Origin of the sequence: Ramlibacter rhizophilus, assembly GCF_004681965.1 — a bacterium.
Taxonomy (GTDB): domain Bacteria; phylum Pseudomonadota; class Gammaproteobacteria; order Burkholderiales; family Burkholderiaceae_C; genus Ramlibacter; species Ramlibacter rhizophilus.
Genome location: NZ_SMLL01000005.1, coordinates 276496 through 332092, shown reverse-complemented (window position 1 = coordinate 332092; position 55597 = coordinate 276496). Strand labels below are relative to the sequence as shown.

The window sequence follows — 55597 nt, the reverse complement described above, 5'->3', positions numbered from 1 at the left end:
AGATCCAGGCGCCCACGGGCACCAGCATCTGCGAGGCGCTGCTGGACAACCACATCGAGATCGAGCACGCCTGCGACATGAGCTGTGCCTGCACCACCTGCCACGTCATCGTGCGCGAGGGCTTCAACTCCCTGGAGGCGATGGACGAATGCGAGGAAGACCTGCTCGATCGCGCCTGGGGCCTGGAGCCCAACTCGCGCCTTTCGTGCCAGGCCATCGTGGCGCAGAAGGACCTGGTGGTGGAAATTCCCAAGTACTCCATCAACCACGCGAAAGAGAAGCACTGAGGGTCGGGGGAGGAGCGGGCTAGCTCTAGAATTGGCGCCCATGCGCCAGATCGTCCTCGACACCGAAACCACGGGCCTGTCCGCCGAGACTGGCGACCGCATCATCGAAATCGGCTGCGTCGAACTGGTCTCGCGCAAGCTCACGGGCAACAACAAGCACTTCTACCTGAACCCGGGGCGCGACAGCCACGAGGACGCGCTCAAGGTCCACGGCATCAGCAACGAATTCCTGCGCGACAAGCCCAAATTCGCGCAGGTGGCCGACGAACTGCTGGACTACCTGCAGGACGCCGAAATCATCATCCACAACGCCGCCTTCGACGTTGGCTTCCTGAACAAGGAACTGGAGTTGATCGGCCGGCCCGCCTTCCGCAGCTTCGTGGGCAGCATCACCGACACCCTGGCCATGGCCAAGGAGATGTACCCCGGCAAGCGCAACAGCCTGGACGCCCTGTGCGACCGCCTGGGCGTGGACAACTCCGGCCGCACCCTGCACGGCGCGCTGCTGGACGCCGAACTCCTTGCCGACGTCTACATCAACCTCACCCGCGGCCAGGACGCGCTCCTCATCGACCTGTCCCCGAGCGACACCGTGGCGGGCATCACCACCCAGGTGGACCTGCGCCAGTTCACGCTCCCGGTCCTTCTGGCCAGCGACCAGGAACACGAGGCGCACGAGGCCGTGCTGCAGCAACTGGACAAGGCCAGCGGCGGCAAGACGCTCTGGCGGCTCTTCAGCGCGGCGGAGGCCGCCAAGCCTGTGGCATAATCGTGGGCTTCTCCGGTGCACAGCCGGAAAGGGTGATTAGCTCAGCGGTAGAGCACTGCCTTCACACGGCAGGGGTCGCAGGTTCAAACCCTGCATCACCCACCAGTTTTCAGAGTTTCTCGTTTGAAATCAGTGAGTTAGGCGCACGCTTGCGGCGATTTTCGCAACAGATCACGGCAGTGATCATTGGAGAATCGAAGTGCGCAACTTCACTGCAAAACGCATCGATCTGGCCAGCGCTGTCCGCTCGGTAGCGGACCAGCCTGCGGCCGATCTGACCCTTTCTGAGCTGGCGCGAGCCTATGCGGTTGCCACGCTGGACGCGAGCGGCGAGCGGATAAGAAAGTGGCTAGAGGCCTTTGGCTCGGAGCCCGCCTGGGCCGTTAGCTCAGAACGCCTGGAGGTCGCCGCCCAAGCCATGCTTGAGCATGGCTACGCGCCGGCATCCGTCAACCGAGACCTTTCCACCCTTGGCAGTTGCTACCGCTGGGCCGTAAAGCAGCGGCTCGCTCCACGGGCTTTCAAGAGCCCGACCGTAGGGGTGCGCCGGTTTGATGAGGGCATCCGTCGGGTCCATGTCGAACGCGAGCAGCTGCGGGCACTGCGATCGCGCGCTCTTGCTTTCAAAGATCGCCGGTTCGGAGTTTTCGTCGCATTGCTTATCGATACTGGGGCGCGCAAGGGCGAGATCCTGGAGCGGCGTTGGACCGACGTGAACCTCGATAAGCGGGAGATCCTCGCGCCTATGACAAAGAACGGAACGCCCCGCGTACTGTTCTTCAGCGAGGAGACCGCGGCACTGATCACCAGGGTGTACCCCGAGGCGCAGCGGCGCCCGGAACGACTTCTTTTCGAAGGCCGAGTGCCCGGGCAACCGATCTCCTACCGCCGCATCTGGAACCAGGTCGCGGCCGAGGTTGGGCTGGCCGATTTCCACATCCACGATGTGCGGCATGCAGCAGCGGCAAGTCTGTTGCGTGCTGGCGTGACTCTGGCCGTGGCTGCGCAGGTGCTCGGTTATGACCCGGCCGTGCTGTCCCGCCGATACGGACATCTTGAGACCGAGGCGCTGCGACGCGCGCAAGAGTCCGCCTGGCGCTAGTGCCGGCCTAGAAGTCTTCTGTGAGTGGGAAAAACGCGGTTCGGTGCATGTATGCATGCCGCGGCCGAGGCGTGCCTGATGCGGGCAGTGCCCTTCCTGGGTTGCTTCGATCGGCACGGGAGGCGAGGCAATACCGTTCGTAGCGTGAGATTTAGCGTTGATCGGTGCCTCCGCTATATGAGTAAGGTGTCGCGAAGGAACTCCACCTGGACGCCGCAAGCCTCGTCGAAGCGCTCGCTCGGGTAGTAGATCAGCCCGAAGTGACCGCCCCGGATCTCATACCAGACCTTCTCGGCGACTACGAGGTCGAACGCCTGGCGGCTTACCTTTGGGTTCGCCCCCACCATCTCGTCGTCCGGGGCCACCATGAACATTGTGCGTGCTTTCATGAATGGAGCACAGATAAAGGGGAGGAAGGGTATTGGAGTAGGGGGCGCGATACGCGTCACCCGGTTGACCCACCCTGAGCCCGGCCGGCCGCCCCAGTCGATAAACCACCGAAACGCTTGGATCGGCAGTAGCAGGGAGGGGACGCTCGCTGGGTCAAATGAGACGACCGGCAGCGGTCCGGTGGTATGCGCCAGCCCTCCACTCACGTCCCCGCCCAGCAGGGTCTCTCTCGTGAGCCGCAGCGCCTCTTCGCTCGGCTCCACTTCGGGTACTGTGGCACCGAGCGACGGCGTCTGCGCAATCACCGCTTTTGGGCGAGGGTCACACGCCGCGACCAGGAGAACTTCTCCTCCTGCAAAGCTATCGCCCCATAGCGCCAGTCGAGAGGCGTCGACCTCAGGCTGTACTTCAGCGAACGTCAGTGCGTCAACAAACCCGCGACACTGCACCCAAGGGTTGATCTCGCCTCGCGGCTCTCCGTCGCTGAAGCCGAGATTCCGATGGTCGTAGATCAGGGCGGCCAAGCCTGCGCGGGCGAACGCGCGCGCGTACTCGATGGCTACCATCTGCACAGTCGCGGAGGTGCCGTGGCCTAAGACTACACATGGCCTTGACCCCGACGCGCTCGCTGCTGTGATCAAGAAGCCGCGAAGCGTCGCCCCTTCTGATGTGAATTCGACGGCGCGTTCGCGAAGTTCTTCCATTTGGCCCTCACGGTCAGCTGCGACTAGTGACCATCACAACAGGGTCCCCGGTGCCGGTCAATCACGTCCGTTCGGTTCTCTGGCGAGAACCGTTTGTCACTGTCGCGGGGACGTCGCGCTCCTGGACTACCCTGCAGCCGCGGCACGGAGGAACAGTGCCGCATGAGGTCAGCGATTGACGACACTCCTCGGCTGGGAACGGCTGCTGGCGTCCGAAAAAGCCGACCAGCCGCGCTCACGCAGGACGGCTGAGGACGCTGTCGCGAGCAGCGCGCTGTTCCGGCGCATGTACCTACAAGCTCATCGAAACCAGACTCCTTACGATCCTCCGATGCCACACAAAAAGGGCCTCATCCGCAGCGGGCGCGCAGGCATTGCTGCAGGCTCCGAAAGAAAGTGCCCAGCGCGACGGTTGAGTCCGGCGCTGAGTCACGCCCCCGACGCGGCCATCGGGCATGTCCCTGCATTTTGAACGCGTCGGTTCGGGGCGGCCGCTGCTGATGGTCCACGGGCTCGGGGCGAACCTGCGCACCTGGGATCCCATCCTGGGCGCCTTGCGCGACTCACGCGAACTGATCTTGGTCGACTTGCCGGGACATGGCCGGTCGGACGCGCTCGCCGGCCCGCAGACGGTCGAGGCGTATGCCGACGCCCTTGCGTACTTCGTGCAGTCGCAAGGCCTCTCGAAAGCAGACCTGGTCGGCAGTTCAGTGGGGGGCCGACTAGTGTTGGAACTGGCCCGGCGGGGGATCGGTGGGCAGTGCGTCGCGTTCGACCCCGGCGGCTTCTGGCGCGGCTGGGAGACGCGCTGGTTCCATTGGACGCTCGCAGCCTCGATCCGCCTGGTGCGCATGTTGAGGCCCTTCCACCGGAGCCTGTCACGCCACGCCTGGACGCGCACGCTGCTGCTGGCCCAACTGTCCGCCCGCCCGTGGCTGTTGCCACCGCACCTGGTGATCGGTGAGTTGCAGAGCCTGGCGGCTACCCCGGTGTTCGACGCCATGTTGCGTGAACTCGCCCATGGACCGCTGCAACAGGGCTGCGCGCGGACCCCTGGCAGGGTCACCATCGGCTGGGGCCGCCAGGACCGCCTGCTGCTGCCACGGCAAGCCGCGCGTGCCCAGGCCGCATTCCCGTCGGCCCGCCTGCACTGGTTCGAGCGGTGCGGCCACTTCCCGCATTGGGACCACCCTGCCGAGACGGCGCACGTGATCCTTCAGACAGTTGACGCGGACGCGTCATGAAGGCCTCGATGCGCGCGGGGCGCACGGGCGCGGGGGGCAGGGGCGCAAGGCTCACTGAAGTTGACCCCTTTTCGCGGACACCTTACCGTTCTGAACGGAGGAGTTCAACGTGTCCAAATCAAGGCCGCCATACCCGGCGGAGTTTCGCCCGCAGATCGTCGAACTTGCCCGTGCCGGCAAGACGCCGGCGGAGTTGTCGCGTGAGTTCGGTCCAACCGCGCAGAGCATTTCCAATTGGATCGCGCAGGACGCGCGCGATCGGGGCATAGCGCTGCCCGGCAAAGAGGGGCTGACCAGCGCCGAGCGGGAGGAGCTGGCGCGGCTGCGCCGACAGGTGCGGCAGCTGCAGACCGAGCGCGACATCTTGGCAAAGGCTACGGCCTGGTTCGCCGGCAGAAGCGAGAATACGTTCACGCCGTCTACGAACTCGTGAGCGCGAGCCAGGCCGACGCCAAGAGGGCTGGCGTGCAAACTTGTTGCCGGGTCCTGGGTGTATCAGCGAGCGGCTACTACGACTGGCTTCGGCGGCGCCCCAGTGCTCGGGCCGTGGCCAACGTTGTGCTCATGGAGGCCATACGGCAGGTCCACAAGGACTCGGACGAGACCTACGGCATGCCACGGGTGCGAGCCGAGTTGCGCGACGCCGGACATTCGGTGAGCCGCAAGCGCGTGGCCCGCCTGACGCGCGAGGGGCGCATTCGCGGCGTCAGCCGCAGGCGAGGTTACGTGGTGACCACCGAGCGCAACCTGCGCCAGCGTCCTGCACCGGATCTCGTGAACCGATTGTTCCGTGCGGACGCACGCGATCAGCTCTGGGTCGCCGACATGACCTACGTGCCGACCTGGAGCGGCTTCCTGTACTTGGCTGTCGTGCTCGACGCCTACAGCCGCAAGGTGGTGGGATGGTCGATGGGCGAGCAGATGACGGCCGATCTGGTGATCGCGGCGCTGAACATGGCGCTGCACACTCGTAGGCCCGAATCGGTGATCCATCACTCGGACCAAGGCAGCCAGTACACCAGCGTGGCGTTCGGCAGCCGCTGCCGCGAGATGGGCGTGCGCCCCTCCATGGGCACGGTGGGAGATGCCTACGACAACGCCATGGCCGAGAGCTTCTTCGCCACGCTGGAGTGCGAGCTGCTCGATCGGCGCAGCTGGAAAACGAAAGCCGAGGCGAGGACGGCGCTGTTCACCTGGATCGAGGGTTGGTACAACCCGCGCCGACGCCACTCGGCGCTGGAATACCTTTCGCCCATGGCGTTCGAGGAGAAACACGGCACGGACAACAACCGCGCCCGAGAACACGGGTTAAACCACTGCGTCGGTCGGTTCGTCGCAAGCGCCGACCGCCGCCGTGGATAACCCTGCACCTGTGAACGCTTGAGAATCAAGCTCAAACCCGTCCGTCGGATGGGGTCAAGACCAAGACCAAGTCCAAGACCATCTCTGGTGCTGATCAAGGGTTCACCATACGTCCGCGGTGGCGTGTAGTCGACCCCAATTGGGTACCACTCCGGATGGGACCAACCAGCCATTGACCGGATTAGATCAGCGCCTTCATTCGGCAGCGCTCGCGCCGGCGAAATATCAGCTTTCTGCGCGGCTCACAAAAGCGGTGTAACGACTACCAGGTCGACTTAGGAAGCGGCTGCAACGAAGACCTGACGATCGGAATGGCGCGCGCAGGTGGTGGGCAGCACCGTTACGGCCAGACGGCCGAAGACCTGCATGAAAGTTTCAATGAAGAGTTGTCCTTGCTTGCGGCCGCTGTTCCTGCGCAAGCAGCGGCTGAAGCTGGTTCCAGTCGCCGGCGTGGTCACCGAACCCGTTCGGGCTGGTGCGGCGTGATCCGAACAGCGTTTGCCTGCTGCCTGAATCTTGCCTGGGGCGCGGAGGCGTGGCTGCTGGTCCGCGTGCCGATGGCATGAGCCATCCGCGGCGGCCGAAAGGATTGGCAGTGGTCCTCGACGGGGAGGGCGAGGCAGGGCGCTGCGGTCGCGGTCAGATGCTGTCGATCCCACTGGTGTTCCTGAATGGACCGACGATGACCGGCTGACCCCGGGAAGCCGCACGCACGTGCGCTGGCGCGGCGGAGGAGCCACGTGCGTGCTCATCGCACAGGCAGGAGCGGCTCATGCTGCGCTGCCGCCGCCGAACTCGCTGCGCCGCTGGCGAAACCGGTGGGCGGCGAGCTTTAGGTGCAGTTGCATCAGGTCGCGCGCCAGCTCCGGGCTACCGATGCGCACGGCTGCGGCCAAGTCGCGGTGGTGCTGCAGGCTCTGCAACAAGTCGGGTGGTCGGCTGATGAAGTAGGAGCGGATTACCACCGGCATGTCGATCAGGCCGGCCAGCATGCTCCGTAGCCGCGGTGAGCCGCTGGCCTCCAGGATGGCGCGGTGGAACTGGGAATTGATCTCCTGCATCTGCTCCGCCGTGTCCTCGCCGGCCCGCGCGATGATTTCCTCCATCCGCGCGTTCAGTGCGTCCAGGCGGTCGGCGAGCTCGACGCCGCCGCGGCGCGCGGCCAGTTCGGCCGCATGGCCTTCGAGGAGGCGGCGCAGTTCGTAGGTCTCGTCCACGTCGGCCTCGGTCCATTCGGCCACCCGCACGCCGCGGCCGGCGTCGGCCGTGGCCAGCCCGTCCTGCACCAACCGCTTCAGAGCGGCCCGGATCGGCGTGCGGCTGATCGCCAGCTCGCGCGCGATGTGCTCCTCCTTCAGCTGGGCGCCCGGCGCGAAGGCGCCGGCCACCACGCGCTGCTTCAGGAGCATGTAGGCCTTCTCAGAGGCAACGGCCATTTGTTCACCTTTTGTACTTCGCGATACCCCACTGGGTGAGTTCCCCCTTGCAAGAGAACCTCGGTCCGCTTACGCTCGCCTTAGATTGTTTTTTTATTGTATGTTCTGGGTCGGCTTGGCCGGCGTCCACCTGCTTACCGTCCCACTTCCCACGTTCTTCCCAAACTTGGCCCCGGAGGGCCCAGCACACAGATGATCGGACTTCAGATTCTCGAACGGAAGCGCCAGGTTTCCGAGCGCCAGGTCCAGGCCATGCGCGGCCTTCCCGTGGCCAATATCAGCGACTGCATGTCCCGCATGACGGCGGCAGGCCCGCGTCTTCGCCCAATGCACAAGGGAGGACCGCTCGCCGGCCCCGCGCTGACGGTGAAATGCCGCCCCGGCGACAACCTCATGATCCACAAGGCGCTGACCATGGCGCAGCCCGGCGATGTCATCGTGGTCGACGCGGGCGGTGACCTGACTAACGCGCTGTTCGGCGAACTCATGGTCGCGACGGCCATCGCCCGGGGCGTGGCCGGCGTCGTCCTCAACGGCGCCGTGCGCGATTGCGCCGAGATCGCCGCCGGCGACTTCCCGCTGTACGCCGCCGGCGTGACGCACCGCGGCCCCTACAAGGACGGGCCGGGCGAGATCAACACGCCGATCGCCATCGATGGAATGGTCATTCACGCTGGCGACTTGATCGTGGGCGACGCCGACGGCCTGCTGTGTGTGCCCTTCGACGAGGTGGAGCAGGTGTTGGCCGCTACGCGCCAGAAGATGGAGGCCGAAAAGAAAACGCTAAGGGACATCGCCGCCGGCACCCTAGACACCTCCTGGATCGACGCCACGCTCACGCGTCTGGGCTGCGACCCGCGGCCGCGCTGATCGCCATGCCCGCCGCCGAATTCCGCGTGGTGCGATCGGACCTCTGGATATCCGACAGCTTCGACCAGCGCCTGGCACGTGAGCCCGGCGTGTCGGTGAGCGTGTTTCCGGTGCGCCACCAGCCCGCCATGGCCTGGGACCTGCTCGCCGCTGCGCATGCCTACCACGTGTCCGCCGCCAAAGATGAACTGCCCGGCGAGTGGTTCGTCACCGCCGAACTGATCGCGCGCTGCCCGCACCTGCTGTGCGTGTCTTCCAGTGGCGCCGGCTACGACACGGTGGACGTGCCCGCCTGTACCGTGGCCGGCATCGCCGTGGTCAACCAGGCTGGCGGCAACGCCGCGTCGGTTGCCGAACACACGCTGGGCCTGCTGCTGGGCGTGTCGCGCCGCATGGTCGAGTGCGATCGCCGCATGCGACGCGAAGTGGGTTTTACCCGGGAAGACGTGATGGGCCACGAGATCCGTGGCCGCACGCTAGGCCTGGTGGGCCTGGGCCACGTGGGCACCCGCGTGGCGGCACTGGCCGCCGCCTTCGGCATGCAGGTGATCGCATTCGACCCGTACCTGGACGCCGCCGAGATCGCCCGGCGCGGCGCGCAGGCCGTGTCGCTCATGCAGTTGCTGGCCCAGGCCGACGTGGTCTCGCTGCACTGTCCGCGCGACAGCAGCACGCTGGGCATGGTCGACGCAGCGGCCTTCGCCCGCATGAAGCAGGGCGCGATTTTCATCACCACCGCGCGCGGCGGCATCCACGACGAGGCGGCCCTGGTGCAAGCGCTGCGGTCGGGCCACCTGGCCGGCGCCGGCATCGACGTCTGGGACCGCGAGCCGCCGCCGCTGGACCACCCCCTGCTAGCCATGGACAACGTGTACGCCACGTTCCACAACGCCGGCGTCACGCACGAGGCGCGGCGCAATGTCGCGCAGATTGCGGCCGACCAGATCGCGGCGGTGGCGGTGGGCGAGCGCCCGCCACGGCTGGTGAACCCGCAGGTGTGGAACGCCTACCAGGCGCGACGCGCCCGCGTCCTCGGCTGAAAGGCGCCTTCTTTCTTTTCCACCCACGAACTTCCACCAAAGACAACAGGAGACAACGACCATGCAACGCATCCCCGCCTTCCTTCGCCGCCTCGTGCCGGCCCTGCTGCTGTCGGCCGCCGCGGTGGCGCCCACCGCCGCGCTGGCCGTTTATCCCGAGCGCCCGATCAAGATCGTGGTGGCGTACGGGCCGGGGGGCGGCACCGACATGACGGCGCGCCTGATCGCGCCCTACATCGCCAAGTACCTGGGCAACAACGCCAGCACCATGGTGGTCAACCGCCCCGGCGCGGGCGGCGGCATCGGCTTCGCCGAGCTGGCCAATGCCCAGCCCGACGGCTACACCATCGGCTTCATCAACACGCCCAACGTGCTCACCATCCCGATCGAGCGCAAGGCCAACTTCCACTGGCAGCAGTACGACCTGCTGGGCAACATCATCGATGACCCGGGCAACTTCTCGGTGCATGCGGACACCCCCATCAAGAATCTGGCGGAACTGGTCTCCTTCGCCAAGGCCAACCCGGGCAAGGTGACCTACGGCACCACCGGGGTCGGCTCCGACGACCACCTGGCAGCACTGATGTTCAGCCGCGCGGCCGGCGTGCAGCTCACGCATGTGCCGTTCAAGGGCGCCGCCGAGGTGCACCAGGCGATCGCCAGCAAGCAGATCACCATGGCCGCCATGAACATCGGTGAGGCGTTGCAGTACGCCAAGGGCGGAACGCCGCTGCGCAACCTCGGCCAGATGAGTACCGGCCGCACCAACCTCGCCCCCGACCTGCCGACCTTCGCAGAGCAGGGCCACGACATCGTGATGGCCTCGCTGCGCGGCATCGCCGCGCCCAAGGGTCTGCCGCCGGCCGTGCGCGAGCAGTTGGTAGGCGCCATCCAGAAGGCCGCCGCGGACCCCGAGTTCCAGGAGAAGGCCGCCAAGTCCTTCGCTCCGCTGCGCTACATGGCGCCGGCGGCCTACGAAGCCGAACTCAAGGGCGCAGAAGCCAACTTCAAGCAGTTGTGGCAGGCGATGCCTTGGGGAGAGAAGTAAGCCTCGATGATGGCCACAGATCCTTCGGCCGGCCGCGTGGCCCCGGCGGGCCACGCCCCAGCCGTTTCTTCCCCCGAGAGGCCTGCGGCCCTGCCGGCCCGACTGGGCCAGGTACTCTGCCTGGACGACTTCGAAGCCGCCGCGCGCCGGCACCTGCCGCGGCCGGTGTTCGCCTACGTCTCGGGCGGCGTCGAGCGCAACCGCTCGCTGCGCGCCAACGCGCAGGCCTTCGATGCCTGGGAGTTCGTCACCCGGGTGCTGATCGACACCTCCAGACGCAGCACCGAAACCGCGCTGCTGGGTAGCACCTGGTCCGCGCCGGTCGGCATCGCCCCCATGGGCCTGTGCGCGCTCTCGGCCTACCGTGGCGACCTGGCGATCACACAGGCTGCCGCGCGCGAGAACGTGCCCATGATCATGAGCGGCTCCTCGCTGATCCGGCTGGAGGAGATCGTGCAGGCGAACCCCAAGGCCTGGTTCCAGGCTTACCTTCCCGGCACCGAGGCGCAGATCGTCGCGCTCATTGAGCGGGTGAAGGCGGCGGGCTACGGGACGCTGGTGCTTACGCTGGACGCGTCCATCGCCTCCAACCGCGAGAACAACATCCGCGCGGGCTTCTCCACGCCGCTGCGGCCGAGCTTGCGCCTCGCATGGGAAGGCCTGACGCACCCGCGCTGGCTCTTCGGCACTTTCCTGAAGACGCTGGCGCGGCACGGCATGCCGCACTTCGAGAACAACCACGCGCACCGGGGCGTACCCATCCTGTCGAAGAACGTGCTTCGCGATTTCTCCGACCGGGGCCACCTGGGTTGGCAGCACATCCGCATGATCCGGGCGATGTGGCCCGGCCAGCTGGTGATCAAAGGCATCCTGGACGTGCGCGATGCACGGGCCGCCGTGGAGACCGGCGCCGATGGCCTCATCATCTCCAACCACGGCGGGCGGCAGCTGGACAGCACCGTGTCGCCACTGCGCGTGTTGCCGGACATCGTGCAGGCCTGCCCCGAGGTGCCGGTGATGATCGACAGCGGTTTCCGACGCGGCACCGACGTGCTCAAGGCGCTCGCGCTCGGCGCGAAGTTCGTCTTCGTCGGCCGTCCCTTCAACTACGCCGCGGCTGTGGCAGGCCAGGACGGCGTGCGCAAGGCCATCTCGCTGCTTCGCGAAGAGGTTTCGCGGGACATGGCCATGCTCGGCGTGACGAGCGTGACCGACCTGTCCACCGACTGCCTCATGCCGGCCGACCCCCGGACCGCGTCGTCCTCTTGCTGAGCCTGGAGCTGCCTGCGATGAACGCATTCGACACCACCGCCCGGGGCGTCTACCTCATCACCGTCACCCCCTTCACCGACAGCGGTGCGCTCGATCTTGCGAGCACCGACCGCATGGTGGACTTCTGCCTGGAACGCGGCGTCACCGGCCTGACCATCCTGGGCATCATGGGCGAAGCCACCAAGCTCACCGCCGACGAGGCGCAGGCTTTCACCCGCCAAGTAGTGCAGCGGGTTCGTGGCCGGGTGCCGGTGGTGGTGGGCGTGTCCTCGCCCGGCTTCGCGGCCATGGGCGAGCTCACCCGCGCCGTCATGGACCTGGGTGCATCCGGCGTCATGGTGGCCCCGCCCTCGACCGTGCGCACGGATGACCAGATCGCCGCGTATTTCGACATGGTCAACGAGACGCTGGGGCCGGTGCCCTGGTGCCTGCAGGACCACCCCGTGGCCACCGGCGTGCAGATGTCGCCGGCCGTGATGCTGCGCATCCTGAAGCAGTCGCCGCGCTGCGTGATGGTCAAGCACGAGGACTGGCCGGGCCTGGCCAAGCTTGCCGCCTTGCGCGCCGCCAGCGACAAGGGCGAGGTCGGGCGCGTGTCCATCCTCACCGGCAACGGCGGCGGCCTGTTCCTGCCCGAGGAACTGTCCCGCGGCGCCGACGGCGCCATGACCGGCTTCGCCTGGCCGGAAATGATGGTGGATGTTGTCGCCGCACACTGCCGGGGCGATGTGGAACGCGCCCATGACCTGTTCGACGCCTACCTGCCCCTGGCCCGGTACGAACAGCAGGCCGGCATCGGCCTGGCCGTACGCAAGCACCTGCTGCACAGCCGGGGGGCCATCGCTTCGCCTTTCGTGCGCAAGCCGGGGCCCAGGCTCTCGGAGCGGGACGTGGCCGACATCGCGCGGCTGGTGCGGCGGCAGGACAAGCGCCTGGCTGAGCTCGTATAGGGACGGCGATTTCGATCGGGGTGTGTTGGGGTGGCTGTCTCGTCGACCACGAGCCGGCGCGCCTGGTAGAGCTCATGGGAGAACAAGAGGCCAATTCCACGCAGGTGCAGGTGCAGGCGCGATTTCGTGCCGTCCCCACCGCGAGTTGTGCCGTCGCTTACGAAGAATCGCTGCGGGGTAGCGCCGCCGGCTCCCGAAAGAGGACATGGGCGCTGCGGCTGATCCTGCTGTTCCTGCTGCAGGCTGTCGCTTTCGCACTCCTGCCGCTGCGCCGGCCGGGCGTGCTCCATGGGTTGTTCACCCTCGCTTTCAGCAGCATCGTGGTCGAACTTTCCACCGCTGCCAAGCAGGCGCCGACCCGGGTGACCATCGTGCGCGGCCCCGCCGCGATCGCGGCGCTGTTCGCCTTCGTCTAGCATGTGGTTGCGAGGACGAGGACCTTTTTTTGACGGCCGGACTTGCAGCGCCGTGGTTCCGAAGTCGAAGGATCGGTCGATGACCGGCTGCTCTTTGTTCGCGTTTGTGCTATGTTTGTAGTCCGTTCGTCGCAGCGGACGCCTTCACACGGCAGGGGTCGCAGGTTCAAACCCTGCATCACCCACCAGACACCGAACCCCGCAAGTCGATGGCTTGCGGGGTTTTTTCTTTTCACACGCGCTCATCGACTCGGACACCAGGGCCGTGTGATGTCGACGGACATCGACCACTGGGGTGATGTGTTGAAACGCGCGGGCATCAAGCGAGTAGCCGTGTGCTGGATCAGCGCATCCCACTCCTGCGGCGCGGCCATTTCGGCGTCATGCTGTGGAACGCAGCCACCAACTCCAGTTGCCCCAAGGCCCAGTTCAACGCGGGCACCATCCCGGTCAACCGGCACTTTCCTCCAGCTTGTCGGGGTGCAGTGGCTTGCCGGTGATTGCAGCGGCATGCCGCAATAGCCCGTGCCGGAATGTCTCCTCGTTGAATCGCCTGAAAACATCCGTGCGGGCGCGCTCGCCCATCTGGGCGTAATAGCTGGCATTCGCGGGGTCAACCACGTGCAGCAAGGCAGCCCTCAGGGACTGGGGCTCCGGCGCCACAATGACGCCGGTTACCCCGTTGACGATGTAATCGGAAACGCCAGGCGCGTCAGTCACGATCACAGCCTTGCCAAGCCCCATCGCGTTCAGATAGGTCTGCTGACCGGCACTTCGAACCGTTCTGCGTAAAGGGATGACAACTGCACGCGAGTTGGCCATCAAGGACATGAACTCCTCGTGCGAAGTGGGGTGGGCGCGCAGGTGGGGCAAGCCGAGGGTCGGCTCCCAGCTCGTGGCTGCACGCACCTCGATGGACGTGCCCTTGAGCGCCGCCTCGAGCAGGAGGTAGTCACGGACGGAGTTCCCGCCGGTGAACAGGTAGTCCTCGTGCCGAGTGGCCATTCCGCGGGACGCATGCAGGGTGTTGGGGAATGGCTGGAAGACCACGCGATGTGCGTCGACGCCCCATGAGCGCGGAAACGTCTCCAACTCCTTGCTGCTCAGCACCGCGTAGTGCACATGCGGCGCGTCCATCGCGCGGATAGCCAGTCGGGCGAGGGCGGGAAGGAGTGGCTTCAGAAACGGAAGGCTTCGGCCGAGTGACTGGCTGTCGGGTTCCCATGTGGCGTCCTGGATCAGGACCGGCGTGCGGTTGCCGGTCAGCTTCAGAAGAATCGCGAAGATGAGGTCCCGGTAACGCTGCCGCCGCCCCACCGATCCGTTCAGCAGCAGCAGCTCACGCCCTTTTGAGAGTTTCAGCAGTGCGCGGTAGTCGCTGGGCGTGCCGCCATTGCGCGGGAGGTAGTCTTCGACGTACCTGTTCCACGTGGCATCGCCTCCGGGCATGGTGGCGAGAATGGGTTTGGTGGCGCCCGCTCCTCGCAGCGGTAGCGGCGACACGGTGGGCTCGGCTGAGGGGGACGCCCCTTCGTTGGCAATCATGGATCAGTCACCGGGAAGCTTGTCAGGAGCGGCAAACGGAATCGTGGGGTCGCGCACAGGCACGCAGAGCATCGCAACGGTGCGCAGCCACCTCAATCCGAACCCGTGGTGTGCTGATCGCCCCAACAGGTGAAGGGCCGCACGCCTGTCGCCCGCCGCGAGGTACTCGCGCGCAATACCGATTTCCTGTTGCGCAACGAACCACAACGCAGACGTGGTGTAGCGTGCAGGTACACGTCCTGCCAGTGCACTCTCCCGCATGCGAGCGATGAAGCCTGGAACCATCACCCCGCTTCGCCGCGCCGACAGCGACGCGCTCGCATTTCGCCGGTACGCTGCCAAGGGCGCATGCACGTGCGCAATCGGCGTGCGGTCCGACAACCTGAACCAGAGGTCCAGGTCCTCGCCATGCGATTCACCTGGGAAGAAGCAAGGCTGCATCTGCCGCAGAAGCCGCGTCTGAACGGCGACAGTGCCGATGCAGAAAAGGCGCGATCGCATCCAACGGCGTCGCAAGTTATCGATTCGTTCGATTGGCGGCCGTTGGTCCAGCGGCCAGTCCACGCGATCCGCGACGAATGCTTCAGGCACCTGCAGGAATCCGGCCGTGAGTACCTGCGCGTCGGGGTGGGCCTCATGTGCGCGCTGCAGCTCTGAAAAGAGGCGTGGGTGCTGCAGGTCATCTGCGTCGAGGAAGGCGACCCACTCCGAGCTCGCAAGGTCAATGCCACGATTGCGCGCCTTCGCCACGCCGGCGTTGAGCTGCCGCACCAGTCGGACGCGAGGGTCGCGCAGCGACTCGACTTGCGACGGCCCATCATCCGCTGAGCCATCGTCGACGACGATGACCTCGCTCACCGGCGTGGCCTGCCTGAGAACGGAGCGAACAGCCTCCTGAACATAGCGGCCCTTGTTGTAGAGCGGCATGACGACCGTGAAGCCAGGAACGAGCGGTGCGGTGGTGTCGTGTGTCATCGTGCTTGCAATGGGGATTCGGCGGCTTTGCCTGGGCTCTGGAAGTGAGGTGCGGGCGAACCGGGCAGACGGACACGGCAGCTGCACTGGCAGCGCGGACGTCGGTATCAAACTTCACCATCATTCCGTTCCGACCGTAGCTGCTTCTGAGACTTCGGCTCGATGGCCCTGAGGTCTTCCATCAAGCGGCCGTACTGCTCAATCCCCATTAGTAGCACGGCCGCGATCACGACCATCGCAAGAACAGGCGTCCAGCCGGTTTTCGACATCACATACAGCGCAAGCAGGAACGGCAGGACGATCAGTAGGCCGACCGCGACGGGTAGTGCCGAACGCATCAGCCTCACGAGACAAGGATTGAGTTTCATACGCTGGTTCAGTCTTGCTTGCACCAGCCGAGGGAGCGCGCTTAAAAGCGGCAAGTACATCGAATTGTGCGGGAGTGCGCGCCGCCTTCTTTACGGTAATAGTTTGAGACGGAGACCCGGGAATGCGCCGCCAAGGACACAGGTTATGCGGGAATTCACTCGGAAATCGGGTAATCGGCAGGAACCACAAATAACAGGCGAATTGGCGGAAATCTTCCGTGGCAGAGTGTTCGGGCTGCCGGTCGCGCTCGACTCCTCGCGACTACATGAGTAGGGGATTGCGGATGGTGGTTTGCGCACTCGCACCGACGTGCATGGGGCCCGATAGCGCCAAGATCCCTGTGAATGGTCCTACTTACCAAGAAACTTGTTTTTGGGTCTCTCGCAGCGACTGCCGCAATAATTATTGCGGTAGTCAATGCGATATCCGTCCGTAGTGGCGCCATCGCCCTGCTGACATTGGCGGCGAGCATGGCGCTTGCCACTCTGCTATTCCTCGTCTTTCAGCATCTCAAGCTCATGCACGAGCGCCTCTTGACGCAGGAAAACGAACTGGATCGCCGGGAAGAAGCTTTCAAGCGCCACTAGCGCGGACCGGTTGATGGTCAATGGTGATGGCTGCTGAAAACCGGGCGGTTACGCGGCGATCGATGGGTTTCGCGCGATTGCATGCATGCGCATTTCGCGGTTCGCGCCGATCGCGTGCGCGGGAGGCTTTGACAGGGATGCTGGGGGTGGCGGCGGAGAGCTGCGCCGCAAGAGCATCCTGGTCCGATTGGACTTGAGACCGTCACCAGGCTGATCTCAAGGGGGGCGCCACACTGAGAAGTGCCAGCCCGGCTCTGGTCCCATGCGCTGAATGGGAGCCGCTGCCCGTTCCATGGCCGCCCCCCGCATAGAAAGGCATCCCCCCATGTCACTCCATGCTCAGCTCGTCCAGCGCGCCACCCGGAAGCGGCCGATCCGCGTCGGGCTCATCGGTGCCGGCAAGTTCGGCTCCATGTATCTCGCGCAGGTGCCGCGCACGCCGGGGGTGCACCTGGTGGCCATCGCCGACCTGTCGCCGGACGCGGCGCGCCGCAACCTGGCACGGGTCGGATGGGAGGCCCAGCGCACCGACGCCGCGTCGATCGACGAGGCGCTGCGCACCGGCGCCACCCACGTCGGCGAGGACTGGGAGGCGCTGGTGAGCCACCCGGACATCGACGTGGTGGTGGAGTGCACCGGCCATCCGATCGCGGCGGTCGATCATTGCCTGCGCGCCTTCGAGCACCACAAGCACGTGGTCAACGTGACCGTCGAGGCGGACGCCTTCTGCGGCCCGCTGCTCGCGCGCAAGGCAACCCTGGCCGGGGTGGTGTATTCGCTGGCCTTCGGCGACCAGCCCGCGCTGATCTGCGACCTCGTGGACTGGGCCCGCACCTGCGGCTTTCCGGTGGTGGCCGCCGGGCGCGGACACAAGTGGCTGCCGCACTTCTGCGAATCGACGCCCGAGACGGTCTGGGGCTACTACGGCCTCACGCCCGAGCAGGCGCAGCGCGGCGGCCTGAACCCGAAGATGTTCAACAGCTTCCTGGACGGCTCCAAGCCCTCCATCGAGAGCACGGCGGTCGCGAATGCGACCGGCCTGGCGGTGCCCAGCGGCGGCCTGGCCTATCCCTCGGGCTCGATCGCGGACATCCCGTCGCTCACGCGTCCGCGCAGCGAAGGGGGCGTGCTCGAGAGGAAGGGCATGGTGGAGGTGATCTCCTCCCTGGATGCGCAGGGCCGACCGATCGACTACGACATCCGCATGGGCGTCTGGGTCACCGTGGAAGGGGAGACCGAGTACATCCGGAACTGCTTCGAGGAGTACAACGCGCACACCGATCCATCCGGCCGCTATTTCACGCTCTACAAGCGCTGGCACCTGATCGGATTGGAGGTGGGCCAGTCGGTCGCCTCGGTCGCACTGCGCGGCGAGCCCACCGGCGTGGCCACCTGCTGGAACGCGGACGTGGTGGCCACGGCCAAGCGCGACCTCCAGCCCGGCGAACTGCTGGACGGGGAGGGCGGCTACACCGTGTGGGGCAAGCTCACGCCAGCCACGGCGTCCCTGCGCGACGGCGGGCTGCCGCTGGGCCTGGCCCACGACGTGAAGCTCGTGCGCCCCGTCAAGAAAGGGTGCTCGCTCACCTGGGACGACGTGGCCGTGGACAGCACCACCCGGGCGTACGCGATCCGCCGCGAGCTCGAGGCGCTCGGCCCGGACTGGACGACGCAGGCCGCTTGAGCCCGGCTCGGGCAAGCAACTCGCCGAGCGCTGGACTGCCGGCGGCGGACGCTCGGCGCGTCGATGGCGGGCGGGGGCCATAGTGGCGCGCAGGCCGCAGGCACCGGGTTGAGCGAAGCGGGCGCCGATATGAGTAGCAAACCACCCGGTCGTGGTCGAACGCCAGCCGTTCGGTGTTCCGAACTCGGATTTGTTGCCCGCGTGCCCCTGTCTAGAGGCGCTCGTCACCGAAATCGTTCGCTGACCCGCTGACCCGCTGACCCATTAAAGAGTCCGTGGGCTGAGTCCCGGACCGCCTCAGTACCGCGGCCGCCTCCAACGAAAAAACCCGACGCGACTTTGAAGTCGCGCCGGGCCTAAGCGCCTGCTCGGATCGCATTGCCCGCGCGAAAGGGTGCAGCCTGAGGCGCGGGCCGCCGGAGCTTACTTGCCGCCGCGAACCTTGCTGATTTCGACGTGAAAGGCCTTGACCACGTCCTCGCCGATTTCGCGGGTGAACTTGTCGGTGACGGGCTTGACCTTCTCGCGCATGCGGGCGCGCTCGGCGTCCGATACTTCGGTGATGGTCACGCCCTTCTGGCGAACCTTGGCGATGGCGCTTTGCTCCATTTCCCGCGACACGCGGCGCTGCTCGATGCTGGCCTCGCGAGCGGCGGCCAGCAGGATCTCGCGTTCGGCGGCCGAGTAGGAGTCCCAGGCCTTGCGGCTGATCATGACCATCAGCGGGTTATAGACGTGGCGGGTGGTGGAGAGGTGCTTCTGCACCTCGTCGAACTTGTTGGTCTCGAATGCCACGATCGGGTTGTCCTGGCCGTCCACTGCCCGGGTCTCCATGGCGGTGAAGAGTTCCGTGAACGCGAGCGGTACCGCGTTGGATCCGAGCGCGTTGAAGGTCTCGATCATCAGCGGCGCCTGCAGCGCGCGCAGCTTGAGTCCGCCGAGGTCTTCCGCCTTGGCGATCGGCCGCTTGCTGTTGGAGATGTTGCGAAAGCCATGGTCCCAGTAGGCCAAGCCCACCAGTCCCTTAGGGGCCTGGTCGAGGAAGCGCTTGCCCACCGGGCCGTCCAGCACCGCGTCGGCTTCCTGGAAGCTGTTGAATAGGAAGGGCAGGTCGAAGGCGCCGTATTCCTTGGACAGTCCAACCAGCAGCCCTGGGGGCATGGTGGTCATTTCGATGGTGCCTCCCTGCAGGGCCGAAACGGTCTGCAGGTCACCGCCCAGGGTGCCGTTGGGATACCCGCGGACCTTGATCTTGTTGCCGCTTTTCTTGGCCACCAGCTCGGCGAACTTCTCCACGCCGTACCCCATGTGGCTTTCCTTGGGCTGGACGTACGAGAACTTGATGGTGCGCGGCTGGATGTCCGCCGCGTGGCTCGCGGTTGCGGCCAGCAGCAGCGGGGCGGCCAGCGCGAGGAACAGGTTTCTGATGGGGCGAATCACGGAAGGTCTCCAATAGTTTGGTTGAAGGTCAGGGGAAAATTCGAATCCGTCAGCGGGCAAACCACTGGGCGGGGACGGTGACGAGCTGCGGGAACAGCACCAGCAGGAACAGGACGACGAACTCGGCGACGAGGAAGGGCCAGACGCCCCTGACCACCTCGCCCATGCGCAGTTTCGCGACGCCGGCCACGACGTTGAGCACCGTGCCCACCGGGGGCGTGATGAGGCCGATGGCGCAGTTCATGATGAAGAGCACGCCGAAGTAGATCGGGTCGATGCCGGCAGCCTTGACTACCGGCAGCAGGACCGGTGTGAGGATCAGGATGGTGGGCGTCATGTCCATTGCGGTGCCCACCAGGATCACCAGTGCCATGATCATCATCAGCAGCAGGACCTTGTTGTCCATCCACGGCTCCAGAAGGTCGACCACGAGGCTGGGCAGGTCGGCCACAGTGATCATCCACGCCGACACCATGGCGGCCGCGATCAGCAGCATCACGACGGCCGAGGTCTTGGCCGTGGCGACCAGGATGCCGTACAGGTCGCGCAGCTGCAGCTCGCGGTAGATGACCATCGCCACGAACAGCGAATACACCACCGCGACCACGGCCGCTTCAGTCGGCGTAAAGACACCGAACTTCAGGCCGGCGATGATCAGCACAGGCAGCAGCAGGGCCCAGAATCCCTGGGCCAGGGCCTGCATGCGTTCCCTGCCGGTCTGGCGCGGTGCCGTGGCGATATCTTCCTTGCGCACCACCAGCCACCAGGCGACGGCCAGCGAAGCTGCCATCAGCAGGCCCGGGACGATGCCCGCCAGGAACAGCTTGGTGATCGACAAGCCGCCGGCCACGCCGAAGATGATGAAGCCGATCGAGGGCGGGATCACCGGGGCGATGCAGCCGGCGGCGGCCACCAGGCCGGCCGAGCGGCTGCGGTCGTGCCCCATGCGCGTCATCATCGGCACCAGGAGGGCGGACAGTGCGGCAGCATCGGCCACCGCCGACCCGGACAGCGCCGCCAGCACGCAGCCGGCCAGGATGGCCACGAAGCCCAAGCCACCCTTGACATGGCCTACCAGGCCGATCGCCACGTTCACAATCCGGCGGGACAGGCCGCCCGCGTTCATGAGCTCGCCTGCCAGCAGGAAGAAGGGAACGGCCATCAGCGGGAAGCTGTCGGCGCCGTTGATCAGGGTCTGTGCGACGATCTGCGCATCGAACATGTCCATGTGGAGCATGAGCGCGATGCCGCACAGAATGAGGGCGAAGGCGATCGGAACGCCCAGCGCCATGGTGCCGAGCAGGGATCCGAGGAAGATGGTCAGGGTCATGGCGCGCTCCTACGCCGCTTCGGCGGTGGTACGCCCTTGCGCGTGCTTCGCGGCATTAGCCACGCCGGGCACCGCACCTGTGGCACCGGCCAGCGGCCCGGCCTCGCCCACAGGTTCGTGCACTTCAACTTTCCCGGTGAGCGCGCGATACAGGTCATGCAGGATCAGCAGGCCCACCGACACGCTGAAGATCACGCCCACCCCGTAGACCGTTGCCATGGAAATGCCGGTCACTGGCATTTTCACGTCCAGATTGATCACCGACTGCGCCCAGCTCCCCTGCAGGAACAGCCCGGTAGCGAACAGCATGAGGACATTGCCGGTCACTGCGCAGGCCCGGCGGCCCAGGGGAGGCAAGCGGCGCACCACGGTGTCCACGCCTAGGTGCAGGTGCTCGCGCATCGCGACGATCGCCCCGAGGAAGGTGAGATAGACGAAGAACAGCCGGGCCACTTCTTCGGAGACCGTAATCCCGGAATTGAACGCATAGCGCAGGACAACATTGCCGAACACGAGCACGACCATGCCTGCCAGGCACACCGCCATCAATAGCTTTAACAGGCGGAAATACGCCTCGACTGCTTTCGTCACGAAGGTCTCCTGACTCGTGGAGCGGCGTCCAAGCCCTCGCCGCCGGTGTGCGGCGCGATTCCACGGGAATTGATTGCTGGAAAGAATGGCGCCGCGTGCTTGCGCGGCCCCCGTGCGTGTCACTCAAACATGTCGGGCTGGGACTTGGTCAGGTGGTCGTAGATCGCTTGAAAATGCAGCCAGCCGATGTATTCGCTGCCCACGTGCTCGCGGCTATAGCGCGAACGCTCGGGCGAGACCAGGATCGGCTTGGCGCCGGTCGCCTCCACCATCAACTGCTGGCGGCAGCAGCGCTCCAGGGCAATGAACCAGAAGGCGGCGGCCTCGATGCTGTGGCGGCTGGCGGTGAGCAAACCGTGGTTCTGGTGGATCGCGGCCTTGACGCCCTTGAAGTAATCCGCGACCGACAGGCCCGCCTTCTCCTCGACGGCGACCTGGCCGGCTTCCTTCAGGATCACCACGTGGTCTTCGAAGAAAGCCGCGGCGTCCTGCGAGATCGGCTCCAGCGGCCGGCCCAGCGCAGCGAAGGCGGTGCCGTACACCGTGTGGGCATGGCACATGGCGACGATGTCCGGGTGGGCCTCATGCACCGCGGCGTGCAGCACGAAGCCGGCCCGGTTGATGGCGTAGGCGCCTTCCACGACGCGGCCGGTGTGGTCGGCCAGGATCAGGTTCGACAGCTTGACCTGGGCGAAGTGCACGGCCATGGGGTTGGTCCAGTACAGCTCGGGGTATTCCGGGTCGCGCACGGTCAGGTGCCCGGCGAAGCCGTAGTCGAAGCCTTCCAGCGCGAAGGCGCGGCAGGCCGCCACCAGGCGCTGCTTGCGGTGCAGGCGCTCCTCGGCGAAGCAGGAGAACTCCGGCTCGAGCGGGAAAATCAGGCCTTCCTGCTTGGGCTGGTAGATCGACACCGAGCGGCGCACGGGCGCCGGAGCGGCGGGGGACGAGGGTTGGCGGTCGAGGATGGCGGCCATCACAGTGCTCCAGTTTTTGTAGGTCGAAATCGAGGTGAATCGCGTAGACCTGCACGATAGGCAAGCGCCGCCCGCGCATCCAGCGGCCTGCCGCGATAAGACTTATGGCGGCAGGCAATAAATGGATGGATGCAGGCGGGGGCGGGCGTCAGCGCCTCAAGCCGCCGTCCAGGGCGGCGTCTCGAAGGTCTCGGCGAAGTGGTCCACGAAGGCGCGTATGCGCGGCACCAGCTTGCGCTCGGGCAGGAACAGGGCGTGGATGGCCGTGTCGTCCTGCGCCTGGTAGTCGGTCAGCAGCGGCACCAGCCGGCCCTCGCGGATGGCCGGCGTGGCCAGGTGCTCGGCCAGCCGCATGATGCCCACGCCGGCCAGGCACAGCTGGTAGAGGGTGGGCCCGTCGCTGCTGCGGAAGTTGCCGCGTACCGAGATCTCCTCGCGCTCGCCCTGCATCACGAAGGGCCAGCGGTTGAGCCGCTCCATGGGCGACTGCCACATCAGGCAGTTGTGCCGGTCCAGCCCGCGCGGCGTCACGGGCGCGCCGTGGCGCGCGACGTAGGCCGGCGCGGCCACCACCACCCGCTGCAGCTTGCACAGGCGCCGGCTCGTCAGGGACGAGTCGTGCAGCCTGCCCATGCGGATGGCGACGTCGAAGTTCTCCTCCAGCAGGTTCACCAGCGCGTCCGACAGCGACAGGTGCAGGTTGATGCGCGGGTATTTTTCGAGGAAGGCGGGCAGCTGCGGCACCACCTGGTCCATGCCGAAAGCCAGCGGCGCGCTCACCCGCAGGTCGCCGGCCGGCTCGTCCGAGCGCACCTGGTCCTCGGCCTGCTCCACCTCCTCCAGGAGGCGGCGGCAGGAGGCCAGGTACACCGTGCCTTCACCGGTCAGGCGCTGCTTGCGGGTGGAGCGGTGCAGCAGCTGCACGCCCAGGCGCCGCTCCAGGTTGTGGATGGACTGGCTCACGAAGGGCTGGCTCACCCCCAAGAGGCTCGCCGCGGAGGTGAAGCCCCCGGTCTCGCACACCGCCTTGAACACGCGCATCTCCAGCAGGCGGTCATCACGCACGAGGGCCTACCTCCGCCGGCCTGCGCGTGGCAGCCGGCCATGAACAAGGGCATTCCAGCATGGGCGGAACTGTAGCGGCAGCTACTGCGTGGCAGGCCTGAGCGCTCAGTGAGGGGCGTAAGGCGGCGCAGGAGGCTTGGCTTCCAGATGTTTTGGACAAATTCAAAGGTTTGTCTATCATTGACGGCATGGACAAAGTCACTGCGTCTGAAGCCAAGCAGAAGCTGGGCGAGTATCTTGAGCGCGCCGCGTCGGCTCCGCTGGCCATCGAGCGTCACGGCAAAGTCGTGGCGGGACTGGTTCCGCCGGAGTGGTTGTCGCGTGCAGAACTTCTCGACGAACGCAGGCAGGCGCGCCAGGCACAACAGCGTATCGAGCAAGAACGCCTGCTGGCGCATCACCGGATCGCGATGGAGCTGCTCGTCGACAAGCGGCGGCGGCAGGAGCTGCTCGATACGGCCAGACGGGAAGTGCGCCGCTGGTCGCAGCAAGGCCTGTGCAGCCAGGACTACATCGATCGGTGGAGCGAATGGCTGTCGCTTCCTGCGGCCGAACTGGCCAAGCAGATGTGCTCGGACGCGAACGGGTGGGGAAACGCAATGAGGCAGAACTCGCCGTTCGGCGTCGCCGTCGATGAACGTTGATTCGCTTTTCAACCTTTTGACAGAGGCGCACCGGCTTTGCGGCCACACGCGCTACGTCATCATCGGCAGTCTTTCCGTGCTCGGCATGTCGGAGGTCACGGCGATTCCCCGCGACATGACCATGTCGATCGACGCTGACTGCTACACGCAGCTCGACCCTGGTCGCGTGCACGACCTGCAGCCCGCCCTCGGCGAGGGCAGCCCATTCCACAAGGCCCACGGCATCTATCTGGATCCCGTCAGTCCCAAGCTCCCGACGCTGCCTGACCGGTGGGAAACCAGGCTGATCGAAATGGAGAGAAGGAAGGTTGTCGCACTCTTCCTGGAACCCCACGACGCGGCCGTTTCCAAGCTGGCGCGAGGCGAAGAGCGGGATGTCCGATGGGTGTTCGCAGGGGCCAAGGCGAACATCCTTTCCCTGCCCACGGTTGCAATCAGGATGAGGGCCACACGCTTTCTCGACGATGTCGAGAAAGGCGTGGCTGATGCTCTCTTGAAGAAGGTCCGCAATGAGCTGGCTCGGGCTTCGGCCTGAGACGCCGACCACGGGACACGCGCCGTAGCGCGCAGAGGGTGAGTTCCTACACGCCAGGCATGGGCGGCCCCGTAGCGTGCACGGCTGCATCGAAGCTCACCCCCCATGCCCAAATCGCCCCCTCCCTCCAAACCCAGCAACAACAAGGCCGCGGCCAAGTCCGCGGCTCGCAACACCGACAGCGGACCCAGCCGCATCGGCACCGCTGGAGACGATCCCAACAGCCGCAAGATGGCCGAGGTGCAGGACCTGTCCGCCTCGATGCCCTTCAACGCCACCAAGGCTGCCGAGCACGGGTTCACGAGCGGTGTGGCGCCCGTGCAGGGTGCCAGCAGCCAGCCGGCATCGCGCCTTGCCACCGGCAGCACGCTCTCCGAATCCAATGAGTTGGCCAAGACTGGAACCGTCGCGCCGGAAGGCGTCAATGCCACGGTGGCTCCGCTGGACCGCGTGCGCGTGGATTCGGCCGGGCAGGTCCTCACGACCAACCAGGGCGTGCGCATCGCGGACAACCAGAACTCGCTCAAGTACGGGGTGCGCGGGCCGGCGCTGCTGGAAGACTTCATCCTGCGCGAGAAGCTCACGCACTTCGACCACGAACGCATTCCCGAGCGCATCGTCCACGCGCGCGGCTCGGCGGCGCACGGTTATTTCGAGTGCTACGAGCCCTTGAGCGACCTCACCATGGCCGCCCCCTTCCAGTCCAAGGGCAAGGTGACGCCGGTGTTCGTGCGCTTTTCCACCGTGGCGGGCGAGCGCGGCTCCAAGGACACGGCGCGTGACGTGCGCGGCTTCGCGGTGAAGTTCTATACCGACGCCGGCAACTGGGACCTCGTGGGCAACAACATGCCCGTGTTCTTCATCCAGGACGCGATGAAGTTCCCCGACCTGGTCCACGCCGTCAAGCCGGAGCCGCACCACCAGATGCCGCAGGCGGCCAGCGCGCACGACACCTTCTGGGACTTCGTCTCGCTCATGCCCGAGTCGACGCACATGCTGATGTGGTTGATGAGTGATCGCGCCCTGCCGCGCAGCTTCGCGACCATGCAGGGCTTCGGCGTGCACACCTACCGCCTGGTGAACGCGCAGGGCGAATCGGTGTTCGTGAAGTTCCACTGGAACCCGGTGGCCGGCACGCATTCGCTGGTCTGGGACGAGGCCGTGAAGATCTCCGGCGCAGACCCCGACTTCCATCGCCGCGACCTGTGGGAGCGGATCGAGGCCGGCGCCTACCCGGAGTACGAGCTGGCCCTGCAGGTGTTCACCGAGGAACAGGCCGAGCAGTTCAGCTTCGACATCCTGGACGCCACCAAGATCGTTCCCGAGGAACTGGTGCCCCTGCGTCCGGTCGGGCGCATGGTGTTGAACCGCAACCCCGACAACTTCTTCGCCGAAACCGAGCAGGTCGCCTTCTGCACCGCGCATGTGGTGCCGGGCATCGACTTCTCCAACGACCCGCTGCTGGCCGGTCGCATCCACTCCTACGTGGACACGCAGATCAGCCGCCTGGGCGGACCCAACTTCCACGAGATCCCGATCAACTCGCCGATCGCGCCGGTGCACAACAACCAGCGCGACGGCATGCACCGCCAGGCCATCCACCGTGGCCGCGTCGCCTACGAGCCGAACTCCCTGGGCGGAGGCTGTCCCTTCCAGGCCGGCGCGGCGCAGCAGGGCTTCGTGTCGGTGCCCGCCCGCATCCGCGCCGACGAGGAGCAGGGCAAGGTCCGGGCCAAGCCGGAGAAATTCGCGGACCACTACACCCAGGCGCGCCTGTTCTTCGACAGCCAGACGCCGGTGGAGAAGGACCACATCGCCAACGGCTTTCGCTTCGAGCTGTCCAAGGTGACGGTGCCTGCCATCCGCGAGCGCACGGTCTCGATGCTGCGCAATGTCTCGGATGAACTGGCCCGCAAGGTCGCCATGGGCCTGGGGATCGATCCGCTGCCCGAGGCGATGCCGCCGGTGCTCGCCAACCCGGCCGAGCCGGAGGTCACGCGCTCGCCGGCGCTGTCGCTGCTGGCACGGCCCGGCGACGGCTCGCTCATGGGCCGCAAGATCGCCTTGCTCGTGGCACCCGGCGTGGAAGGTGAGTCACTGACGTCCATCCAGGCCGCGCTGGTCGGGCAAGGCGCGGTGGCCCGTCTGGTGGGACCGCACATCGGCCGCATGCGGACGGCCGGCGGCGACATGATCGATGCCGATGCGTCGATGGAGAACGAACCCGGTTTCCTCTTTGACGCGCTCGTGCTTCCCGATGGCGAGGAGGCCGTCGCCGCGCTGGCCCAGGATGGCCACACCGGCGAGTTCATCCGGGACCAGTTCCGCCACTGCAAGACCATCCTGGCCCTGGGCGCCTCCAGCCGCCTGCTCGCGGCCGCCGGGCTTCCGGCCAGCATGGACAAGAGCTTCGAGCAGGGCAGGACGGGCATCTTCATCTTCGACGCGGCCCGCGTGGAGGACGCGGCCAAGGCCTTCATCGAGGGCGTGTCCCGGCACCGGCACTTCGGCCGCGAGATGGACCCGCCGATGGTCTGAACGCATGCTGACCATCGACACACGGAGTGATCCCATGAACGATCCCAAGGACGCCTGCCTGTTGCTCGACGCCGACCACCTGGCCGTCAAGCACCTGTTCGTCGAGTACGCGCGGCTTGCCACGCGGCTGGACGCGGACAGCGCCGCCGAGCGCCAGACGCTGGCCATGGCGATCTGCGACGAACTGAGCGTGCATGCCCGCATCGAGGAGGAGATCTTCTACCCCGCGCTGCGCAAGGCACGGCCTGACGCGGCCGCCCTGGTGGACGAAGGCAAGGAGGAGCACGGCCAGGCCAAGGCGCTGATCGCCCGGATCCGCGCGCTCGGCGCGGCCGACGGCACCATGGATGCCCTGGTGGCGCAGCTCGCTGAGCTCGTGGAGCACCACGTCAAGGAAGAACGCGACGCCTTGTTTCCCAAGGCCCGGACCTCGCTGGACCTGAAGGCCATCGGCGAGCAATTGCGTGATCGGCAGCAGGAGCTGCGCGCGGGCGCGACCGCGTGAGCGCAGCGTCGGAGACGGGACCGGCCGCCATGTCGTCATCAGCGGACCGTATCCCCGCGCCGTCTCCGTGGGCGCGGCGCTTCGAGGAGCGGGTCGTGGTCGTCACCGGCGCCGGCTCGGGCATCGGCGAAGGCATCGCGCGCTGGTTCTCGGCCGAGGGTGCGAACGTCGTCCTGGCGGGGCGCCACCGGGACAAGCTGGACCGCGTGGCCCAGGACCTGCCCGCCGAGCGCACCCTGGTCCAGGTGGGCGACGTGAAGGCCTATCCGCAGGTCGAAGCCCTGGTCAAAGCCGCCGTCGACCGCTTCGGGCGCCTCGATGTGCTCGTGAACAACGCGGGGATCGCGCCCGAGGGCACGGTGACGCAGGCCAGCCTCGCGGACTGGGAGGCGACCATGGCCACCAATGCCGGTGGCGTGTTCCACGGCTGCCGGGCCGCGATGCCTCATCTGCTGCGCACGCGCGGCTGCATCGTGAACATCGCCTCGGTCTCGGGGCTGGGCGGCGACTGGGGGCTGTCGTTCTACAACGCGTCCAAGGGCGCCATCATCAACTTCACCCGGGCCCTCGCGCTGGACCATGGCCGCGACGGCGTGCGCGTGAATGCGGTGTGCCCCAGCTTCACGCTCACGCCGATGACCGAGGACATGCAGGACGATCCGGCGATGCTGGCCAGGTTCGCCGAACGCATGCCGCTGGGCCGCCCGGCCACGCCCGCGGACGTGGCCGCGGTGGTGGCCTTCCTCGCCAGCGCGGACGCCGCCATGGTGACGGGGGTGGCGTTGCCGGTCGACGGCGGCGTGACGGCATCGAACGGGCAGCCGAACATGGGCTGAAGGGCCTGCCGCGCTTGAGTCCCAGCGGCCCTGCAGCGAGAATTGCGTCGTTCTCGTTCTCGTTCTCGTCTTCGCGCCCGCCCGGCCCCTGCCGGCGCGACGGCTGCGAACCCCCGCCAACTCCGCTGCCGACGCACGACCTTGCGCCTTCTCTTCCTGCGCCGATTTTCCGGCCCCTCAGCCTTCGCACCGCTCGGCCTGTGCGGCCTGCTGCTCGCCGGCGCCGCGCAGGCTGCGCCCGTGGACCCCCAGATCGCCCGCTGGAGCAGCTCCCTCGCCGAGTTCGCCGCGGCCGACGAGGCCACCCCGCCGTCGCAGGGCGGGGTGCTCTTCGTCGGCAGCTCGTCCATCCGCCTGTGGCCCCGCATGGCGCAGGATTTCAGCGAACAGCCGGTGGTCATCAACCGCGGCTTCGGCGGATCGACCATGGCCGACTGCCATCGCCTCGTGCGGCAGCTGGTGATCAAGTACCGGCCGCGCCAGGTGCTGGTCTATGCCGGTGAGAACGACCTCGCCGAAGGCCGGGCGCCCGCCGATGTGCTCCAGAGCTTTCGCGCCTTCGTGGCCGCCGTGCGGGCCGAGCTGCCCGGCGCGCGCATTGCCTACATCTCCGTCAAGCCCAGTCCGCTGCGGGCCCACCTGATGGAGAAGGTGCGAGAGACCAACCGGCTGCTTGCCAGCCATGTCGCCGGCATGCACAACGCCGACTTCGTCGACGTGTTCACGCCCATGCTGGACGCCACCGGCGCGCCGCGCGCCGAGCTCTTCGGGCCCGACCGGCTGCACATGAACCAGGCGGGCTATGCGCTGTGGCGGCGCACGCTCGCCCGGCACCTTACTGCCCCGTCGGCTTCTGCCGCAGCCAGCCGCTGAAGAACCGGGCCAGGCGCCCGGGGGGCTGCTGCTCCAGCCACAGCGTCAACCAGCCGGCCGCGTAAAGGCTCGACAGGGCCACCGCCAGCAGCGGCACGTCCACCGACCAGGCCCGGTCCTGCTGGGCCCCGAAGAGGCTCAGCGTCAGCAGCACGACCACCAGGTGGGCGCAGAACACCGCCAGCGAGGCCGCACCCAGCGTCTCCAGGAACCGCAGCCGCGGCAGGTGCGAGGCCAGCCACGGCCCGAATCGGATCACCAGCACCATGAGCGCCATCAGGTTCAGAAGACGCAGCGGCCCCAGGTGCCACTTGTCGAACAGGAGGTTGAGCGTGGCGTTGCCGGGAAAGGGCACCTGGCCCACGGCATGGCGCCAGACGAAGCACACCAGCGCGGCGACCGCGGCGATGGCGACCGCGCTGTTCGGGAAGGTGAAGGGCGCCGGCTCGGGCTCGTGCCGGGAGGCGCCCATCCACAGGCCCATCATCCACAGGAACTGCCAGGCCAGCACGTGGAACGAGCCGGTCTGCGCGTAGGGGACCGGCAGCGGCGTGGCCGCCGCCACCGCCTCATAGAGCCACTGCGCGAGCCCGAACTGCGCCAGCAGCCACACGGCCAGGCTGGCCGCCATGACCGGCGCCCAGCCCGCGCGCAAGGCCAGCACCAGGGCCCAGGGGCTCACCAGCATGAAGATCACGTACATCGGCAGGATGTCGAGCAGGGGCGGCTGGTAGATCAGGATCAGGCCACCCACCAGCGCATCGAGCGGATGCTGCAGGTAGTAGGCCATCAGGTTCTTCACCGCCGGCTCGTCCACGCGGATGCCGATGAGCGCGATCACGGTGAACAGGAAGAGCAGCAGCGCCGCGTGGCAGAGGTAGACCACATGGGCCCGGCGCGAGAAGGCGCGCCTCATGGCGGCCACGCCTTTTTCGACCGCGGCGCGGCCGTACACCAGTCCGGCCATGTAGCCCGACAGCAGCACGAATCCCTCGGCGGCGGACACCAGGCCGAAGGGCTGGCCGAAGGGCTCGCTCAGGCGCGTGGGCAGGTGCGTGAGCGTCATCAGCATCAGCATCAGCCCGCGCAGGGCATCGATCTCCCAACGACGTCGGTTGGACATGCAGGAGCGCACGCGGCGGTAGTGGAGGGCAGCGGAGTGTGGTGTGCCCTGGCATGGCCCGGGGTAGGCGCAAAGCCATTCCACGCACCGGAGGCGGCCGCACCACGCCCCGCCGCTCGGGTGCCGCCTCGCGCCCCCGGCCCCCGCGGCGATCGACCAGCCGCTCAGCGCGCGCCGGAGACCTTGAAGTCGTACACCGTGATGTCGCCGGTGCCCACCACCGGCTCCACGCCCAGCTCGATGCTGGTCACGTACTCGCGGCCCAGCGCCCAGCGCTCGCCGCAGCGGTCGGTGCGGGTGGCCACGTAGTTGATGATGGCGGCCAGGTCGATCTCGCCGGGGTCCGCCGGCAGCACCGCGGGCACGAAGGCGATCATCTTCCAGCCGCTCTTGCCATGGGCGCCGTTCAGGCCGCCGAAGTCGTAGCGCAGGCAGCCGTCGCTGCCCTTGGTGGCATAGACGTGGTAGGTCTTGCCGCCGATGGTGGCGGTGTGGTCGAACCAGCCGGGGTTGCGGCCGCCGGGCACGTTGTGTCCGCCGTAGTTGCCCCAGTTGGACAGCGGAATCATGATCTCGTGCGTGATGGACGCCGCGGTGAAGCCGTGGCCCTGGTCCGGCGTGGACTGCAGCCAGATGTCGAAGGCCAGCTGGCCCTGGCCCGTGGGCGCGGCGTTGTGCTTGAAGGCGTACTTGGCCTTGAGCGACTGCACGGGCATCTGCAGCGGCAGGATGGTGCCGGGCGTGGCACCCGCCGGGGCGACCTGCGACACGGCACCGTCGGGCAGTTCGATGGGGTTGCCGCCCATCAGGTTGTTGCTGCTCGCATAGCCGGGCTTGCGACCGTAGAGCACTGCCGGGTAGCCCTTGACCTCATTGACGCCCTGCGGCCAGCGCCACTTGGTGCGGAACGCCACCTCGCCGTTCGCGCCCACCTGCGTGCTGCGGCCGGTGTACTGCTCGTACTGGCTGGCGCTCACGCCTTCCGTCACGCCGTTGGCACCCCAGCGGTTGTCTTCGACGAAGTAGGCGTCATTGGGGCTGCCGGCCTGCAGCCAGCGCTTGCTGTTGCTGGCCACCGCGATGTCCGGTGCGGAGCCGGACGGGGCGGCCTGCGGCGCGGGTGCGGGCGCGGGTGCGGGCATGGGCGCGGGGAAGGACGCGGGCTGCTGCAGCGTCGGAGGATTCCCGAGGGTCGGCGTGGTCTGCGCTACGGTGCCGCCACCGCCGCCGCCACAGGCGGCGAGCACGCCGAGGGCAACGATCGAAAGGGCGCTGGAGAAGATTCGTTTCGTCATGTTTCGATGCGTCCAGGGGTGATGGGCCGAGAGACCCGTTGCATGCGCTGAGGCCCGCCCTCGGGCTCTGGCTCAGCAGTTGGGCGCGAATCTAGTAGTCCTGGTCCCACAAGATGTAGGAACTTGACTACGAACGTAACGAAACATGAGCCAGGTTGGCCGTGACAAAGTCCCCGGTCCTTGGCGTTCAGCGAGGCGGTGTGGCGTGCCCGGCGCCAGGGAGCCGCGCCTCGAGCTCAGGCATACGGGGCACGGCGCGCCGGCTGCGGTGTCGGCTCCGGCACACGCGCGGCGCACCGCGACGCGCTTCGGGGCGGCGGCCGCAGAAATGAAAAGTTACGATCTCAGCGCCCTGCCGGGGGAACCGGGCCGAGGCCGGGTGGTTCGCCGCCCGCCCACCGCTGCAGCACCCGCCCCAGCAGCTTGTCGTCGATCGGCTTGGCCAGGTAGTCGTCCATGCCGGCGGCGAGGCATGCGTCGCGGTCCTGGGTGACGCCGCCGGCGGTGAGGGCGACGATGGGCCAGCGGCAGCCCCGGGCGCGCAATTGGCGCGTGGCCTCGAAGCCGTCCATCACCGGCATCTGGCAGTCCATCAGCACCAGGTCGAACGCGTGCGATTCGCACAGCGCCAGCGCCTGCGCGCCGTCGGCAGCCGTGACCACTTCGGCCACGCCCAGGCGCTGCAGCAGGGCCTCGGCCACCATCTGGTTGATCGCGTTGTCCTCGACCAGCAGCACCCGCCTTCCCGGCGGCAGGGCAGGCGGGCCGTCGGGCGCGAACGCGCGCGCCGGGGCCGCGGGCTGCACCAGCGCCAGTTCCAGCTGGAACGACGAACCGCTGCCCGGTTCGCTTCGCACCGTGAGCTCGCCGCCCATGAGGCGCGCGAGTTCGCGCGAGATCGACAGGCCCAGGCCCGTGCCCTGGCTCTGCTGCCACCCCGCGACGCCCACCTGGCTGAAGCGCTTGAAGAGCCGCTCCTGGTCGGCCGCGCTGATGCCGTTGCCGGTGTCCCACACGGTCAGCAGCAGCGCCTGCGCGTGGCGGGAAGTCGCCTCCACGCCGGCATGCACGCCGATGCGCCCGCGCGGGGTGAACTTCAGGGCGTTGGCCAGCAGGTTCAGCAGGACCTGCCGCAGTCGCTGGGGGTCCACCACCACCTGCCTGGGCACCTGCGGCGCGATCCGCCTCGTCGTCGGACGGCGGGCGCCGGCGTGCTCGGGTCGGGTGGGGCTGCTTGGGCTCGTGTCTGGCCGGTTTGTCTCGTATCGGGGGCGGCTCGTGCGGGCTCTTGCCCGCCGCCTCGTTCGCGCCGAAGCGCTGGCCCGAACTATCGGCTCGGCTGCGACAGTTTGTTGTCGGGAGTTCTTGATGCGCTTCGTGGGGAGGGCATTTTCGCCGCACTTTCCGGGGGGCCGCAGGGCGAGCGGCGTGGCGCTCCCGGCCACCTCGCATCGTTGCGATACTGTGCGCCTGCACATCCTTCATTGCAGCCCGCGCGCCCGGCCGGGTATCGGGTCATCCCCGACGGGGAGAGCTGTGCGTGGAGAGGAAGAAGGATTTGGGCAAGTTGTTTCTGGTCGATGACCATGCCGTGGTGCGCGAGGGCCTGCGCGCCCTGCTCGAGGGCGCGGGACATCGCGTGGTCGGCGAGGCCGACGAGCCGACGGCGGCCGTCGCGGGGGTCATGCAGACCCGCCCGGACCTGGTGCTGCTGGACTTGTCGCTGGGAGGGTCCCGCTCCGGGTTGGAAGTGCTGGAGGACCTCGCACGGCGCAAGGCGGGCGTGCCGGTGCTGGTGCTGTCCATGTCCAGCCAGCCGCGCACGGTGGCCGATGCCATGCGGCTGGGCGCGCGCGGCTACGTGCTCAAGGGCTCGCCCAGCGCCCGGGTGCTGGAGGCGATCCGCACCATCCTGGCGGGCCGAAGCTACCTGACCGATGACGAAGCCGTCCTGGCCCTCCAGGGCCTCACCGACAAGGAAGCCACCTGGGACGACCTGTCCTCGCGCGAGCGGCAGATCCTGGTCATGGTGGCGCGCGGCTATTCGAGCACCGAGATCGGGATCCAGCTGCACCTGTCGGCCAAGACCGTGGACACCTATCGCAGCCGCATGATGGCCAAGCTCGGCCTCGGCGATGTGGCCGGCGTGGTTCGCTGGGCCATCCGCAACGGGCTGGTGTCGGCGGAGGAGTAAGGACCCATGGCTCCACTGGAAGACGACTTGCCCCTCCAGGCCCAGCGGGTGCTTGCGACCGCGGTGCGCAGCGAGACCACGCACGGCGGCTGGCGCATGGTGTGGCACGTCTGGGGCAGCGGGCGGCCCGTGGTGCTGTTGCACGGCGGCAGCGGCAGCTGGACGCACTGGCTGCGCAACGTGGAAGCGCTCGCCCGGGCGGGATGGCGCGTGTGCGTGCCGGACCTGCCGGGCTTCGGCGATTCGCTGGCGCCGCCCGAAGCCCGCGATGCCGCCGACCTGGTGGCGCCGCTGGCCCAGGGCGTGCGCGAGGTGGCCGGCGAGGCCTGCCCCTGGGTGGGCTTTTCCTTCGGTGGGCTCACGGCGGTGCTGACGGTGGCCGCGCATCCGCAGCTCGCGACGCGGCTGGTGCTGGTCGGCGTGCCCGGCCTGGGGCTGCGGAACCGGCGCCTTGCCCTCACGCCGTGGCTCGGCCTCTCCGACCCCGAAGCCCGCCGACGCGCCCACCGCCGCAACCTGCAGGTGCTGATGCTGCACGACCCCGCGAGCATCGACGAGGACACCCTCGCGCTTCATGCGGCCAACCTCGTGCGTGACCGCATGCGCCAGCGCAAGCTCGCGCTGACCGACGTCGTGGCCCGCACGCTGCCTTCGCTGCAACTGCCGGTCGATGCCATCCTGGGGGAGCAGGACGCGCTCTACGCAGGGCAGCTGGAGGCCGTGGAGGCCCTCCTGCGGCAGGCGCCGTCCTTCGGCCGCATGCTGCGCATCCCGCAGGCGGGCCACTGGGTGCAGTACGAGGCGCCGGAGCGCTTCGATGCGGCGCTGCTGGGGCTCCTGCGCGACTGACCCCCGGCGCAGAGCCGCCGGGTGGCAGCAGGTAGCATGCCGCCGGATGACGCAAGCCTCGACGTCCCCCTCCGCCACGGCGGAGGCTGCGACACCCTTCGCACCCTACCTCGAGGCGCCGCGCCTGCAGGCCCTGCAGGACTGGTGCCAGCCCGAGGCCTTCGCCGCGCTGCCGGACGACTGGCTGGTCTTCGTGGCCGACATCGAACAGTCCACCCGCGCCATCGAGGCCGGGCGCTACAAGCACGTGAACGCCGCGGGCGCGGCCTGCATCGTGGCCGCATCCAACGCCTGCGGCCGCGACGATTTTCCGTTCTGCTTCGGCGGCGACGGTGCCACCGTCGTCGTGCCGCCGGTTTTCGACGCGGCGCTGGCGAGCGCCTGGTCCGGGCTGCAGGCGCAGGTGGCCCAGGGGCTGCAGCTGCACCTGCGCGTCGGCCGCGTCCCGGTGGCCGAGCTGCGTGCGCGCGGGGCCGATCTGCGCGTGGCGCGGCGGCGCCTGACGGCGGGCTTCGACATGGCCCTGTTCGCAGGCGGCGCCCTGAGCCTGGCCGATCACCTGGTCAAGTCCGATCCGGCACGCTACCAGCTCGCCGCGGCCGCGGCGCCCGCCGCCTCGGTGGAAGGCCTGGAATGCCGCTGGAACGACGTGCCTTCGCGGCATGGGCGCATCCTCACGCTGCTGGTGCAGGTGCGCCACCAGGACCCGGCCGTGCTCGCCGAGGTCATGGCGCAGGTCGAGCAGACCCTGCCCGTCGCGGCGCCGGTGTCCCTGGACAACCTGCCGCCGATCTGGCCGCCCCGGCACCTGGGCGTGGAGATGGCCTTGCGTCGCCCGGGCCGCTGGCGGCGCCGGTCGCTGTTTGCGGGCCTCTGGCTGGAGTGCGTGTTCTTCGCGCAGCTGATGCGGCGGCACAAGCGCGACCCGAAGAAAGCGGCGGGCCGCTATGCGGCGGAGCTCGTGACCAACACGGACCACCTCAAGCTCGACGACACGCTGCGCGCCGTGCTCGACGTGAGCGACGCGCAGGCGGCGCGGCTGGAATCGGTGCTGGCGAGGCTGCAGGCCGCCGGCAAGATCGACTACGGCCTGCACTACAGCGACCATGCGCTCATCACCTGTTTCGTTCGCTCGCTGGACCGCCACCTGCACTTCGTCGACGGCGGCAGCGGCGGCTATCACCTGGCGGCGTCACGGCTCAAGGCGAGCCTGGCGTCGTCGGAAGACTCATGAGGAGACCACTCACCATGCATCCCCCGTTTTCCCCGAACGACGGCAGCCCCTCTGAACCCCAGCCCCTCAGCGCCGGCGGCGTTCCCGTCGTGGCCGATGTGGACGTGGTCGTCATCGGCGGCGGCCCGGGTGGCTTTGCCGCGGCGCTGCGCGCGCGGCGCGAAGGCTGCAGCGTGCTGATGGTCGAGAAGTTCGACATGCCCGGCGGCGTCCACACCAGCGGCCTGCAGGGCGCGGCCAACCCGGGCGTGGGCGGGATCCACACCGAACTCATGGAGCGCTTCCACCGCGAAGGCTGCATCTACGAGGCCAACGAGAAGAACCTGCCGGACTGGGCCGGCAACCCGCTGTCGCACTACGACTACTACCTGCCGCCCGGAAGTCCTTTCAAGCGGACCTCCTTCAACCCGGACGGCGCCGGCAACGTGATGGTCAGGATGCTGGAGGAGGCGGGCGTGCAGGCGCTCTATGGCGCCAGCTTCGTGGACGTGGAGATGGTGCAGGACGGCACCGAGCGGCGTATCACGCACGCCATCATCGAGACCGTCTCGGGCCGGCAGGCGATCCGCGGGCGCGTCTTCGTGGAAGGCAGCGGCACCGCCGAGGTGGTGGCGCGCGCGGGCGCACCCTTCGTGCGGGGCGGCGGCCGCCAGCCGCAGACGCTCACCGACGGACAGAGCCGCCCCATTCCGGGCGGCCTGCTGTGGATCATGGGGGGCATCGATTTCGCGCGCACGGTGGCCTACCAGCGGCGCGAGGACGACCCCGCCCTCGGCAAGCTGATCGACCGGGCCCGCGCCGCCGGCGACATCCCGCCGCAGCTGTACCGCCCCCGCATGGCGGACAAGGGCGTCTATGGCGACCACTACATCGGCCATCCCACGGTGGACATGAGCCCCATCCACGGGCCGGGCAGCTTCATCCTCTGGCAGAACGTGCCCTACGAATGGGCCCTGCACATGGACGACGACGCCGCCGATGCGTCCCGCGCCAAGAAGGAACTGCGCCGCCTAATCGACGCCGAGGCGCGCTTCCTCGTGAAGTACGTGCCGGGTTTCGAGAACGCCTTCATCTCGCACGTGGGCCGCTACGTGGGCGTGCGCGACGGCCGGCATCCGATCGGCGAATACGTGTTCTCCATCGACGACGCGCGCGAGCAGCGACGCTTTCCCGACGCGGTCACGCGGCCGATGACCAAGACCTTCTTCTGGGACGCCTACGCGAAGTACAGCTTCGAGGTGCCGTACCGCTGCTTCCTGCCGCGGGAGGTGAACAACCTGCTGCTGACCGGCGCGTCGCTGTCCTTCACCTTCGAGACCATCTTCATGGTCATGCGCAACTTCCCCTGGTGCACCCAGACCGGCGAGATCGCGGGCCTGGCCGCGGCGCGCTCCATTCGCCAGGGCATCACGCCCAAGCAGCTGGCGTGGACCGAACCGCTGTTCTAGGGCCTGCGCCCCTTCGACCGGCTTTCAACAGACAGCGAACCCTCAACGCCGTTCGCCCTCCTAACCCGTTCGGGTTGAGCCTGTCGAAGCCCATCGCGTGAGACCCGCCACGCGAGCCCTTCGACAGGCTCTCAACAAACAGCGAACCCCAAACCCCGTTCGGGCTGAGCTTGTCGAAGCCCATCGCGCGAGACTCACCACGCGAGCCCTTCGACAGGCTCAGGGCGAACGGGATCCGTCCGTAGAGTCGCACACACCCAACCGTTCGGGCTGAGCCTGTCGAAGCCCATCGCGCGAGACCCGCCACGCGAGCCCTTCGACAGGCTCAGGGCGAACGGATGTGTTCTATCGGGGATGTCTTTCAACGCGGCCTCGGCCGAGGTGAATAAGCGCTCAGGACGAACGGATGTGTCTGATCGCGCATGTCGCTCAACGCGGCCACGGCCGCGGTCAACAAACGCTCCGCGCGAACGGGATCAATCCGTGGAGTTGCCCACCACCCGTTCGGGCTGAGCGCCGTCGAAGCCCCCGTGTCGCGTCCCCGTCACGAGGACGCCCGCCCCTCATCGGGCTTCAGCGCAGCTCCGGCGTCACGCTCACGCGCACCGGGATCGTCGCGCCGGGCTGCTCGCGGGTGAGGGCGGTGCCTTCGTGGCCGCGCCAGTCGTACACGACGCGGTAGCCCGTCAGCCGCTGCTGCTGGTCATACACGGTGCGGCAGCTGCGCACCTCGCGCTGCATGGGTTGCGCGACCACCGCCGGGGTGGCTCCGCTGCCGGCGAGCCGGTCGCCCACCAGCGCGCCGGCGACGGCGCCGGCGGCCGTGGCGGCTTCGCGCCCATGGCCCTTGCCGATCTGGTTGCCCAGGAGGGCGCCGGCCACGCCGCCGACGATCAGGCCGCCATAGCCGTTGGCGCCGATGCCGCCGGACGCCGGTGCGGGTGGCGCGACCTGCTCGGTCACGAGCTGCACGCTGCACTCCTCGCGCGGCACCTGCACCAGCTCGTACTGCGGCTGCACGGAGCGCACGCGTGCCTGCTCGGAGAAGACCGCCACGGCAGGCGCCGGCGCAGCCGCCGGCAGCGGCGCGGGGGAGGGGGCGACATAGGTCTGGGCCGAAGCGGCGCCGGCCGCCAGCAGCAGGGAACAGACGAGGGGTTTGGCCATCATGGGAAGCGCTCCTTTGCGGCTGAGCTTAGCGTCTCCGTCGCGGCGGTTTACCCAATAGCCGAGCAAACCCATCGGCGGCGCGGAAAAGGTCCGGCTTCGTGGCAAAGGCGCGCCTGCCCCATGACGGCGCGAAGTCAGTTCGTCCGCGCAAGCGCAACGGCCAGGGCGCGTCGTCCTACTGCCGGGCCTTCGTGCCGCGCTTAAGGTAAGCACCATCAGGCCAGCGCGATTGCGCCGATGGAGTTTTGCGCCATGCCCGGATCCGATCCACCTTCCTCTTTCGGCGAGGCCGCTGCGCAGCGGCATGCGCCCGAGGAGGCCGGGCCGGCCGAGGCGCCATCCGGCTGGCCGGGGCGTGGGCGCCGATGGGGCGATGCGGGTGGAACCTCCGGCATGGCGCCGCTGCGGGTGGCCGCGGCCGCCGTCACGGGCGTCATCGTGGTGGCGGGCCTGTACTTCGGCCGCGAACTGCTGGTCCCGCTCACCGTCGCGTTTCTTCTGAGCTTCGTGCTCGAACCGGCGGTCGTGCGCCTCAAGCGCCGGCGACTGCCGCGCGCGGCCGCGGTGGCGGTCGTGGTGACCTTGATGCTGGCGGCGCTTGCCGCGGCGACGCTGGTGCTGTCCGAACAGGTGCGTGCGCTCAGCGCGGAGTTGCCGCGCTACGAGGCCACCATCCGCGGCAAGATCCGCGACCTCAATCGCACCCTCACCCAGCCCGGCGCGCTGGAAGGCGCCGCGAGGACCCTGGAGACCGTGCGCCAGGAGGTCAAGGAGGCGCAGCCGAAATCGCCCTTGCCCACCGTGCAGGTGGAGACGGCGCCGCCTTCGCCCCTGGACGCCGCCATGGCCTGGCTCGAGGCCGTGGGCGGACCGCTGGCCAGCGCCGGCATCTCCTTCGTCTTCCTGGTGCTGATCCTGCTGGACCGGCAGGCCTTGCGCGACCGGATGCTGCGGCTGCTCGGAGGCGACCTGCATCGCACGACCGACGCGATGGACGAGGCCAGCGGCCGCATCAGCAAATACCTGCTGATGCAGCTCGTGGTCAACGCGACCTACGGCATCCCCATGGGGCTGGGGCTGTGGTTGATCGGGGTGCCGGGCGCCATGTTGTGGGGCGTGGTCGCGGCGCTGATGCGGTTCATTCCCTTCATTGGTCCGTTCATCGCAGCGGCCTTTCCCCTGACCCTGGCCTTTGCCGTCGATCCTGGCTGGAGCATGCTGGTGTGGACGGCCCTGCTCATCACCGTCCTGGAGCTGGTCAGCAACAACGTCGTCGAGCCCTTGCTGTACGGTCCCAGCACCGGCCTGTCGGCCATGTCGCTGATCGTCTCGGCCACCTTCTGGGTGCTGCTGTGGGGGCCCGTCGGTCTGGTGATCTCCACGCCGCTCACGGTCTGCATCCTCGTCTTCAGCCGGCACATTCCGGGCTTGCAGTTCATGGAGGTGCTGCTGGGCAGTCAGCCCGTGCTGGATGCACCCACCCGCTTCTACCAGCGCCTGATCGCCGACGACCTGGAGGAAGTGGTGGACATGGCCGAGGAGCACGTGGCCGCCGACGGCCTGGTGGCCTTCTATGACGACATCGCCATTCCCGCCTTGCGGCTGGCCAGCCTGCATCGCCAGCATGCGGCGGATGCGGAACACCGCCTGCGGGTGCTCGAAGGAATGGAGCGCGTGATGGTCGAGCTGGAGCAGCGGCCGGCGCCCCAGTCGCCCGCGGCCGGACCGCCGCAGGTCGTGGCCATGGGCGGCAAGTGGGAGATCGATCTGCTGGCCGCGCGCATGGTGGTGCAGGCACTCCAGGAAGCCGGGGTGCCGGCCCGCGTGCTGGACGGCGACTTCACCAGCAGCTCGTTCTTCCAGCGCCTGGACCTGCACGGCGCCAGGATCCTGTGCCTGTCGGTCTTCGCCGCCGAGCCGCAGGCGCAGGTACGCTTTCTGTGCCGACGGCTGCGCCGCCGTTGGCCTGACCTGAAGATCGTGCTGGCGGCCTGGAGCGCACCGGCGGAAAACCTGGCGTCCGTGCGGGACAGCGGGGTGAACGCCGTCGCCTCGGGCGTCAAGGAGGTGCTCGCCGCCACGGCGCAACTGGCAGGCCCGTCGGCCGCCGCCGGCCACGAGCCCGCGCCCTTGCCCGAGGACGAACCGCAGCGCCTGGCCGCGCTGCGCGGCAGCGGCATCCTGGGTGAGTCCCACCGCCCCGCCTTCGACCGCATGGCCCGTCGGGCCGCCGACATCTTCGACGTGCCGATCGCGCTGGTCACCGTGGTGGACGAGGAGTTGCAGCACGTCGTCGGCAGCAGCGACGCGGCCTCCGGCACCGGGCGCGATGCCCCGGCCGGGGACGCCGGTGCGCCGCCGGCGCGCGGCGGCGCCCTGGCGAACGCCTTCCGCTGGGCGCGTTCCGATTCGGTGTGCAGCCATGTCGTGCACGAGAAGTCCACGGTCGTGGTGGAAGACGTCGCGCGCGACCCGCGCTTTGCGGGCAACGCGGCCCTGCAGGCGCAGGGCGTGCGCTTCTATGCCGGCGCGCCGCTGGCCGATCCGCAAGGGCAGGTGTTCGGTGCCCTGTGCCTGATGGACACCCAGCCGCGCGAACTCAGCGAGCGCGAACGGCGCCTGCTGCAGACCATGGCGCAGGACCTGATGGAGCCGCTGTTCGCCGCACCCGTGGCCTCGCCCGAGACGCCGGCCGACGAGCCCCCGGCCGCGTCCTCCGCCTCCACCACGGTGGGGCAGCCGGTGCCGGAGTAAGAGGGCGCACTTGCGCGGCTCTGGGCGCCGGCGCAACGGTCGGCGCAGGATTCCAGCATTCGGCTTCTGTTGCCCATGTTGCCGAGGCGCCTATGGAACAATGCCTCTTTGATACCGGAGTCCAAGCGATGTCCATTGCCAAGCGCAACAACGTCCAGGTCGCCGGATCCGGGCCGGCCACCATGGTCTTCGCGCATGGGTTCGGCTGTGACCAGAACATGTGGCGGCGCATCGCGCCCGCCTATGCCCGACGATTTCGTACGGTCCTGTTCGACCTGACCGGAAGCGGCAACTCCGACCTGTCGGCCTACGACCGCAGCAAGTACGACCGCCTGGACGGCCATGCCGCCGACGTGGTGGAGATCGTGCAGGAGTTCGCGCAAGGGCCGGTGATCTTCGTCGGCCACTCGGTGAGCGCCATGATCGGGCTGCTGGCCAATCTGCGGGCGCCCGAGTGCTTCGCGGCGCAGGTCATGGTGGGGCCGTCCCCCTGCTACATCAACGACGGGGAGTATGTCGGCGGCTTCGACCGCAAGGACATCGATGGCCTGCTGGACACCCTGGAGGCCAACTACCTGGGCTGGGCGAGCAACATGGCACCGGCCATCATGGGGGCGCCGGAGCAGCCGGAGCTCGCGCAGGAGCTCACCAACAGCTTCTGCCGCACCGACCCGGAGATCGCCCAGCACTTCGCGCGCGTGACCTTCCTCTCGGACAACCGCGCCGACCTGCCGCGCCTGCAGGTGCCGACGCTGATCCTGCAATGCAGCGACGACATCATCGCGCCGCGCACGGTCGGCGAGTTCATGCGTCGCACCCTCCCGCGCGCGACCCTGGCGATCATCGAGAACTTCGGCCACTGCCCGCACCTGAGCGCGCCCGGTGCGAGCGCGGATGCCATCGACGGGTTCCTGGCGGCGAACGGATTCTGAAGTGGACGAGCACGGACCCCCGGCACCCGCGGTCCAGGCCGTTCTCGACCGGGTGCCCTGCGGGCTGCTTCGCACCGACCGCAAGGGCGTGATCCTGCGCGCCAACGAGACCTGCTGCCGGTGGCTGGGCTATGAGCGCAGCGAACTGATCGGACGCGGGATGTACGAGCTGCTCACCATCGGCGGGCGCATCTTCCACCAGACGCACATCGCCCCGATGCTGCACATGCAGTCCTCCGTGGCCGAGGTCAAGCTGGAAATGCGCCACCGCGAGGGTCAGGCCGTTCCGGTCGTCCTCAACGTGCAGCATTTCCCCGGGCCCCAGGCGTTTTCGGAGCTGGCCTTCTTCGTCGCCCGCGACAGGGACTTGTACGAGCGCGAGCTGCTCCTGGCAAGGCGCCATCTCGAAAGCGTGGTCGCGGAAGAAAAGCTCCGGCGCGCCGAAGCCAAGGACCGCGCGCTTCTGGCCGAGCAGATGGTGGGCATCGTCAGCCACGACCTGCGCAACCCCTTGCAGACCATCCAGATGGGCGCGGGGGTGCTGCTGCATGGAGAGCACACCGAGCAGCAGGCGCTGATCCTCGGCCGCATCGTGCGCGCCGGTGAACGGGCGCGCCGGCTCATCTCGGAACTGCTCGATTTCACGCAGGCGCGCCTCGGTCACGGCATCTCCGTGCATGTGCAATCCCTGGACCTGCATGCGCTGGTGCGCGACGTGCTGGAGGAGTTGCGGCAGGCCTTCCCGGAACGGGCGCTGGTCCACGAGCCACTGGGCGCGGGCCCCTGCGCGGCCGACGGCGAGCGCATCGCGCAGCTGGTCGGCAATCTCGTGGGCAACGCCATGACCTACGGCGACCCTGAGGCGCCGGTCACGGTGCGCACGCAGGTCGGGCCCGAGGGGTTCCGCGTGGCGGTGCACAACAGCGGCGCGGCCATCCCGGCCGAGGTGCAGGCCCGCATGTTCGAGCCGCTCGTGCGGGGGACCACGGCGGACAGCGCCACCCGCAGCATCGGCCTGGGCCTGTTCATCGTGCGCGAGATCGCCAAGGCCCACGGCGGACAAGTCACGGTCGAGAGCGCCACCGGCAGGGGCACCACCTTCACCGCCAGCATTCCCTCGTCGACCGTCTAGGGCGTGGCCTCCTACAATCGCGAGCGGCATGCCCGCACCCGACCAAGCCTTCCACGACAACCTCTCGTATCGCCTGTCGATGCTGCACTTCCTCATCGGGCGGCGCATCGCGCAGGCGTACGCGGCCGAGGAACTCACCACCCACCAGTGGAAGGTGCTGAGCGTCGTGTGCGAGTTCGCGCCCCTGGCGGCCACCGAGGTGGAGCGCTGGGTGACGCTGGACAAATCCGCCATCTCGCGCGCGGTCAAGGCGCTGGTGGAAAGGAAGCTGGTCACGCGGCGCGCCAACAGCGACGACTCGCGCAGCATCGACCTGCTGCCCACGGCCGCCGGCCGCCAGTGCAACGGCCGCATCGCGCGGAAGGTGGGCCGGGTGCAGGGCGAGCTGCTGGAGCGCCTGCCCAAGCGGGATGCCGAGCGCCTCTTTCTCGTCCTGGACCGCCTGGAGCGCGAGCTGCGCGGCCCGCAGGACTAGCGGCCTGGAACGGCCGGCGCCGTGTTAGCCCCCTTTGTGCTGGGCTTGTCCAGCGCGGCCAGTGGTCGGTGAAAGACAGGCCCGATCAGACACGCATCCGTTCGTCTTGAGCGTTTATCCACCGCGGCCACGGCCCCGGTGGAAGACATTCCCGATCAAACACATCCGTTCGCCCTGAGCCTGTCGAAGGGGCTCGCGTGGTGAGTCTCGCGCGATGGGCTCGACAGGCTCAGCCCGAACGGTTGGGGGGGGCGAGCGGGGCGGGGATCCGCTGTTTGTCGAGAGTCGGTCGAAGGGCCTGTCCTGAGCCGAGTCGCAGGGCGTTCGCGCCCCCCGCCTAGCTGGTCTTCAAGCCCACCTGCCGCACCAGCTTGCCGAAGCGGTCCACCTCGTTGGCGATGACCTGGCCGTAGGCCTGCGGCGAGCTGGGTTCCGCATCGAAACCGAGCGCCGCCAGACGCTGGCGCACGTCGGGCTGCGCGAGCACCTTGGTGATGGCGGCGTTGAGCTGCTCCACCACCGGCGCGGGGATGCCGGCCGGTCCCACCAGACCGACCGACAGCACGTATTCGGCCTGCGGCACACCCGCCTCGGCCACGGTGGGTACCTCCGGCACCAGCCGCGAGCGACGGCTGGACGTCACCGCCAGTGCGCGCAGCTTGCCCGACTGCAGGTGGCCGATGGCCGAGATGTCGCTGATGGCGAAGGCCACCTGGCCGGAGAGCAGGGCCAGCGTGGCTGGCGCGGCGCCGTTGTAGGGCGTGTGCAGGAACTTCACGCCCCCGGCGCCCGCCAGGGACTCGGCCACCAGGTGCGAGCCCGAGCCGTTGCCGGTGGACGCGTAGCTCACCGCACCGGGCCGGGCCCGCGCGTCGTCCAGCAGGTCCTTGAGCGAGCGGTAGGGGCTGGATGCGTTCACCAGCACGAAGTAGGTGCCCGCGCCCACCTGCGAGATGCTGGTGAAGCTGCGCACGGGGTCGTAGCTCAGGTTGGGGAACAGGGCGGCCGAGACCGCGTGCGTGCCCGGCGCGATCAGCAGCAGCGTGTGGCCGTCGGGCGGCGCCGAGGCGACCTGGGCCGTGGCGATGGTGCTGCCGGCGCCGGGCCGGTTCTCCACGATCACCGGCTGGCCCCATTCGGCGGCCAGCTTCTCGGACAGGATGCGCGCGGCGCTGTCGGAGGAGCCGCCGGGCGGGAAGCCCACGACGATGCGCACGGTGCGGCTGGGAAAGCCCGCCTGCTGGGCGCGCAGCGGCAAGGCGGCGCCGGCGGCCATCGCGGCGAGGGCCAGCACGGCCTGCCGGCGGCCCGGCAGCGGGAGTGGGTGTCGGGTGTGCTGCGCCATGCGATGGGCTCCCATTCGGTTGAAGATGACAACTGACGGCCATTCTCTGTCCGCCCACCGCGGTGCGTCAATCGATGGAAAGCATGGGCTTGCCGAAGGTTGCAGGCTACAACTAAACTGGCGCGGATGGCCCTCGTGGGCAGGAGAGCTTCGCGTTGAACACGGTCCCCAGCCCCGCGCCCGCCGCTGCCCCCGGCGACGACGACCTCACCCGCTGCGCCCCCGGAACGCCCGGCGGCGACTACCTGCGCCGCTTCTGGCAACCCGTCTACCACGCGGCGGACCTCGCGCCCGGGCGGGCCGTGCCGCTGAGGATCATGGGCGAGGCCTTCACCCTCTACCGCGGCGAGGACGGCCAGGCCCGCCTCGTGCAGGCGCGCTGCCCGCACCGCGGCACGCAGCTGTCCACCGGCTGGGTCGAAGGCGAGGGCCTGCGCTGCATGTACCACGGCTGGAAGTTCGCGGCGGACGGCCGCTGCCTGGAGCGTCCGGCCGAGGCCTCCGCCGGCGGCGAGCGCATGGGCCTGGCGACCTGGCCGGCGCGGGAGTACCTGGGGCTGGTGTTCGCCTGGCTGGGCGGTGGCGATCCGCCGCCGCTTCCGCGCTACCCCGAGTTCGAGCAGTTCGACGGCCTGCTGGAGATCGACTCCTACGCGCGCGAATGCAACTACTTCCAGAACCTGGAGAACGCGCTGGACATGTCGCACGTGGGCTTCGTGCACGGCGACAACCGGGCCGCATTCCAGGGCATCGGCCTGGGCAGCGCGCTGCGGGCCGAGGAGTCTCCCTGGGGGGTGACCTACACCTTCACCCGCAGCGACGGGCGCCGCCGCGTGCAGCAGTTCGGCATGCCCAACGTCTTCCACATGACGGCGCTGCCCAACGAGGAGGACGTGGACTGGCAGGAGTCGCTGTTCTGGTGGGTGCCCATCGACGATTCAAACCACATGCAGTTCAGCCTGCACCGCGTGCCGATCCGCGGCGACGCGGCGCTGCGCTTCAAGGCGCGGCGCGAGGCACGGCGATCGCAGATCGACCTGGCCCACCAGGATGTCTGCCGCGACGTCCTCGCCGGCCGCCTGTCGATGCGCGACGTGCCTGCGCAGCGCGTGGACCTGGTGCGGCTGCAGGACGACGTGGCGCAGGTGGGGCAGGGCCTCATCGCGCACCGTGACGCCGAGCACCTGGGCCGATCCGACGTCGGCGTGACGGTCATCCGCCGTCTCTGGCGCCGCGAGCTGGAGGCCCTGCGCGCCGGCCGCCCGCTGCGCCACTGGACGCGCCCGCCCGACCTCCTGCCGCAGGTCTGGGGCTTGCGCGAGGACCAGGCCCATCCCGAACTGGCCCGGACGCAGGAGGGCGCACGCGCCGAAGTCATGGACATCCGCCCGCACGTCGAGGTGCGCTTCCAGCTCGCGCTGCTGCACGGCGCGAGCCCGCGCCCGGCATGAACGCACACCCGCCTTCCCGTCCCGGTCCGGTCCTCACGCTGGCCGAGCGCGACCGGCGCTGGGCGGGCCTGCGCCGGTGCATGGCCGCGCGCGGCATCGACGCCCTCGTCGTGGGAAGTTTCCAGGGGCGCGAGCGGCTGGAGTCCTACCTGGTGGACGACTTCATCGACGGCATGGTGCTCCTCGGCCACGGCGGCGAGCCCACCGTGCTGGGCTTCGCCACCGGCCGCATCTCGCGCGCGTTCGAAAGCGAGCGGCGCGGCTGGCCGCTGTGGACGCAGGACTATCGCGTGGGCAGCGGCGCGGCGGCGCTGGTGAAGCTGATCGAGGAACGCGGGCTTGCCAGGGCCACCCTGGGCATCGTCGGCTTCGGCCCCACCGCGCCGGGCGAGGCCGACGGGCTGCTGCCCCTGGGCGTGTGGCGCGTTCTGAGCGAGGGGTGTCCCGGCGTGCGCTGGGAGGACTTCACGCGCGACTTCACCGATTTCATGCTGGTCAAGAGCGCCGAGGAGCTGGCCCTGCTGCGCCACGCCGCGCAGGTGAGCGAAGCGGCCTGCCGCGTCATGGCCGAGGCCTGCGCGCCGGGCGTGTCGGAGGCGCTGGTCTATGCCGAGGTCGTGCGCGAGGTGCTGCGCCACGGCTGCGAGCTGCGCTACCCCTTCCTGTCGCTGCAGTCGGGCCCGGACAACATCGGCTGGGGCGTGCCGCGCTGGACCTTCCGCGCCGAGCACCCGCGCACGCTGGCGCGTGGCGACCTGGTGCAGGCCGAGATCCACACCACCTACGGCGGCCAGGAGGCGCAGGTGCAGATGTGCGTGGCCCTGGAGCCGGTGCACCCGGACGTGCGCCGCTGCGAGGCGGTCGCGCGCGAGTCCTACCGCCGCGGCGTCGAGGCCGTGCGGCCGGGCGCGAGCTTCGCGCAGGTGGTGCGCGCGATGGAGGCGCCCATCGCGAGCGCCGGCTGCTGGAGCAAGACGCCGCTCGCGCACACGCTCACCTTCGGCTCGACGGGCTTCACTGCCGTCAACCGCGAACAGCTCGCGGGAACGCGCGACGAGCGTGTCGAAGGCGGCCAGCGCCCCGGCGTGCGCCGCGGCGACCTGCTGCTGGCCGAAGGCATGGGCCTGGAGCTGGAGCCCAATGCCTGCCTGGGCATGCTGCGGGTGAACATCGGCGCGGGCGTGGTGGTGGGGCCCGAAGGCGCGCTCGAACTCAACGAGCTGCCCACGCGGGTGTTCTACAAGGACTGAGCGCCATCCGGCGCATCCCAGCGCGCCGCCGCCGCGCGCAGCTTGTCGATGGCGGCGTACAGCGCCACGCGCTCCTCGCGCGTGAGCGCCTCCAGCAGCAACTGCTGGCGCCGCAGCACCACCGGCCGCAGCTGCGCGACCAAGCGCTGCGCCTTGCGCGTGAGCGCCAGCGTCACGCTGCGGCTGTCGCCCGGGGTGGGGCTAGGTTCCACCAGTCCCTGTGTCTCCAGCGAGGCGACGCAGCGGCTGCACAAGGACTTATTCATGCCCGTGGCCTGCGCGACATGGGTGAAGGTGGCGCTGCCCGACGCCGCCAGGGTGGCGACCACGCGCCATTCGCCCAGGCTCAGCCCCACGGTGTCGCGCATGTAGCGCGTCCATTGGCGTTCGAAGGCCATCGACAGCTGGTTGATGCGGAAGGTGACGAAGGCGTCGAAGGGCAGGGGACCGTCCCTGTCCAGCAGGCTCAGCGGGTCGGGCGATGGATCAGCCATGGCGCCGATTATCAGCCGGTCACGCAGGCGATGCCGTGGACTTGGTTGACAAGTAAACAAAGTTGGAAAAGAATGCCGCATCCCTTTTCCGACGCGAGGTTTCCCATGCACCGTCGTCTCTTCCTGGGCGCCCTGGGCGCGGCGCTTCCCCTGGCCGGCTGGTCGCAGTCGGCCGGCACTCCCCTGAAGCTGCTGGTCGGCTTTCCGCCGGGCGGCGCGGTGGACGTGGTGGCCCGCCAGCTCGCCGAGGCCCTGCGCGCCGGCGGCTACACCGTGGTGGTGGACAACCGGGCCGGCGCGGCCGGCAAGCTGGCCATCGACGCCCTCAAGGCGGCCCCGCCCGACGGGGAGACGCTGATGGTCATGCCCAACTCCATCATGACGATGGAGCGCGGCCTGTACCGCAAGCCGCGCTTCGAGCTGGCCGAGTTCGCGCCCGTGTCGCCGGTGGTGGAGAACTCGCAGGCCTTCGCCGTCACCGCGTCGCTGCCTCCGCGCAGCCTGCAGGAGTTCCTGGCCTGGGCGCGCGAGAACCCGGCCATGGCCAACTTCGCCTCGCCCGGCCAAGGCACGCCCTTCCACTTCATGGGCATCGAGTTCGCCCGCGCTTCGGGCGTTCCGATCCAGCACGTTCCCTACAAGGGGGGCGGGCAGGCCATGCCGGACCTGCTGTCCGGGCAGGTGCCCTCCATGTTCTCCAGCACGCCCAACCTGCTGCCCTTCCACCAGCGCGGGCAGGTGCGCATCCTGGCCGTCTCCACGCCGCAGCGCCTGAAGTCCCTGCCGGACGTGCCCACGTTCGCGGAAGCGGGTTTTCCCATGCTGGGCGACGTGGAGCAGTTCGGCGTCTTCGCACCGGCCCGCACGCCGCCCGAGGTGGTCGCGCGGCTGTCGCGTGACATCGCCAAGGCGGTGCAGACGCCCGCACTGCGTGACGGGCTCGCGAAGCTGGCGCTCGACGCGGTGGCCAGCTCGCCTTCCGAGTACGCCAGGCGCCTGCAGGAGGATGCGCAGCGCTGGCAGGAACGCATCGACAAGGCGGGGTTCAAGGCCGATGCCTGAGCGGACGAGCCCGGCACGCCCGCCCAACATCCTGCTGATCACGAGCGACCAGCACCGCGGCGACGCCTTCGGCTTCGAAGGCAAGCCCGTGCACACGCCGCACCTCGACCAGCTCGCGCGCGAGGGCACGCGCTTTTCCGCCTGCATCACCCCCAATGTGGTGTGCCAGCCGTCCCGCGCGTCCATGCTCACGGGCCTGCTTCCGCTCACGCACGGCGTGCACGACAACGGCATCGACCTGGACGAGGACACGGCGGGCCGCGGCTTCGCGGCCCGGCTCGGGCGCGCCGGCTGGCGCACCGCCTTCATCGGCAAGGCGCACTTCTCCACGTACCACACGCACCAGCCCACCACCCGCTGCGAGAACGTGCAGGGCTCGGCCGGCTACCTGGACGACTGGCGCGGACCCTACATGGGTTTCGAGCAGGTGGAGCTGATGCTGATCGGGCACAACTACTGGCTGCCCGAGCGCCGCCCGCGCGGCATGCACTATGAGCGCTGGTACCACCAGGACGGCCTGGGCGACCTGAAGGACGCGCTGTACCGCGAGCATGGCGGTCCCAACGGCGGCGCGGCGCAGACCCACCAGTCGTGCCTGCCGGTCGCCTGGCACAACTCCACCTGGGTGGGTGATCGGACCATCGAGCTGCTGCGCGAGCACGCGCGCGATCCGGCGCGGCCGTTCTGTGCCTGGGTGTCCTTCCCCGACCCGCACCATCCCTTCGATGCGCCGCTGCCCTGGAGCCGGCTGCACGATCCCGCCGCCGTGCCGCTGCCCCGCCACCGCGAGCGCGATTTCCACCGGCGTCCGTGGTGGCACCGCGCCGCGGTGGAGAGCGAGCCGGCCACCCCCGGCGAGATGGGCCGCGTGCGCCGCGAGTACTCCCGCATGGATCCGCAGGGCGACGAGGCGCTGCGGCACCTGATCGCCAACTACTACGGGATGATCTCGCTCATCGACCACAACGTCGGTCGCATCCTGTCGGTGCTGGACGAGCTGCAGCTTGCCCGGGACACGCTGGTCGTCTTCACCTCGGACCACGGCGAGTGGCTCGGCGACCATGGGCTCATGCTGAAGGGACCGATGTTCTACGAGGGCCTGCTGCGCGTCGGCCTCGTCGTGCGCGGCCCGGGCGTGGGCGCCGGCCGCGTGGTGGCCGACCCCGTCTCCACCCTGGACCTGGCCGCCACCTTCACCGACTACGCCGGCCTGCCGCCGGTCGACTGGCACAGCCACAGCCTGCGTCCGCTGCTGGAGGGCCGCGCAGGCAGCGCCCGGGACTTCGCCCGCTCCGAATGGAAGCTCGGCCCGGCCCGCTGTGGCGTCGCGCTGGACCTGCGGGCGGTGCGTACCGCGCGCGCCAAGCTCACGCTGGAGCGCGGCACCCGAACCGGGGAGCTCTACCTGCTGGGCGAGGACCCCGAGGAAATGCACAACCGCTGGGACGACGCCGCCTGCCGGGGCGTGCGCGAGGAGCTGGTGGACATGATCCACGCACGCCCGAGGGATGAACTCGCGGTGCTGCCGCAGCCCATCGGCGCCGCCTGATCCCCGCGCCGCGGCCGGGCGCGGCGTGCTGGCGTCATGCGATCATCCGCGCCATGCCATCGCCTGCGCGCCGCGCCGAGTTCGCCGAGTACTGCGCCGAGCTGCTCGCATCGGCGGGCGCCGTTCAGCTGCGGCGCATGTTCGGCGGCCACGGGCTGTACGTGGACGGGCTCTTCGTGGCCATCATCACCGGGGAGCGCCTGTACCTGAAGGCCGACGCCGAGACCGCGCCCGCATTCGAGCGCGCGGGCGGACAGCGCTTCAGCCATCGCAGCCGCGAACGCGTCGTTTCCCTGCAGTTCTGGACCCCGCCCGCCGAAGCCATGGACTCGCCCGCCCTCATGCAGCCCTGGGGCCGCCTGGCGCTGGCCGCGGCGCTGCGCGCGCGATCCGTCCCCAAGCCTGGCCGCCGCAGGGCGGCCACGTGACCTGCACCATGTCCGACCTGCCACCGCTTCCCCCCACGGCCCCCGGCCGCTATCGCCACTACAAGGGCGGCGAGTACGAGGTGCTCGGCGTCGTGCGGCACAGCGAAAGCCTGGAGCCCCTGGTGCTGTACCGCGCGCTCTATGGCGAGCAGGGCCTGTGGGTGCGGCCGCATGCCATGTTCTTCGAAAGCATCGAGGTGGATGGGGTCGTGCGGCCGCGCTTCGCGCCGGTCCCCACGCCCTGAGCCGCGCCGCGCTTGTCGTGCGGCGTGCGGTCGGTGAAGATGCGTCGCATGCTCCGCGTCGCCGCCGTCGTCCTGCTGTCCCTGGGGGCCATCGCGCTGGCGGCGGGTGACGGGCATCCGGGCGCCCCGGCGGCCACGCACCTGCTCACGGCCGGCCAGCAGGATGTCCAGCAGAAGCTGTTCGGCACCTGGCTGCGCGAGCAGACGCGCGAGGGCGTCCACACGCGGCGCCTGCTGCGGCTGGACCCCGACGGCGCCTTCACCGAGCGCGTGCGCATCACCGAGCAGGACGGCCGGGTGACGCAGCTGGACCACGGTGGCAGCTGGTTCTATGACGGCACCAACCTCAAGCGCAAGTACACCCTCATGAGCGGCCGTCCGCCTTCGCGCCTGAACCTGCCCTTCGCGACCTTCCAGGTCCGCTTCGAGACGCGCAACGAGTTCCTGGGCACGGACCACGTGGGAAAGCACCAGGTGCGCTACCGCCGCGTGCAGCCTGAGACCGAGCTCTGATTGGTGCGCGAAGGCAGGCCGGTTGCCGGCCCCGGCTTCTCAGTCCACCCGCTCGCCCAGCCCGCGCCCGAAGAGGGCGAAGGTGCGCTGCAGGCTGCCCAGCCCCGCCTTGAGCTGCGGCTCGGGGGCGCTGAGCCACAGGCGCACCTCGCCGGAATAGAGGAAGAAGAACACCTTGGCCACTTCCGCCGGGTCTTCGCCGGCCGGCAGACGCCCGCGCTCGCGGGCCTGCGCGGCGATGGCCTCCAGCCCGGCGAGGATGCGCTCGCGGTTGGCCATGAACTGGCCGGCCTGCTTGCCCTGCGAGAAGAACACCAGCTCGCGCAAGAGGAGGCGCGCGAGCGTGGCGCGGGGGTGGAAGGTCTCATAGAAGCGCGCGAAGACGGCGTAGACCTGCTGGGACAGCGCCTTGCGCCCGTCCACCTTGGCGAAGGCCGCGTCCACCAGCCGGTCGAGGTCGTCGTTGAAAACGAGGAACAGCAGGTCGCGCTTGTCGTCCGCGTATTCGAAGACGGTGCCGATCCCCACGTCGGCGCGCTCGGCGATTTCGCGGGTGGTGGTCGCGTCGAAGCCCTTGGTTTCGAAGAGGTGCAGCGCCGCCTCGCGGATGCGATGGAGCTTGTCGCGCTTGTTCCGCTCGCGCAGCCCGAGCTTCTCGGGCTGCGCTTCCGGGCTGGCGGCGGAGTCGTTCGTGGGCCTCACGCCGGCAACTGTAATCGCAGCCGAGAGGCGCAAGCCCAGCGGTTCAGTCACGCAGCTTGAGCTGCGACAGCAGCTTGCCCTTGGCCTGCGCGTCGTCGGTGAGCCGGCGGGCGAAGGCGTCGCGGTCCAGGTAGGTGGCGTTCTGCTGCAGCGTCTCGGCCTGCTTCTGGTAGGCGGGCGTGGCGACGATGTCCTTGCACAAGCCCTCCAGCCGGCTGACCACCTCGGGCGCAGTTCCGGCGCGCACGAACAGCCCGCCGTAGGCCGAGGGCAGCACCTTCGCACCGAGTTCGGCCGTGGTGGGCACGTCCGGGAAGGCCTTGGAGCGCTCCGGCGCGAACACCGCCAGCGGCCGGAACTTCAGCTGCTGCAGCATGGACGTGGTGACCATGCCGGCGTCCAGCACGCCGGCCATCAGGTCCGGGCCGAAGGCGGTCTCGCCCCGGTAGGGCACGTCGGTAGCGGACACGCCCAGGCTGCGCCACATCTCCTCGGCCATCAGGTGCGGCGCGGAGCCGGTGCCGGAGTGCCCGTAGCGCAGCTTGCCCGGCTGCGCCTTCAGGTGCTCCAGCACGCCCTTGGCGCTGGTGTGGGGCGAGGAGGACGGCACCGCCAGGAAGAACACGTTCTCGAAGGTCTGGCACAGCGGCACGAAGGAGTCCATCGCGTAGCTCGTCTTGGTGCGGTGCGGCTGGATGGTCAGCGGCGTGACCGGCGTGAAGGCCAGCATGTGGCCGTCGGCCGGCGCCGCTGCGACGTTCTGCATTCCGAGCATCAGGCCGGCGCCCGGCTTGTTCTCCACGACGACGGACTGCTTCAGCCGCTGCGACAGCTGCTGCCCGAACGCGCGGGCCAGCACGTCCACCGTCGAGCCCGGCGGCAGGGTGACGACGATCGAGACCGGCCGCTGCGGATAGTCCTGCGCCGACGCGGATGCGACGAGCAAGCCCAGCAGGGTGGCGGCCACGAGGGCCCGGCGGGAAAGCCTGGAAGGGGAATGCATGCTTGTCTCCTGTTGTGTACGGGGGGTCATCGGCGCACGCCGAGCGCCGTTTCCTTCTGGTCGATCACCGACAGCCCGGCCGCCTTGAGCAGGCCATAGATCGTGTCGATCTCGATCTGCCGCGGCGCCGGCATCGGGGGACGCATGAAGGGGTTGGGAATGTGCCCGCGCAGCCAGGCGGCCACCTTGTAGCGCACGTGCAGGCGGCCCATGTCGGCCACGTACTCGTGCAGCTGCGACAGTCCGCCCTGCCAGACGGCGCAGGCGGCGTCGATGTCGCGCCGGTCCCAGGCGTCCAGGTGGTCCAGCATGGATTCCATGCCGTAGTTCCAGAAGCCGCTGAGCGTGCCGTCGAACAGGTCGGTGGCGCGGTACTCGTGGAAGCGCGAGGCGAGGGCGGCCATCACCGAGACGCGGCGCGGCAGCTGGCGCAGCGCCTTGCCGACGATGCGGTAGCCGTCGTAGCCGTAGGTCATCTTCCAGCCGACGATGTTCGGGATTTCCTTGCAGATGGCCACCGTCGCCGCGACCGGCAGGCCCGGGGTGAAGGGCGCGGCCGAGCCGGAGACCGGGTGCGTGATGATGGGCAGGTCCACCGCGCGGTCCTGGGCCTTGATCTGGTCGGACCAGACTTCGGGGTAGTTGTCGGCGTCCCAGCAGGAGGTGATGTCCTGCGCGCCACCGGGCGGCGTGACGAAGATGCCGTCGACGCCCAGCGCCTTGGCGTCGCGGGCCGTGTCCACGACCTCGTCGGTGGTCAGGGCCCAGGTGCCGGCGATGACGGGCACCTTGCCGCCCACCTCCTCCATGGCGATCTCCAGCACGCGGCGCTTCTCTGCGCGGGTGAGATAGAAGATCTCGCCCGCCTCGGGGTTGATGCACAGGCCGCCGCGCGCGACGAAGCGCGGATCGCCCAGGAAATAGCGCAGGTAGTGCCGGAAGGCGTACTCGTCGACCTTCAGGTCGGGCGTGAACGGCAGCAGCACCGCCGCATAGCAGACGTCACCCAGTGATCGCATTTGGTAATCCTTTTCTCGATGTGGCCGCAGGCCGTGTCGCGAAGCCCCAGTGGCTTGCATTGTTCAATTCTGAGCGCGATCGAAATTGAACAAATAGGGTCAAACCCGCGATGAGCTGGCCGGCGGCATCGGCTCGGGCACGTCGATTGCCCCGTTGCGTGGCAAGGAAAGGACGAACGCATGAGTGCTCTGCTGCAAGGCGACATTGCCATCGTCACCGGCTCGGACTCCGGCATCGGCCAGGCCAGCGCCATCGCGCTGGCGCGCGAAGGCGCGGACGTCGTGGTCACCTGGTTCGGCGACCGGGAAGGCGCCGGCCGCACCGCCGAAGCCGTGCGCGGCCACGGCCGGCGGGCGCTGGAAGTGCGACTGGACGTGCGCGATCCGCAGTCGGTGGAGCAGCTCTTCGAGCGGGCGGTGCGCGAGCTGGGCACGCCCACCATCCTGGTGAACAACGCCGGCATCGACAGCGTGAGCGCCAACGTGAAGGACATGCGCATCGAGGACTGGGACCGCACCCTGCGCACCAACCTCTACGGCCCCTTCTTC

The 55597-nt window shown here is 68.6% G+C and carries 54 protein-coding genes and 1 tRNA gene (2 of these 55 running past the window's edge); 36 read left to right on the top strand and 19 right to left on the bottom strand.

What is annotated here, in order from left to right; genetic code table 11:
* The 4 genes from fdx to EZ242_RS14435 all read left to right on the top strand — a co-directional run.
* On the top strand, nt 1–287 hold the 3' portion of the coding sequence (fdx, locus tag EZ242_RS14450) for an ISC system 2Fe-2S type ferredoxin (protein WP_135285865.1). It extends 52 nt beyond the left edge of the window; 287 of the gene's 339 nt are visible here — the last part of the coding sequence; the start codon falls outside the window, past its left edge; it ends in the stop codon at nt 285–287.
* Between the two features lie 40 nt (nt 288–327).
* Nucleotides 328–1056, top strand: coding sequence for a DNA polymerase III subunit epsilon (gene dnaQ / locus EZ242_RS14445; protein WP_135285864.1), 729 nt, complete (start codon nt 328–330; stop codon nt 1054–1056).
* A gap of 30 nt (nt 1057–1086) precedes the next feature.
* A tRNA-Val gene (locus tag EZ242_RS14440) sits at nt 1087–1161 on the top strand.
* 94 nt (nt 1162–1255) lie between these two features.
* A complete protein-coding gene (locus tag EZ242_RS14435; protein ID WP_135285863.1) occupies nt 1256–2158 on the top strand; it encodes a tyrosine-type recombinase/integrase in 903 nt (300 codons plus the stop codon).
* Between the two features lie 173 nt (nt 2159–2331).
* Here the strand turns inward: EZ242_RS14435 and EZ242_RS14430 are convergent, their stop codons facing one another.
* Nucleotides 2332–3252, bottom strand: coding sequence for an alpha/beta hydrolase (locus EZ242_RS14430; RefSeq protein ID WP_135285862.1), 921 nt, complete (start codon nt 3250–3252; stop codon nt 2332–2334).
* Nucleotides 3253–3707: 455 nt separating this feature from the next.
* On the opposite strand from EZ242_RS14430, the gene EZ242_RS14425 reads away from it, so the two are divergent.
* Complete coding sequence (locus EZ242_RS14425; protein ID WP_135285861.1) at nt 3708–4496, top strand: alpha/beta fold hydrolase; 789 nt, start codon at nt 3708–3710, stop codon at nt 4494–4496.
* A gap of 109 nt (nt 4497–4605) precedes the next feature.
* Nucleotides 4606–5858, top strand: a protein-coding gene (locus tag EZ242_RS14420) for an IS3 family transposase (protein WP_420821253.1) whose coding sequence is annotated in 2 segments (ribosomal slippage) — nt 4606–4864 and nt 4864–5858 — 1254 coding nt in all. Because the reading frame shifts where the segments join, the coding sequence is not laid out codon by codon here.
* A gap of 770 nt (nt 5859–6628) precedes the next feature.
* Here EZ242_RS14420 and EZ242_RS14415 read toward each other — a convergent pair.
* The gene (locus tag EZ242_RS14415; RefSeq protein ID WP_135285860.1) at nt 6629–7294 is read right to left on the bottom strand and encodes a GntR family transcriptional regulator; all 666 of its coding nucleotides are present in this window, start codon (nt 7292–7294) and stop codon (nt 6629–6631) included.
* Nucleotides 7295–7486: 192 nt separating this feature from the next.
* Between EZ242_RS14415 and EZ242_RS14410 the strand changes: the two genes are divergently transcribed.
* The 6 genes from EZ242_RS14410 (at nt 7487) to EZ242_RS14385 (ending at nt 12890) form a co-directional block, all read left to right on the top strand.
* The gene (locus EZ242_RS14410) at nt 7487–8164 is read left to right on the top strand and encodes an RraA family protein (protein ID WP_135285859.1); all 678 of its coding nucleotides are present in this window, start codon (nt 7487–7489) and stop codon (nt 8162–8164) included.
* Nucleotides 8165–8169: 5 nt separating this feature from the next.
* Complete coding sequence (locus EZ242_RS14405; RefSeq protein WP_135285858.1) at nt 8170–9204, top strand: hydroxyacid dehydrogenase; 1035 nt, start codon at nt 8170–8172, stop codon at nt 9202–9204.
* A gap of 61 nt (nt 9205–9265) precedes the next feature.
* Nucleotides 9266–10252 carry a tripartite tricarboxylate transporter substrate binding protein gene (locus EZ242_RS14400; RefSeq protein ID WP_135285857.1) on the top strand — a complete coding sequence of 329 codons (987 nt, stop codon included), beginning with the start codon at nt 9266–9268 and terminating at the stop codon, nt 10250–10252.
* Nucleotides 10253–10261: 9 nt separating this feature from the next.
* Nucleotides 10262–11524 carry an alpha-hydroxy acid oxidase gene (locus EZ242_RS14395; protein WP_135285987.1) on the top strand — a complete coding sequence of 421 codons (1263 nt, stop codon included), beginning with the start codon at nt 10262–10264 and terminating at the stop codon, nt 11522–11524.
* A gap of 17 nt (nt 11525–11541) precedes the next feature.
* The gene (locus EZ242_RS14390) at nt 11542–12474 is read left to right on the top strand and encodes a dihydrodipicolinate synthase family protein (RefSeq protein WP_135285856.1); all 933 of its coding nucleotides are present in this window, start codon (nt 11542–11544) and stop codon (nt 12472–12474) included.
* A gap of 74 nt (nt 12475–12548) precedes the next feature.
* Nucleotides 12549–12890: a hypothetical protein gene (locus EZ242_RS14385; RefSeq protein WP_135285855.1), complete on the top strand. Its 342-nt coding sequence runs from the start codon at nt 12549–12551 to the stop codon at nt 12888–12890.
* A 450-nt stretch (nt 12891–13340) separates the two neighbouring features.
* On the opposite strand, the gene EZ242_RS14380 is transcribed toward EZ242_RS14385, so the two are convergent.
* The 3 genes from EZ242_RS14380 to EZ242_RS14370 all read right to left on the bottom strand — a co-directional run bounded on the left by EZ242_RS14380 (nt 13341) and on the right by EZ242_RS14370 (nt 15778).
* Nucleotides 13341–14435 (bottom strand): glycosyltransferase, encoded by a 1095-nt coding sequence (locus tag EZ242_RS14380; RefSeq protein WP_135285854.1) that lies wholly within the window; start codon nt 14433–14435, stop codon nt 13341–13343.
* A gap of 3 nt (nt 14436–14438) precedes the next feature.
* Nucleotides 14439–15410, bottom strand: a complete 972-nt coding sequence (locus tag EZ242_RS14375; protein WP_135285853.1) for a glycosyltransferase family 2 protein — start codon at nt 15408–15410, stop codon at nt 14439–14441.
* Between the two features lie 107 nt (nt 15411–15517).
* On the bottom strand, nt 15518–15778 hold the full coding sequence (locus EZ242_RS14370) for a hypothetical protein (RefSeq protein ID WP_135285852.1): 261 nt from the start codon (nt 15776–15778) through the stop codon (nt 15518–15520).
* 345 nt (nt 15779–16123) lie between these two features.
* Here EZ242_RS14370 and EZ242_RS14365 point away from each other — a divergent pair, with 345 nt between their 5' ends.
* Together EZ242_RS14365 and EZ242_RS14360 are read left to right on the top strand one after the other, a co-directional pair.
* Complete coding sequence (locus EZ242_RS14365; RefSeq protein WP_135285851.1) at nt 16124–16366, top strand: hypothetical protein; 243 nt, start codon at nt 16124–16126, stop codon at nt 16364–16366.
* Between the two features lie 325 nt (nt 16367–16691).
* Nucleotides 16692–18050 (top strand): NAD(P)H-dependent oxidoreductase, encoded by a 1359-nt coding sequence (locus EZ242_RS14360; RefSeq protein WP_135285850.1) that lies wholly within the window; start codon nt 16692–16694, stop codon nt 18048–18050.
* A 423-nt stretch (nt 18051–18473) separates the two neighbouring features.
* Here EZ242_RS14360 and EZ242_RS14355 read toward each other — a convergent pair whose 3' ends face one another.
* The 5 genes from EZ242_RS14355 to EZ242_RS14335 all read right to left on the bottom strand — a co-directional run bounded on the left by EZ242_RS14355 (nt 18474) and on the right by EZ242_RS14335 (nt 23450).
* Complete coding sequence (locus EZ242_RS14355; RefSeq protein WP_135285849.1) at nt 18474–19490, bottom strand: TRAP transporter substrate-binding protein; 1017 nt, start codon at nt 19488–19490, stop codon at nt 18474–18476.
* 49 nt (nt 19491–19539) lie between these two features.
* A complete protein-coding gene (locus EZ242_RS14350) occupies nt 19540–20820 on the bottom strand; it encodes a TRAP transporter large permease subunit (protein ID WP_135285848.1) in 1281 nt (426 codons plus the stop codon).
* Between the two features lie 9 nt (nt 20821–20829).
* Nucleotides 20830–21411 (bottom strand): TRAP transporter small permease, encoded by a 582-nt coding sequence (locus EZ242_RS14345; protein WP_135285847.1) that lies wholly within the window; start codon nt 21409–21411, stop codon nt 20830–20832.
* Between the two features lie 119 nt (nt 21412–21530).
* Nucleotides 21531–22385, bottom strand: coding sequence for a class II aldolase/adducin family protein (locus tag EZ242_RS14340; protein WP_135285846.1), 855 nt, complete (start codon nt 22383–22385; stop codon nt 21531–21533).
* Nucleotides 22386–22541: 156 nt separating this feature from the next.
* Complete coding sequence (locus EZ242_RS14335; RefSeq protein WP_135285845.1) at nt 22542–23450, bottom strand: LysR family transcriptional regulator; 909 nt, start codon at nt 23448–23450, stop codon at nt 22542–22544.
* 188 nt (nt 23451–23638) lie between these two features.
* Between EZ242_RS14335 and EZ242_RS14330 the strand changes: the two genes are divergently transcribed.
* The 6 genes from EZ242_RS14330 (at nt 23639) to EZ242_RS14305 (ending at nt 29381) form a co-directional block, all read left to right on the top strand.
* The gene (locus EZ242_RS14330; RefSeq protein WP_135285844.1) at nt 23639–24094 is read left to right on the top strand and encodes a type II toxin-antitoxin system Phd/YefM family antitoxin; all 456 of its coding nucleotides are present in this window, start codon (nt 23639–23641) and stop codon (nt 24092–24094) included.
* Nucleotides 24084–24629 carry a DUF6036 family nucleotidyltransferase gene (locus EZ242_RS14325; protein ID WP_135285843.1) on the top strand — a complete coding sequence of 182 codons (546 nt, stop codon included), beginning with the start codon at nt 24084–24086 and terminating at the stop codon, nt 24627–24629. The genes EZ242_RS14330 and EZ242_RS14325 overlap by 11 nt, the downstream gene beginning before the upstream one ends.
* 105 nt (nt 24630–24734) lie before the next feature.
* On the top strand, nt 24735–27167 hold the full coding sequence (locus tag EZ242_RS14320) for a catalase (protein ID WP_135285842.1): 2433 nt from the start codon (nt 24735–24737) through the stop codon (nt 27165–27167).
* 34 nt (nt 27168–27201) lie between these two features.
* Nucleotides 27202–27672, top strand: coding sequence for a hemerythrin domain-containing protein (locus tag EZ242_RS14315; protein WP_135285841.1), 471 nt, complete (start codon nt 27202–27204; stop codon nt 27670–27672).
* A gap of 29 nt (nt 27673–27701) precedes the next feature.
* Complete coding sequence (gene budC / locus EZ242_RS14310) at nt 27702–28508, top strand: meso-2,3-butanediol dehydrogenase (RefSeq protein ID WP_135285840.1); 807 nt, start codon at nt 27702–27704, stop codon at nt 28506–28508.
* 141 nt (nt 28509–28649) lie between these two features.
* Nucleotides 28650–29381 carry an SGNH/GDSL hydrolase family protein gene (locus EZ242_RS14305; RefSeq protein WP_240787103.1) on the top strand — a complete coding sequence of 244 codons (732 nt, stop codon included), beginning with the start codon at nt 28650–28652 and terminating at the stop codon, nt 29379–29381.
* On the opposite strand, the gene opgC is transcribed toward EZ242_RS14305, so the two are convergent.
* The 3 genes from opgC to EZ242_RS14285 all read right to left on the bottom strand — a co-directional run bounded on the left by opgC (nt 29344) and on the right by EZ242_RS14285 (nt 32950).
* Nucleotides 29344–30504 (bottom strand): OpgC domain-containing protein, encoded by a 1161-nt coding sequence (gene opgC, locus EZ242_RS14300; RefSeq protein ID WP_135285839.1) that lies wholly within the window; start codon nt 30502–30504, stop codon nt 29344–29346. The two genes, EZ242_RS14305 and opgC, sit on opposite strands and share 38 nt — an antisense overlap.
* 164 nt (nt 30505–30668) lie before the next feature.
* A complete protein-coding gene (locus tag EZ242_RS14295; RefSeq protein ID WP_167784788.1) occupies nt 30669–31799 on the bottom strand; it encodes a GH12 family glycosyl hydrolase domain-containing protein in 1131 nt (376 codons plus the stop codon).
* Nucleotides 31800–32143: 344 nt separating this feature from the next.
* Nucleotides 32144–32950, bottom strand: coding sequence for a response regulator (locus tag EZ242_RS14285; protein ID WP_167784786.1), 807 nt, complete (start codon nt 32948–32950; stop codon nt 32144–32146).
* Nucleotides 32951–33357: 407 nt separating this feature from the next.
* Here EZ242_RS14285 and EZ242_RS14280 point away from each other — a divergent pair, with 407 nt between their 5' ends.
* The 4 genes from EZ242_RS14280 to EZ242_RS14265 are packed head-to-tail and all read left to right on the top strand — an operon-like array spanning nt 33358 to nt 37524.
* Nucleotides 33358–33993 (top strand): response regulator, encoded by a 636-nt coding sequence (locus tag EZ242_RS14280; RefSeq protein WP_135285835.1) that lies wholly within the window; start codon nt 33358–33360, stop codon nt 33991–33993.
* Between the two features lie 6 nt (nt 33994–33999).
* The gene (locus EZ242_RS14275; RefSeq protein ID WP_240787102.1) at nt 34000–34842 is read left to right on the top strand and encodes an alpha/beta fold hydrolase; all 843 of its coding nucleotides are present in this window, start codon (nt 34000–34002) and stop codon (nt 34840–34842) included.
* A 46-nt stretch (nt 34843–34888) separates the two neighbouring features.
* A complete protein-coding gene (locus EZ242_RS14270; RefSeq protein WP_167784784.1) occupies nt 34889–36076 on the top strand; it encodes a DUF3095 family protein in 1188 nt (395 codons plus the stop codon).
* Between the two features lie 14 nt (nt 36077–36090).
* A complete protein-coding gene (locus EZ242_RS14265; RefSeq protein WP_167784782.1) occupies nt 36091–37524 on the top strand; it encodes an FAD-dependent oxidoreductase in 1434 nt (477 codons plus the stop codon).
* A gap of 573 nt (nt 37525–38097) precedes the next feature.
* Here the strand turns inward: EZ242_RS14265 and EZ242_RS14260 are convergent.
* A complete protein-coding gene (locus tag EZ242_RS14260; protein WP_240787101.1) occupies nt 38098–38694 on the bottom strand; it encodes a glycine zipper 2TM domain-containing protein in 597 nt (198 codons plus the stop codon).
* 252 nt (nt 38695–38946) lie between these two features.
* Here EZ242_RS14260 and EZ242_RS14255 point away from each other — a divergent pair, with 252 nt between their 5' ends.
* The 4 genes from EZ242_RS14255 to EZ242_RS14240 all read left to right on the top strand — a co-directional run bounded on the left by EZ242_RS14255 (nt 38947) and on the right by EZ242_RS14240 (nt 43987).
* On the top strand, nt 38947–41448 hold the full coding sequence (locus tag EZ242_RS14255) for an AI-2E family transporter (RefSeq protein WP_240787100.1): 2502 nt from the start codon (nt 38947–38949) through the stop codon (nt 41446–41448).
* 128 nt (nt 41449–41576) lie between these two features.
* Nucleotides 41577–42380, top strand: a complete 804-nt coding sequence (locus EZ242_RS14250; protein WP_135285832.1) for an alpha/beta fold hydrolase — start codon at nt 41577–41579, stop codon at nt 42378–42380.
* Nucleotide 42381: 1 nt separating this feature from the next.
* On the top strand, nt 42382–43512 hold the full coding sequence (locus EZ242_RS14245; RefSeq protein WP_240787099.1) for a PAS domain-containing sensor histidine kinase: 1131 nt from the start codon (nt 42382–42384) through the stop codon (nt 43510–43512).
* Nucleotides 43513–43540: 28 nt separating this feature from the next.
* On the top strand, nt 43541–43987 hold the full coding sequence (locus EZ242_RS14240) for a MarR family winged helix-turn-helix transcriptional regulator (protein ID WP_135285830.1): 447 nt from the start codon (nt 43541–43543) through the stop codon (nt 43985–43987).
* A gap of 337 nt (nt 43988–44324) precedes the next feature.
* On the opposite strand, the gene EZ242_RS14235 is transcribed toward EZ242_RS14240, so the two are convergent.
* Nucleotides 44325–45332, bottom strand: coding sequence for a Bug family tripartite tricarboxylate transporter substrate binding protein (locus EZ242_RS14235; RefSeq protein WP_167784774.1), 1008 nt, complete (start codon nt 45330–45332; stop codon nt 44325–44327).
* A gap of 155 nt (nt 45333–45487) precedes the next feature.
* On the opposite strand from EZ242_RS14235, the gene EZ242_RS14230 reads away from it, so the two are divergent.
* A complete protein-coding gene (locus tag EZ242_RS14230) occupies nt 45488–46783 on the top strand; it encodes a Rieske 2Fe-2S domain-containing protein (protein WP_135285828.1) in 1296 nt (431 codons plus the stop codon).
* Nucleotides 46780–48033: a M24 family metallopeptidase gene (locus tag EZ242_RS14225; RefSeq protein WP_135285827.1), complete on the top strand. Its 1254-nt coding sequence runs from the start codon at nt 46780–46782 to the stop codon at nt 48031–48033. The genes EZ242_RS14230 and EZ242_RS14225 overlap by 4 nt, the downstream gene beginning before the upstream one ends.
* Here EZ242_RS14225 and EZ242_RS14220 read toward each other — a convergent pair.
* The gene (locus tag EZ242_RS14220) at nt 48021–48527 is read right to left on the bottom strand and encodes a MarR family winged helix-turn-helix transcriptional regulator (RefSeq protein WP_167784773.1); all 507 of its coding nucleotides are present in this window, start codon (nt 48525–48527) and stop codon (nt 48021–48023) included. The genes EZ242_RS14225 and EZ242_RS14220 overlap by 13 nt on opposite strands.
* 105 nt (nt 48528–48632) lie before the next feature.
* Between EZ242_RS14220 and EZ242_RS14215 the strand changes: the two genes are divergently transcribed.
* From EZ242_RS14215 to EZ242_RS14195, 5 genes are read left to right on the top strand one after another with little or no spacing between them, the layout of a single operon-like run.
* Nucleotides 48633–49589 carry a Bug family tripartite tricarboxylate transporter substrate binding protein gene (locus tag EZ242_RS14215; protein ID WP_167784772.1) on the top strand — a complete coding sequence of 319 codons (957 nt, stop codon included), beginning with the start codon at nt 48633–48635 and terminating at the stop codon, nt 49587–49589.
* On the top strand, nt 49582–51138 hold the full coding sequence (locus EZ242_RS14210) for a sulfatase family protein (RefSeq protein WP_135285825.1): 1557 nt from the start codon (nt 49582–49584) through the stop codon (nt 51136–51138). Before EZ242_RS14215 ends, EZ242_RS14210 begins: the two co-directional genes overlap by 8 nt.
* A gap of 53 nt (nt 51139–51191) precedes the next feature.
* Nucleotides 51192–51566 (top strand): TfoX/Sxy family protein, encoded by a 375-nt coding sequence (locus EZ242_RS14205; RefSeq protein WP_135285824.1) that lies wholly within the window; start codon nt 51192–51194, stop codon nt 51564–51566.
* Between the two features lie 8 nt (nt 51567–51574).
* Entirely contained in the window at nt 51575–51811 is a 237-nt protein-coding gene (locus EZ242_RS14200; RefSeq protein WP_135285823.1) for a DUF1653 domain-containing protein, read from the top strand.
* A 48-nt stretch (nt 51812–51859) separates the two neighbouring features.
* Nucleotides 51860–52324 carry a hypothetical protein gene (locus EZ242_RS14195; protein ID WP_135285822.1) on the top strand — a complete coding sequence of 155 codons (465 nt, stop codon included), beginning with the start codon at nt 51860–51862 and terminating at the stop codon, nt 52322–52324.
* Nucleotides 52325–52363: 39 nt separating this feature from the next.
* Here the strand turns inward: EZ242_RS14195 and EZ242_RS14190 are convergent, their stop codons facing one another.
* From EZ242_RS14190 to EZ242_RS14180, 3 genes are read right to left on the bottom strand one after another with little or no spacing between them, the layout of a single operon-like run.
* Nucleotides 52364–53026 carry a TetR/AcrR family transcriptional regulator gene (locus EZ242_RS14190; RefSeq protein ID WP_167784771.1) on the bottom strand — a complete coding sequence of 221 codons (663 nt, stop codon included), beginning with the start codon at nt 53024–53026 and terminating at the stop codon, nt 52364–52366.
* Between the two features lie 43 nt (nt 53027–53069).
* Nucleotides 53070–54029, bottom strand: a complete 960-nt coding sequence (locus EZ242_RS14185) for a Bug family tripartite tricarboxylate transporter substrate binding protein (protein WP_167784770.1) — start codon at nt 54027–54029, stop codon at nt 53070–53072.
* A gap of 26 nt (nt 54030–54055) precedes the next feature.
* On the bottom strand, nt 54056–55048 hold the full coding sequence (locus tag EZ242_RS14180) for a dihydrodipicolinate synthase family protein (protein WP_135285819.1): 993 nt from the start codon (nt 55046–55048) through the stop codon (nt 54056–54058).
* A 180-nt stretch (nt 55049–55228) separates the two neighbouring features.
* Here EZ242_RS14180 and EZ242_RS14175 point away from each other — a divergent pair, with 180 nt between their 5' ends.
* Nucleotides 55229–55597, top strand: the beginning of a protein-coding gene (locus EZ242_RS14175; RefSeq protein WP_135285818.1) for an SDR family NAD(P)-dependent oxidoreductase. 411 nt of this gene lie beyond the right edge of the window; 369 of the gene's 780 nt are visible here — the first part of the coding sequence; the start codon lies at nt 55229–55231; its stop codon lies off the right edge, out of view.

Coding starts and splice junctions, on each gene's coding strand:
- EZ242_RS14320 (WP_135285842.1), top strand. CDS start 24,735: ATGCCCAAATCGCCCCCTCCCTCCAAACCCAGCAACAACAAGGCCGCG.
- EZ242_RS14415 (WP_135285860.1), bottom strand. CDS start 7,294: ATGGCCGTTGCCTCTGAGAAGGCCTACATGCTCCTGAAGCAGCGCGTG.
- EZ242_RS14340 (WP_135285846.1), bottom strand. CDS start 22,385: ATGGCCGCCATCCTCGACCGCCAACCCTCGTCCCCCGCCGCTCCGGCG.
- EZ242_RS14225 (WP_135285827.1), top strand. CDS start 46,780: ATGAACGCACACCCGCCTTCCCGTCCCGGTCCGGTCCTCACGCTGGCC.
- EZ242_RS14250 (WP_135285832.1), top strand. CDS start 41,577: ATGTCCATTGCCAAGCGCAACAACGTCCAGGTCGCCGGATCCGGGCCG.
- EZ242_RS14255 (WP_240787100.1), top strand. CDS start 38,947: ATGCCCGGATCCGATCCACCTTCCTCTTTCGGCGAGGCCGCTGCGCAG.
- EZ242_RS14315 (WP_135285841.1), top strand. CDS start 27,202: ATGAACGATCCCAAGGACGCCTGCCTGTTGCTCGACGCCGACCACCTG.
- EZ242_RS14235 (WP_167784774.1), bottom strand. CDS start 45,332: ATGGCGCAGCACACCCGACACCCACTCCCGCTGCCGGGCCGCCGGCAG.
- EZ242_RS14260 (WP_240787101.1), bottom strand. CDS start 38,694: ATGATGGCCAAACCCCTCGTCTGTTCCCTGCTGCTGGCGGCCGGCGCC.
- budC (WP_135285840.1), top strand. CDS start 27,702: ATGTCGTCATCAGCGGACCGTATCCCCGCGCCGTCTCCGTGGGCGCGG.
- EZ242_RS14330 (WP_135285844.1), top strand. CDS start 23,639: ATGGACAAAGTCACTGCGTCTGAAGCCAAGCAGAAGCTGGGCGAGTAT.
- EZ242_RS14195 (WP_135285822.1), top strand. CDS start 51,860: ATGCTCCGCGTCGCCGCCGTCGTCCTGCTGTCCCTGGGGGCCATCGCG.
- EZ242_RS14180 (WP_135285819.1), bottom strand. CDS start 55,048: ATGCGATCACTGGGTGACGTCTGCTATGCGGCGGTGCTGCTGCCGTTC.
- EZ242_RS14380 (WP_135285854.1), bottom strand. CDS start 14,435: ATGATTGCCAACGAAGGGGCGTCCCCCTCAGCCGAGCCCACCGTGTCG.
- EZ242_RS14390 (WP_135285856.1), top strand. CDS start 11,542: ATGAACGCATTCGACACCACCGCCCGGGGCGTCTACCTCATCACCGTC.
- EZ242_RS14275 (WP_240787102.1), top strand. CDS start 34,000: ATGGCTCCACTGGAAGACGACTTGCCCCTCCAGGCCCAGCGGGTGCTT.
- EZ242_RS14425 (WP_135285861.1), top strand. CDS start 3,708: ATGTCCCTGCATTTTGAACGCGTCGGTTCGGGGCGGCCGCTGCTGATG.
- dnaQ (WP_135285864.1), top strand. CDS start 328: ATGCGCCAGATCGTCCTCGACACCGAAACCACGGGCCTGTCCGCCGAG.
- EZ242_RS14210 (WP_135285825.1), top strand. CDS start 49,582: ATGCCTGAGCGGACGAGCCCGGCACGCCCGCCCAACATCCTGCTGATC.
- EZ242_RS14325 (WP_135285843.1), top strand. CDS start 24,084: ATGAACGTTGATTCGCTTTTCAACCTTTTGACAGAGGCGCACCGGCTT.
- EZ242_RS14205 (WP_135285824.1), top strand. CDS start 51,192: ATGCCATCGCCTGCGCGCCGCGCCGAGTTCGCCGAGTACTGCGCCGAG.
- EZ242_RS14295 (WP_167784788.1), bottom strand. CDS start 31,799: ATGACGAAACGAATCTTCTCCAGCGCCCTTTCGATCGTTGCCCTCGGC.
- EZ242_RS14220 (WP_167784773.1), bottom strand. CDS start 48,527: ATGGCTGATCCATCGCCCGACCCGCTGAGCCTGCTGGACAGGGACGGT.
- EZ242_RS14270 (WP_167784784.1), top strand. CDS start 34,889: ATGACGCAAGCCTCGACGTCCCCCTCCGCCACGGCGGAGGCTGCGACA.
- EZ242_RS14350 (WP_135285848.1), bottom strand. CDS start 20,820: ATGACCCTGACCATCTTCCTCGGATCCCTGCTCGGCACCATGGCGCTG.
- EZ242_RS14185 (WP_167784770.1), bottom strand. CDS start 54,029: ATGCATTCCCCTTCCAGGCTTTCCCGCCGGGCCCTCGTGGCCGCCACC.
- EZ242_RS14400 (WP_135285857.1), top strand. CDS start 9,266: ATGCAACGCATCCCCGCCTTCCTTCGCCGCCTCGTGCCGGCCCTGCTG.
- EZ242_RS14200 (WP_135285823.1), top strand. CDS start 51,575: ATGTCCGACCTGCCACCGCTTCCCCCCACGGCCCCCGGCCGCTATCGC.
- EZ242_RS14215 (WP_167784772.1), top strand. CDS start 48,633: ATGCACCGTCGTCTCTTCCTGGGCGCCCTGGGCGCGGCGCTTCCCCTG.
- EZ242_RS14265 (WP_167784782.1), top strand. CDS start 36,091: ATGCATCCCCCGTTTTCCCCGAACGACGGCAGCCCCTCTGAACCCCAG.
- opgC (WP_135285839.1), bottom strand. CDS start 30,504: ATGTCCAACCGACGTCGTTGGGAGATCGATGCCCTGCGCGGGCTGATG.
- EZ242_RS14410 (WP_135285859.1), top strand. CDS start 7,487: ATGATCGGACTTCAGATTCTCGAACGGAAGCGCCAGGTTTCCGAGCGC.
- EZ242_RS14375 (WP_135285853.1), bottom strand. CDS start 15,410: ATGACACACGACACCACCGCACCGCTCGTTCCTGGCTTCACGGTCGTC.
- EZ242_RS14395 (WP_135285987.1), top strand. CDS start 10,262: ATGGCCACAGATCCTTCGGCCGGCCGCGTGGCCCCGGCGGGCCACGCC.
- EZ242_RS14405 (WP_135285858.1), top strand. CDS start 8,170: ATGCCCGCCGCCGAATTCCGCGTGGTGCGATCGGACCTCTGGATATCC.
- EZ242_RS14360 (WP_135285850.1), top strand. CDS start 16,692: ATGTCACTCCATGCTCAGCTCGTCCAGCGCGCCACCCGGAAGCGGCCG.
- EZ242_RS14385 (WP_135285855.1), top strand. CDS start 12,549: ATGGGAGAACAAGAGGCCAATTCCACGCAGGTGCAGGTGCAGGCGCGA.
- EZ242_RS14430 (WP_135285862.1), bottom strand. CDS start 3,252: ATGGAAGAACTTCGCGAACGCGCCGTCGAATTCACATCAGAAGGGGCG.
- EZ242_RS14365 (WP_135285851.1), top strand. CDS start 16,124: ATGGTCCTACTTACCAAGAAACTTGTTTTTGGGTCTCTCGCAGCGACT.
- EZ242_RS14240 (WP_135285830.1), top strand. CDS start 43,541: ATGCCCGCACCCGACCAAGCCTTCCACGACAACCTCTCGTATCGCCTG.
- EZ242_RS14370 (WP_135285852.1), bottom strand. CDS start 15,778: ATGAAACTCAATCCTTGTCTCGTGAGGCTGATGCGTTCGGCACTACCC.